Origin of the sequence: Chloroflexus sp., from assembly GCF_034432675.1 — a bacterium.
Taxonomy (GTDB): Bacteria; Chloroflexota; Chloroflexia; order Chloroflexales; family Chloroflexaceae; genus Chloroflexus.
In genome coordinates this window covers 1-57,671 of record NZ_DAOUBI010000175.1, presented here as the reverse complement: position 1 = coordinate 57,671, position 57,671 = coordinate 1, and the positions used below count along the sequence as shown (strand labels likewise).

At 56.3% G+C, this 57,671-nt stretch carries 45 protein-coding genes and 1 pseudogene (1 of these 46 running past the window's edge); 27 read left to right on the top strand and 19 right to left on the bottom strand.

Annotated elements, in window-relative coordinates; genetic code table 11:
- From VAE55_RS13055 to VAE55_RS13025, 7 genes are all read right to left on the bottom strand, one after another.
- On the bottom strand, positions 1-377 hold the 5' portion of the coding sequence (locus VAE55_RS13055) for a peroxidase-related enzyme (protein ID WP_416181199.1). It extends 202 nt beyond the left edge of the window; 377 of the gene's 579 nt are visible here — the first part of the coding sequence; the start codon lies at positions 375-377; its stop codon lies beyond the left edge, outside the window.
- Positions 378-1,417: 1,040 nt separating this feature from the next.
- A complete protein-coding gene (locus tag VAE55_RS13050; protein ID WP_322816208.1) occupies positions 1,418-2,740 on the bottom strand; it encodes a dihydrolipoamide acetyltransferase family protein in 1,323 nt (440 codons plus the stop codon).
- A gap of 73 nt (positions 2,741-2,813) precedes the next feature.
- Entirely contained in the window at positions 2,814-3,797 is a 984-nt protein-coding gene (locus VAE55_RS13045) for an alpha-ketoacid dehydrogenase subunit beta (protein ID WP_322816207.1), read from the bottom strand.
- A 17-nt stretch (positions 3,798-3,814) separates the two neighbouring features.
- A complete protein-coding gene (locus VAE55_RS13040; RefSeq protein WP_322816206.1) occupies positions 3,815-4,843 on the bottom strand; it encodes a thiamine pyrophosphate-dependent dehydrogenase E1 component subunit alpha in 1,029 nt (342 codons plus the stop codon).
- A 793-nt stretch (positions 4,844-5,636) separates the two neighbouring features.
- Positions 5,637-6,707: a hypothetical protein gene (locus VAE55_RS13035; protein ID WP_322816205.1), complete on the bottom strand. Its 1,071-nt coding sequence runs from the start codon at positions 6,705-6,707 to the stop codon at positions 5,637-5,639.
- A 163-nt stretch (positions 6,708-6,870) separates the two neighbouring features.
- Positions 6,871-8,118, bottom strand: coding sequence for a glycosyl hydrolase family 18 protein (locus VAE55_RS13030; RefSeq protein ID WP_322816204.1), 1,248 nt, complete (start codon positions 8,116-8,118; stop codon positions 6,871-6,873).
- A gap of 32 nt (positions 8,119-8,150) precedes the next feature.
- The gene (locus tag VAE55_RS13025; RefSeq protein WP_322816203.1) at positions 8,151-8,546 is read right to left on the bottom strand and encodes a metallopeptidase family protein; all 396 of its coding nucleotides are present in this window, start codon (positions 8,544-8,546) and stop codon (positions 8,151-8,153) included.
- Positions 8,547-8,715: 169 nt separating this feature from the next.
- Here VAE55_RS13025 and VAE55_RS13020 point away from each other — a divergent pair, with 169 nt between their 5' ends.
- The 7 genes from VAE55_RS13020 (at position 8,716) to VAE55_RS12990 (ending at position 14,475) form a co-directional block, all read left to right on the top strand.
- The gene (locus VAE55_RS13020) at positions 8,716-9,780 is read left to right on the top strand and encodes a M42 family metallopeptidase (RefSeq protein WP_322816202.1); all 1,065 of its coding nucleotides are present in this window, start codon (positions 8,716-8,718) and stop codon (positions 9,778-9,780) included.
- Between the two features lie 111 nt (positions 9,781-9,891).
- Positions 9,892-11,178 (top strand): Glu/Leu/Phe/Val dehydrogenase, encoded by a 1,287-nt coding sequence (locus VAE55_RS13015; protein WP_322816201.1) that lies wholly within the window; start codon positions 9,892-9,894, stop codon positions 11,176-11,178.
- 12 nt (positions 11,179-11,190) lie between these two features.
- Positions 11,191-11,418: a YtxH domain-containing protein gene (locus VAE55_RS13010; protein ID WP_322816200.1), complete on the top strand. Its 228-nt coding sequence runs from the start codon at positions 11,191-11,193 to the stop codon at positions 11,416-11,418.
- 414 nt (positions 11,419-11,832) lie between these two features.
- Entirely contained in the window at positions 11,833-12,540 is a 708-nt protein-coding gene (locus VAE55_RS13005; protein ID WP_322816199.1) for a zinc metallopeptidase, read from the top strand.
- A gap of 4 nt (positions 12,541-12,544) precedes the next feature.
- Positions 12,545-12,685, top strand: coding sequence for a hypothetical protein (locus VAE55_RS13000; protein WP_012257572.1), 141 nt, complete (start codon positions 12,545-12,547; stop codon positions 12,683-12,685).
- 169 nt (positions 12,686-12,854) lie between these two features.
- The gene (gene udk / locus VAE55_RS12995) at positions 12,855-13,484 is read left to right on the top strand and encodes a uridine kinase (RefSeq protein ID WP_322816198.1); all 630 of its coding nucleotides are present in this window, start codon (positions 12,855-12,857) and stop codon (positions 13,482-13,484) included.
- Positions 13,485-13,560: 76 nt separating this feature from the next.
- Positions 13,561-14,475 (top strand): DUF2156 domain-containing protein, encoded by a 915-nt coding sequence (locus VAE55_RS12990; protein ID WP_322816197.1) that lies wholly within the window; start codon positions 13,561-13,563, stop codon positions 14,473-14,475.
- Here VAE55_RS12990 and VAE55_RS12985 read toward each other — a convergent pair.
- Complete coding sequence (locus VAE55_RS12985; protein ID WP_322816196.1) at positions 14,414-14,980, bottom strand: dual specificity protein phosphatase; 567 nt, start codon at positions 14,978-14,980, stop codon at positions 14,414-14,416. The two genes, VAE55_RS12990 and VAE55_RS12985, sit on opposite strands and share 62 nt — an antisense overlap.
- Before the next feature lie 54 nt (positions 14,981-15,034).
- Here VAE55_RS12985 and VAE55_RS12980 point away from each other — a divergent pair, with 54 nt between their 5' ends.
- Both VAE55_RS12980 and VAE55_RS12975 read left to right on the top strand, forming a co-directional pair.
- Positions 15,035-15,919 (top strand): GNAT family N-acetyltransferase, encoded by an 885-nt coding sequence (locus VAE55_RS12980; protein WP_322816195.1) that lies wholly within the window; start codon positions 15,035-15,037, stop codon positions 15,917-15,919.
- Positions 15,920-15,933: 14 nt separating this feature from the next.
- On the top strand, positions 15,934-16,503 hold the full coding sequence (locus tag VAE55_RS12975) for an SH3 domain-containing protein (protein ID WP_322816194.1): 570 nt from the start codon (positions 15,934-15,936) through the stop codon (positions 16,501-16,503).
- Between the two features lie 142 nt (positions 16,504-16,645).
- Here the strand turns inward: VAE55_RS12975 and VAE55_RS12970 are convergent, their stop codons facing one another.
- Positions 16,646-17,773, bottom strand: a complete 1,128-nt coding sequence (locus VAE55_RS12970; protein ID WP_322816193.1) for a glycosyltransferase family 1 protein — start codon at positions 17,771-17,773, stop codon at positions 16,646-16,648.
- A gap of 307 nt (positions 17,774-18,080) precedes the next feature.
- Between VAE55_RS12970 and VAE55_RS12965 the strand changes: the two genes are divergently transcribed.
- The 3 genes from VAE55_RS12965 to VAE55_RS12955 are packed head-to-tail and all read left to right on the top strand — an operon-like array spanning position 18,081 to position 22,359.
- Complete coding sequence (locus VAE55_RS12965; RefSeq protein WP_322816192.1) at positions 18,081-18,512, top strand: MarR family transcriptional regulator; 432 nt, start codon at positions 18,081-18,083, stop codon at positions 18,510-18,512.
- Positions 18,513-18,556: 44 nt separating this feature from the next.
- Positions 18,557-20,485 (top strand): ABC transporter ATP-binding protein, encoded by a 1,929-nt coding sequence (locus VAE55_RS12960; protein ID WP_322816191.1) that lies wholly within the window; start codon positions 18,557-18,559, stop codon positions 20,483-20,485.
- Positions 20,482-22,359 (top strand): ABC transporter ATP-binding protein, encoded by a 1,878-nt coding sequence (locus VAE55_RS12955; RefSeq protein WP_322816190.1) that lies wholly within the window; start codon positions 20,482-20,484, stop codon positions 22,357-22,359. The genes VAE55_RS12960 and VAE55_RS12955 overlap by 4 nt, the downstream gene beginning before the upstream one ends.
- A gap of 184 nt (positions 22,360-22,543) precedes the next feature.
- On the opposite strand, the gene VAE55_RS12950 is transcribed toward VAE55_RS12955, so the two are convergent.
- The gene (locus VAE55_RS12950; protein ID WP_322816189.1) at positions 22,544-25,180 is read right to left on the bottom strand and encodes a clostripain-related cysteine peptidase; all 2,637 of its coding nucleotides are present in this window, start codon (positions 25,178-25,180) and stop codon (positions 22,544-22,546) included.
- A gap of 949 nt (positions 25,181-26,129) precedes the next feature.
- Here VAE55_RS12950 and VAE55_RS12945 point away from each other — a divergent pair.
- From VAE55_RS12945 to VAE55_RS12920, 5 genes and pseudogenes are all read left to right on the top strand, one after another.
- Positions 26,130-27,797 (top strand): cobalamin B12-binding domain-containing protein, encoded by a 1,668-nt coding sequence (locus tag VAE55_RS12945; RefSeq protein WP_322816188.1) that lies wholly within the window; start codon positions 26,130-26,132, stop codon positions 27,795-27,797.
- A gap of 15 nt (positions 27,798-27,812) precedes the next feature.
- Positions 27,813-28,919, top strand: a pseudogene (locus VAE55_RS12935) (NAD/NADP octopine/nopaline dehydrogenase family protein).
- A gap of 473 nt (positions 28,920-29,392) precedes the next feature.
- Positions 29,393-30,856 carry an Asp-tRNA(Asn)/Glu-tRNA(Gln) amidotransferase subunit GatA gene (gatA, locus tag VAE55_RS12930; RefSeq protein WP_322816185.1) on the top strand — a complete coding sequence of 488 codons (1,464 nt, stop codon included), beginning with the start codon at positions 29,393-29,395 and terminating at the stop codon, positions 30,854-30,856.
- A 105-nt stretch (positions 30,857-30,961) separates the two neighbouring features.
- Positions 30,962-31,207, top strand: coding sequence for a 30S ribosomal protein S18 (rpsR, locus tag VAE55_RS12925; RefSeq protein WP_322816184.1), 246 nt, complete (start codon positions 30,962-30,964; stop codon positions 31,205-31,207).
- A 121-nt stretch (positions 31,208-31,328) separates the two neighbouring features.
- The gene (locus VAE55_RS12920; protein ID WP_322816183.1) at positions 31,329-31,799 is read left to right on the top strand and encodes a transcriptional repressor; all 471 of its coding nucleotides are present in this window, start codon (positions 31,329-31,331) and stop codon (positions 31,797-31,799) included.
- 166 nt (positions 31,800-31,965) lie between these two features.
- On the opposite strand, the gene VAE55_RS12915 is transcribed toward VAE55_RS12920, so the two are convergent.
- From VAE55_RS12915 to VAE55_RS12900, 4 genes are all read right to left on the bottom strand, one after another.
- The gene (locus tag VAE55_RS12915) at positions 31,966-32,514 is read right to left on the bottom strand and encodes a hypothetical protein (protein ID WP_322816182.1); all 549 of its coding nucleotides are present in this window, start codon (positions 32,512-32,514) and stop codon (positions 31,966-31,968) included.
- Between the two features lie 9 nt (positions 32,515-32,523).
- Complete coding sequence (locus VAE55_RS12910; RefSeq protein ID WP_015909109.1) at positions 32,524-33,141, bottom strand: GNAT family N-acetyltransferase; 618 nt, start codon at positions 33,139-33,141, stop codon at positions 32,524-32,526.
- Between the two features lie 51 nt (positions 33,142-33,192).
- A complete protein-coding gene (locus VAE55_RS12905) occupies positions 33,193-34,617 on the bottom strand; it encodes a serine/threonine protein kinase (protein WP_322816181.1) in 1,425 nt (474 codons plus the stop codon).
- Positions 34,618-34,890: 273 nt separating this feature from the next.
- Positions 34,891-36,240 (bottom strand): acetyl ornithine aminotransferase family protein, encoded by a 1,350-nt coding sequence (locus VAE55_RS12900; protein ID WP_322816180.1) that lies wholly within the window; start codon positions 36,238-36,240, stop codon positions 34,891-34,893.
- A gap of 729 nt (positions 36,241-36,969) precedes the next feature.
- Between VAE55_RS12900 and VAE55_RS12895 the strand changes: the two genes are divergently transcribed.
- Both VAE55_RS12895 and rbsK read left to right on the top strand, forming a co-directional pair.
- Positions 36,970-40,341: a cyclic nucleotide-binding domain-containing protein gene (locus VAE55_RS12895; RefSeq protein WP_322816179.1), complete on the top strand. Its 3,372-nt coding sequence runs from the start codon at positions 36,970-36,972 to the stop codon at positions 40,339-40,341.
- A gap of 572 nt (positions 40,342-40,913) precedes the next feature.
- Complete coding sequence (gene rbsK, locus VAE55_RS12890) at positions 40,914-41,825, top strand: ribokinase (protein WP_322816178.1); 912 nt, start codon at positions 40,914-40,916, stop codon at positions 41,823-41,825.
- Positions 41,826-42,185: 360 nt separating this feature from the next.
- On the opposite strand, the gene VAE55_RS12885 is transcribed toward rbsK, so the two are convergent.
- From VAE55_RS12885 to VAE55_RS12875, 3 genes are all read right to left on the bottom strand, one after another.
- A complete protein-coding gene (locus tag VAE55_RS12885; protein WP_322816177.1) occupies positions 42,186-42,659 on the bottom strand; it encodes a hypothetical protein in 474 nt (157 codons plus the stop codon).
- Between the two features lie 319 nt (positions 42,660-42,978).
- Entirely contained in the window at positions 42,979-43,956 is a 978-nt protein-coding gene (gene ftsY, locus VAE55_RS12880; RefSeq protein ID WP_322816176.1) for a signal recognition particle-docking protein FtsY, read from the bottom strand.
- 74 nt (positions 43,957-44,030) lie between these two features.
- On the bottom strand, positions 44,031-44,831 hold the full coding sequence (locus tag VAE55_RS12875) for a lipase (RefSeq protein ID WP_322816175.1): 801 nt from the start codon (positions 44,829-44,831) through the stop codon (positions 44,031-44,033).
- 220 nt (positions 44,832-45,051) lie between these two features.
- Between VAE55_RS12875 and VAE55_RS12870 the strand changes: the two genes are divergently transcribed.
- From VAE55_RS12870 to VAE55_RS12850, 5 genes are all read left to right on the top strand, one after another.
- Positions 45,052-45,519, top strand: coding sequence for a (2Fe-2S)-binding protein (locus VAE55_RS12870; RefSeq protein WP_322816174.1), 468 nt, complete (start codon positions 45,052-45,054; stop codon positions 45,517-45,519).
- On the top strand, positions 45,516-47,681 hold the full coding sequence (locus VAE55_RS12865; RefSeq protein ID WP_322816173.1) for a xanthine dehydrogenase family protein molybdopterin-binding subunit: 2,166 nt from the start codon (positions 45,516-45,518) through the stop codon (positions 47,679-47,681). The genes VAE55_RS12870 and VAE55_RS12865 overlap by 4 nt, the downstream gene beginning before the upstream one ends.
- A 1,093-nt stretch (positions 47,682-48,774) precedes the next feature.
- Complete coding sequence (locus VAE55_RS12860; RefSeq protein WP_322816213.1) at positions 48,775-50,325, top strand: DUF512 domain-containing protein; 1,551 nt, start codon at positions 48,775-48,777, stop codon at positions 50,323-50,325.
- Between the two features lie 62 nt (positions 50,326-50,387).
- On the top strand, positions 50,388-52,088 hold the full coding sequence (locus VAE55_RS12855; RefSeq protein ID WP_322816172.1) for an HD domain-containing phosphohydrolase: 1,701 nt from the start codon (positions 50,388-50,390) through the stop codon (positions 52,086-52,088).
- A 5-nt stretch (positions 52,089-52,093) separates the two neighbouring features.
- Positions 52,094-52,666 (top strand): aminodeoxychorismate/anthranilate synthase component II, encoded by a 573-nt coding sequence (locus VAE55_RS12850; RefSeq protein ID WP_322816171.1) that lies wholly within the window; start codon positions 52,094-52,096, stop codon positions 52,664-52,666.
- 305 nt (positions 52,667-52,971) lie between these two features.
- Here VAE55_RS12850 and VAE55_RS12845 read toward each other — a convergent pair whose 3' ends face one another.
- A complete protein-coding gene (locus VAE55_RS12845; protein WP_322816170.1) occupies positions 52,972-53,625 on the bottom strand; it encodes a DUF6483 family protein in 654 nt (217 codons plus the stop codon).
- 82 nt (positions 53,626-53,707) lie between these two features.
- Here VAE55_RS12845 and VAE55_RS12840 point away from each other — a divergent pair, with 82 nt between their 5' ends.
- The 3 genes from VAE55_RS12840 to VAE55_RS12830 all read left to right on the top strand — a co-directional run bounded on the left by VAE55_RS12840 (position 53,708) and on the right by VAE55_RS12830 (position 56,226).
- Positions 53,708-54,466 (top strand): SDR family oxidoreductase, encoded by a 759-nt coding sequence (locus VAE55_RS12840; RefSeq protein WP_322816169.1) that lies wholly within the window; start codon positions 53,708-53,710, stop codon positions 54,464-54,466.
- Between the two features lie 180 nt (positions 54,467-54,646).
- On the top strand, positions 54,647-54,973 hold the full coding sequence (locus VAE55_RS12835; protein WP_322816168.1) for an MGMT family protein: 327 nt from the start codon (positions 54,647-54,649) through the stop codon (positions 54,971-54,973).
- A gap of 92 nt (positions 54,974-55,065) precedes the next feature.
- Positions 55,066-56,226: an MFS transporter gene (locus VAE55_RS12830; protein WP_322816167.1), complete on the top strand. Its 1,161-nt coding sequence runs from the start codon at positions 55,066-55,068 to the stop codon at positions 56,224-56,226.
- Positions 56,227-56,599: 373 nt separating this feature from the next.
- Here the strand turns inward: VAE55_RS12830 and VAE55_RS12825 are convergent, their stop codons facing one another.
- Positions 56,600-57,451, bottom strand: coding sequence for an alpha/beta hydrolase (locus VAE55_RS12825; RefSeq protein ID WP_322816166.1), 852 nt, complete (start codon positions 57,449-57,451; stop codon positions 56,600-56,602).
- Positions 57,452-57,671 lie beyond the last annotated feature (220 nt).

Here is a 57,671-nt window from a genome sequence, read left to right as displayed (position 1 = left end):
GCGCGCTGACGGTGCGTGATCTCGGCGCGTCGGTAGTTGGTCGCAATCTGATCGGCCAGCCGCGGATTTTTGCTGCGGATACGCAGAATGGCGCCGTGGGCAATCACACAGTACAGACAATCATTGGCCGCCGAGGTAGCGACGACAATCATCTCTTTCTCGGCCTTGCTCAGGTTCGAGGGGCGCTCCATCAGCGCATCGTGGTAAGCAAAAAAGGCGCGAAATTCATCGGGGCGTTGCGCCAGGGCCAGGAAGACGTTAGGGATAAAACCGCTCTTTTCAGCGACCTTGTCAATGCGTTCACGAATATCAACCGGCAAGTCATCGAGCCGCTCAGGATAGGGGAACCGACTGATTGGGGGGGTACCGTCATTCATCATGGTGCTCCTTACACATCCGATCAGCACGGATATTATACTGTGGGTAGTTTTCCCTGTGCAGTAAATTGTAGCAATAGTTTGGTAAGATCGGTCTGCAACAGGGCTGACATTCAACCAGCACCAGCGCACTCTGGAGTGTTACGGCGAGTGGTATGTGGTAGAGCGATACTGGCGATGGTGAGTTCATGCTTTCCTGTCAGTAGGGGCACATACCGGCCAGGGAAACCGCTGCCATCCGCACCTGATCATGAGCACGGATGGTGCGGTCGTGTGACTGCTGCACGCCACACGATGCAACCCGGCAAACTGTATCTTCGCCGGCGCGTGATACCACTGCGTGTACAGAGGAACCGTTGTTCTCCGTACCGTATTCCACCGCCGTCCGAGGGGCAGTAGGGGCGGGTTCTGAATCCGTCCCGCCCTCACCCCCGGCCCCTCTCCGCGCACTAGCGCGGGAGAGGGGAGAGCAGTAGTCTGGATCGGGACATCCTGATAAGGTAGTCGCTGTGTCAGGTCATACTTTCTGTTCATCCCTGAACCCTCGCCGGGATGAGCACACAGTGGTGTGCTGAGCATAGCCGGGCGAATGGTGGCGGGCTTTTCCGGTGAGGGTTGAGAAGAATTTATCTCATTAATTACTGACAGACTACATGATCATGACGAATGCACACACATACCCTTGATCAGTCGGGTCAACGGCCTGACACGCGCCTGGCACGAGGCACGGCTGGTGCGGCAGCTATGCTGCCGCACCCCAAACGTCGCGACACGGGCAATCCAGTCGGCAAACTGTATCTTCGCCGGCGCGTGATGCCACTGTGTGTACAGCGAACCGTTGTTCTCTGTACCGTATTCCACTGCCGTCCAAGGGGCAGTAGGGACGGGTTCTGAACCGCTCCTACCTGAACGTTCGTGTGCAGAGCGTAGCCGAACGCATGGCGGCGCACATTCCCGGTGAGGGTTGCGTCGTGTATGGCGTAAGGAATGCGCTTGAACCGCTTCTGAGTCGGTTCAAGCGCATTCGTTATGTATGGGGCCTATCCTTCCCACTCTTCAAGGCGTTTTTTCACCGTTGCCAAGAACTGATCGGCGGTCGCGCCATCGGCAATCCGGTGATCGAAGGTGAATGAGAGGTAGCAGAGCGGACGAATGGCGATTGCATCAAGCCCGTTTTGCGTGATCACGACCGGGCGTTTGACAATCGCGCCGACGCCGAGAATGCCGGCCTGGGGCTGGTTGATGATTGGTGTGGCGAAAAGGCTGCCGGTCACGCCGTGATTGGTGATGGTGAAGGTACCACCCTGGGTCTCTTCCGGGCGCAGTTGTTTGGTGCGAGCGCGCTCAGCGAGGTCATTGACGGCGCGGGCCAGACCGAGCAGATTCTTCTCGTCGGCATCAGGGATCACCGGCACCAGCAAGCCTTCCTGCAGCGCGACCGCTACGCCGATGTTGATCCGCCGATGCAGGATGATCCCCTGGTCGGTGAAGCTGCCGTTGAACACCGGCACTGCCTGGAGACCGGCAACTGCCGCCATTACAAAATAGGGGGTCATGGTCAGACGCACGCCCTGGCGACTGAACGCTTCCTGATGGGCGGCGCGATGGGCAATGACGCGACTCAGATCGACCTCCATCACTGTAGTCACGTGAGGTGAGGTGCGCACCGAACGTACCATATGTTCGGCAATACTGCGTCGCATTGGGGTGAGTGGCACCAGTTCCGCGTCCGCAGGAATATCGAAGGTTGCCGGTGCGGGGGCTGGTGCCGGAGCCGGTGCCGGGGTTGGACTTACCGGTGCGGGGGCTGGTACCGGGGCCGGCGGGGTTGCGACAGGGGTGGGGGCGACCGGTGCCGCAACCGGCGCAGACGGTTGTTGCTGTCGTTCGGCCAGGAAGCGCAACACGTCCTGCTTGGTGATACGGCCACCCTGACCGGTACCGCGAATCTGGCCGGGATCGAGGTTGTGCTCGGACAGTAAGCGGGCAACCACCGGCGAAAGATAGGTGTTACGCCCATCTGCTACCGGTGGAGCTACGGTAGCTGTCACGGTGGTGGTAGCTGATGTCGTTGCGGCGACGGTGGTTGCGGCTGGTACCGAAGCCGGTGTTGCAGGTACCGTTGCGCCTGCCGGGGCCAGGCGCGCGATGACCGTCCCGACCCGCACTGTCTCCCCCTCCGGTACCAGAATCTCGTGGAGCACGCCGGCTTCAGGGGCCGGCACTTCAGTGTCAACTTTATCTGTCACCACTTCGAGCAGTGGTTCGTATTTAGCGACCGGATCGCCGGGCCGCTTTAGCCAGCGTCCAACCGTACCTTCGGTGACACTCTCGCCGAGCTGAGGCATTTTGATATCGATCATGAAGCTCACCTGCTGCTTAACTCACGAAAGGATGCGTCCACTCTCCGATCAGCCACATGACTAATCACAGTCATCAGTAAGCTGCCAGCCGCCGCATTGCTGCCGCAATTGAGGCAGGAGAGGGCATAAACGCCGTTTCCAACGAATGAGCGAAGGGCATCGCCGGCACATCAGGACCACCGATACGCACAATTGGCCCATCGAGATACTCAAATGCGTGTTCGGCAATGATCGCTGCCACTTCACCACCAAAACCGCCAAACAGATTATCCTCGTGGACGATCAAGACCTTACCGGTACGACGGACACTGGCGAGGATCGTTTCGGTATCGAGTGGTCGCAGGGTGCGTAGATCGACAACCTCTACGCTCACCCCTTCTGCCGCCAGGGTTTGGGCTGCTTCGAGGCAGTAGTGCAGCATCAGCCCGTAGGCAAAGACCGACATGTCTTCACCGGGACGTTTGATGTCGGCGGGGCCAATCGGCACTCGATAATCCTCTTCGGGCACAAACCCCTTGATCAGCCGGTAGGTCTTCTTGTGTTCGAGGAAGAGGACCGGATTGGGGTCTTCAATCGCGCTCTTCAGCAACCCTTTTGCATCGTAAGGGGTAGCCGGGGTCACGACCTTCAGGCCAGGCACGTGGGCGAAGAAGGCTTCCACGCTTTGGCTATGGTAGAGTGCCCCGTGAATACCACCGCCGTAAGGCACCCGAATGACCAGTGGTACTTCCCAGTCACCATTAGAGCGGTAGTGAATACGGGCCGCTTCCTGCACGATCTGATTAAAAGCTGGGGCAATAAAATCGGCAAACTGAATCTCGGCGATGGGCAATGTATCGTTCATTGCGGCGCCGATACAGGCGCCTACAATGACACTCTCGGCCAGCGGCGAGTCAATGACGCGCATGGGGCCGTACTTGTCGTATAAACCTTCGGTGACACGGAAGACACCGCCGCGTTTGCCCACATCTTCACCGAAAATGAACACCCGTGAATCGGCAGCCATGGCTTCATCAAGGCCCTGGCGAATAGCTTCCAGCAAGTTCATCTCAGGCATACTATCCTCCCCGCATATCAGCGACGCTGGCGCAACGGTGCGTAGACGTGGTCGTAGAGGGTTTCCGGTTCTGGCATCGGTGCTCGCTCGGCCTCTTCGGTGGCGCGATCAACGATTGCCTTCACCTCGGTACGCATCTCTTGTTCTTCGGCTTCACTCAAGATACCGTGCTCACGCAACTGGGCAACAAAGCGCACAATTGGGTCTTGATGACGAACCAGGGCAATCTCGTGTGGTGGGCGGTAGGTGCGGTCGTTATCGTCGCTGGAGTGGGCCGTCATACGTACAACTCGTGCTTCGATCAGCGTAGGGCCATCACCGCGGCGTGCCCGTTCAACTGCACGGCGAGTCACTTCATAGACGGCGAGGACATCGGTTCCATCAACACTAATGCCAGGGATGCCGTAAGCCGCAGCCCGTTCGGCAACACTGCCAATAGCCATTTGCTGGCGTTGATGAACACTGATCGCGTATTCATTATTTTCGCATTGGAAAATAACCGGCAGCCGGTGGACGGCTGCCAGATTGACTCCTTCGTGAAAATCACCCTGGCTGGTGGTGCCCTCACCGAAGGATACCCATACTACCGCGTCACCGCCTTTAATCTTTTCGGCCAGACCAATCCCTGCCGCGTGCGGTATCTGGGTGCCGACCGGCGAGGATTGGGTCACAATCTTCAGGCGCCGACAGCCGTAGTGGGCCGGCATCTGTCGTCCACCTGAACTGGGATCGGTGGCGCGGGCGAACAGACCGAGCATCACTTCCGTCGGTGTCATACCCATCACCAGGACGGTTGCCAGCCCGCGATAGTAGGGCAGAATAAAGTCTTTACCACGCATTAAGGCAAACGCGGCGCCAACCTGAGCCGCTTCGTGGCCCTGACAACTAATCACAAAGGGCGCTTTGCCGGCCCGGTTGATCACCCACATACGCTCGTCGAGCGCTCGCGCCAGCATCATATACCGCAGCATATCGCGTAGTGTGTGCGGCGGTAGATCGTGCCCAAATCCTGGATCGGTGCTGATTTCATTGATTGAGAGGGTCATCGGCGCTCCCTTTCTCTAAACGGATATCCTGAAAACGAAAGTCCCGCCACGGTTCGCCGTAGCAGGACGCACCAACGCAGGCGTATACTGTCTCACGCTTACGTTCCGTCCCCATCGACGGCGAGCAAATCATCAGCTAGTCATGAATAGTATAGCCGAAAAACAGGGTTGATGCGAATAGATAGTATTGGTCTTTTGTCATAGTATGGATTAACATAACGTCAGTTGAGGATGCGAGACATTGTTTTCGCTCCAGGTGTCGTTGCTACTACTCCAGATTCATTGTCAGGTAGGACTGGCGGTAGGGGCGCGTGGTAGCAGCCTGGAAGTTATCTCATTCATTACTGACAGACGACAAGATCGTGACGATCACACACAGCATCCCCGTACCAGCGATGAACGGCGTGACACGCGCCCGGCACGAATTATGGCAGGGGCAGCAGTCACACTGCCGCACTCCAAATGAGGCGACACGTCCATGGCAAGAGTGCAACGCAACCAGTCCAGCGCGTGATGGCACTGGAGATGGTTGTTAGCACTCCTCGCTGCCATACCGGCGGAGATACTGTCGTTGCTGATTGGCAAGCGTTCACGAGCCTGTGCGACGGTCGGGTCTCACGACGGCACAGCTTGAGATAGTTCTACACCACGCTGACGTTATGGGCTAACGAGAGTCCTATCGAGCCATCCTGCCGATTTGGGAAAGCCAACAGCATTGCTTTCGCCTAACCGGTGGTACAGATCGTGCAGGCATCGACCCGACCACGCGCCATATGTGGCGTTGGGGGTTTGCCTACCGAATGGTGTACGCGCTTATCAAACTCTCTTCGCCTAAGAGTTGAAGCTGAGTCTGGAAGCCGGCATGTGCTCGTTCGATAAACGCTCGCGCTTCTTGAAAACGCAGGGCAGCGCGATTGGCATGAGCGACATCATACGTGCTGTAAAACTCAAGAATCGCATCCAGCCCGGCCAGTTCCAGCTCAAGGCCACGTCGGTAGTCTTCGTGGGCCGGCAGTAGGACACCCGGTACACGTAGCTCTCCCAAATTGGCCAACGCCTGCGCAACCGTTGAGCGCAACCGTTGCGTGGCTGCAACGTGGTTAATTGAGGCACCACCGGGCTGGCTGGTCTCCTGACGATATGTCGTTGTCGCTGTACGGAGATCGGCACGTATCGCCTCAACTGCATTGAGGTAAGAGACAGTCAAACTCTCAACCACTGCCAGTGGCTCTGCTTCGAGGGCCGGGATAGGCGTAGGGGTTGCAACAGCTACAACTGATGGTGACTCTACAGTAAAAGCCGGCTCTTGTTCGTCAGCCAGTGCTGCCAGTGCTTGCTCGCGGGCAATGCTCACACTTTGATGCAGGAAAACTGCTACTGACAGTAACACAATCGGCAAAATCCAGAGTACGAGCCGCACCCGTGATGTTTCGCGATGTTGCCAGCGCCAGTGCAACCACCAGTCGCGGTGTGCTGTATCTTTCGCTGGCGATGTTGCCGGCGTAGCCGGAGCTTCAGTCGTTGTTTCCGGTACAGCCGCTGGCACGCTCAAATCGGCTATCGGACGAGCATTGACTGTTCCTTGTCGTTCGAGGTAGGTCAGGCCGCGACGAGCGTGAGGGTTTTGTGGATTGATACGCAGCACGGCCTGCAAGCAAAATGCGCGTTGGGCCGGATCATCAACGACACCGCTCAGCCACAACCATGCTCGCTCGTCACGCGGATCGAGCTTCAAGGCGTGTGCCAGCAATCCCGCCGCAACACGGCGCTGACCACCGCGTGCGGCGGCGATCCCGCGTTCGACTAATTCACGCGCTTCAGCCGGATTGGCCCGAACACCAGATTCATTGACAGTGGTTGTCATTGCGATCTCGTTTACAGCGCTGCCCGCAGTGATATGTTATGGGTTACTGTAACATATCTGTTACCGTGGACAACGAGATTGCACATCTACACCAGGTAAACGCAGAAATTGGTCTCAATCACACAAGTATAGCCCGATTAGAACACTTATGCAATGCATACGCTCAATGATCCGGGAGTAATGCGTTGAGCGCTCGCTGGATCAGGGTCGAGTCTTGCACAAGATTGGCCCGTACCGTCTGCCAGTATTCGGGGCGTTCATAGCCCAATTGCCAGATGGCAATGCCGGCCAGATCGAGCTTCTGTACAGTTGCAATCTTATCGGCCAGACCGGTATCGGTCATAAACCAGACGGTACGGGTACCGGCACTGGTGCGATAGGTAAAGGTGCTCTCTCCTACCCGACCACGAGCGTTACGTTCGATAAAACTGACCGTTGGCTGATGTTCGTTGATAATCTCTTCAATCACGCGCCACGGGCGAGCAGTGGCATTGCCGTTCGGTGGCCAATCGTAGCCGTAGAAGTGAACGCCGATCAATACTTTCGCCGGATCAACGACCTCACGGGCATAACTGGCGACCGATTCGATCCAGTAGGCCGGTGCCACCGGACCAGGGCCGGAACCGCGCCAATGATAGTCGTAGGTCATAATCCGTAACTGATCGACGTGTGGCCCAATGGCTGCCCAATCTTGAAATGCCCCTAAACCACCGTCATCCCGATCCTTGGCATGGACGGCTACCGTCAGCAGCTTGTTGTGGGCATGCAGTGCTGCCGCCAGATCAACGATAAACGTGGTATAGTCATCGCGTAGTGATGGTGCCAGTGACTCATAATCGATGTCAATGCCATCGTACCCACGGGCCAATACCTCATCCACAATATTCTGGATATGCCGCGCCCGCAGTTGGGGATTGGTCAGCACCGGAACCACCGCACCAGGATTATTAACATTGTGAATGGAGGGGATAATCCGCACATTGTTCTCGTGCGCTATCCGCACCAATTCGTCATCACGTTGTCCGTAAAGACGGCCACTGGCATCGGTGGTGTACCAGAATGGGCTGATGTCGTCGATAATGTCAACATTCGCAAGGAACGACTCACGGGCATCACCGGCAAAATTGGGCGGTAACCAGACAGCGATATAACGTCCGCTCTTCGGGTGATAGCCTGCCATGTCCGGTTCGGGAGGGGCGGCTGTCGGTACTGGTGTTGGGGGAATCGGCGTGGGCAGAACCAGCAAGGGAGCAGCGGTCGCGGTTGGTTCGGGGGCAATCGTTGGTGAAGGAGCGGTAGCCGAAAACGTGATCAATGTACTTGACATTTGCAGAGTCTGCCAGAGGAGCACACCGGCAATGACCAATGCACTGATATAGATACTTCCGGTTATGATCGTGCCAGCTCGCACGCTCGCCTCACTCTCCTGCTATCAAGCCTGGACTAGTAGGCACCCAGCTCTCGTAGACGTTTATCACTGATGCCGAAGTGATGAGCTATTTCATGCAACACCGTGCGCCGTACCTGTTCGCGTAGGGCTGATCTGGTGCGAAAATCGCGTTCAAGAGGCTCCTGGAAGATGATGATGGTTGCCGGCAGGAAGATACCATCGCTATGTTGTTCAGTCAGCGGCGTCCCTTCGTAGAGACCGTAGATGGTCTGCCATGGGCGTAAGCCGAGTGCCCGGCGCTGTTCACGACTTGGACGCGGAGCAACCACGATCCCGACGGTGTCCAGGTGGCGGGCAAAAGCCGGTGGCAGGCTCTTGAGAACGTCCGCAACAAGATCGGCAAATTCTGATGTGTTCATCACGTTGACAATATTTGTGTTTGATAACATATCAAAGCTCATTATACCGGTTGCGCCGAGATAGCGTCAAGCATTTTACCGATTTTGAACGCAAAGTACAGGATGTATTCGTAGGTTGAGGTTCAAAAACCAATAACACAATGATACGTTATACTAGACACAGGTACAGGCAACCCTGTTTTAGCTACGAGAAGGACGTATGGAACTTGCACAAATCTCCTTTCTGAAGCGGCTGCTTGCCACGCCCGGCCCTTCGGGTGACGAAGATCAGGCAGCGCGGGTATGGAGGGCCGAAGCGCGCACGTTTGCCGATCGGGTCTACAGTGATGTGCTGGGCAACAGCTTTGCGGTGCTGGAAGGCAGTGGGCCACGGATTCTGCTGGCCGGTCATATCGATGAGATTGGCTTGATGATCAGCCATATCGACGATCAGGGCTTTCTGTTCTTCAGCCCAATTGGTGGCTGGGATGCGCAGGTTCTGGTCGGTCAGCGTGTGCGCTTACTGGGTAAGACCGGTGACGTGATAGGGGTGATCGGGAAGAAGCCGATTCACCTGCTGAAGCCCGACGAGCGCAATCAGGCCACGAAAATCGAACAGATGTGGATTGATATTGGGGCGACGAGCAAGAGCGAAGCCAGTGAACTGGTTCAGGTCGGCGATGTTGGCGTCATTGACGCACCGGTCTACGAGCTACCGGGGGGGCGCATTGTCAGTCGCTCTATCGACAACCGGATCGGTGCCTTTACCGTCCTGGAAGCCTTGCGTCTACTCAGCCAGAATCGGCCTAACGCTCACGTGGCGGCTGTAGCCACAACTCAGGAAGAGATCACCTTTGGCGGAGCAACGACGGCGGCGTTCAGTTTCGATCCGCAGATTGCGCTGGTGGTGGATGTCACTTTTGCTACCGACCACCCCGACTCGGATCAGCGCCAGTGGAACGTGGTCAAACTGGGTGGTGGCCCGGTGTTGTCACGCGGTTCAGCCAACAGTGGTCGGGTTTTCCGGCGGCTGGTCGAGCTGGCCGAGTGCGAAGCGATCCCGTACAGTGTGCAAATCTCGCCACGGTACACCGGTACCGATGCCGACGCGATCCATCATGTGCGAGGAGGTATTGCCAGTGCCGTCATCTCTATCCCCAACCGCTATATGCATTCGCCGAACGAGATGATCGCATTGCACGACGTGGAGTGCGCAGTGCGCCTGATCGTCGCTTTTGTGCATTCAGTCAGTAATGTGAGCGAATTTATTCCACAAGATGAATAAAAATTATAACGGATCAGCTATGGCGCCGTGGTACAATAGGTACTGTCGCGCCGGCGTTGTCGCGACCGGCCAGCGTTGGCCGATTCTACTCATCGTTGAGGGGTAAAGGTCATGGTGATGACAGATATCGAACGATCTGCCGCCGCGCCTTCTGAGCGTGTTGATCTGCTGAACATTGTGCAGCAGCATTTTGATCAGGCGGCTGAACTGCTCGACCTTCCGGCACGTCTCCGCGGCATTTTGCGCGTGCCGCAGCGCGAATTGACCGTCAATTTCCCGGTGAAGCGGGATAGTGGACGGATCGAGGTCTTTCAAGGTTTTCGTGTCCAGCACAATCTGGCCCGTGGCCCAACGAAAGGCGGCATTCGCTACCACCCCAATGTCACGCTTGACGAGACCCGCGCCCTGGCAATGTTGATGACCTGGAAGTGTGCACTGGCTGGTTTGCCATATGGCGGTGCGAAAGGTGCGGTCATAGCTGACCCCAAACAGCTTTCGGTCGGTGAAATGGAACGCCTGACCCGTCGCTTTGCCACCGAGATTAGTGTTGTGATCGGCCCTGAGCGCGACATTCCGGCGCCCGATGTCGGTACCAACCCCCAGGTGATGGCGTGGATGATGGATACCATCTCGATGCACCAGGGCCATACCGTACCGGCAGTCGTGACCGGAAAGCCGATCAATATCGGTGGCTCGGAAGGGCGGCGCGAGGCTACCGGTCGTGGGTTGACTTATGTGTTGACGGCTGCGGCCCACCATCTTGGCCTCAATCTCTCGGATATCCGGCTAGCGATCCAGGGGTGTGGCAATGTTGGCTCAACCGTGGCCCGCGAAGCAGTTGCGTTGGGGATGAAGGTCATTGCCCTCAGTGACAGCCGTGGTGGGGTCTACAATCCGCACGGACTGGATATTGAGGCTATCCTGGCTCACAAAGCGCATACCGGCAGTGTGGTTGGTGCCGTCAATGCCGACGCCCTGACCAACGAAGAGTTGCTGGAAGTTGCATGCGATGTGTTAGTGCCGGCAGCGTTGAGTGGTGTGATCACAGCCCAAAACGCCGGTCGGATCAGAGCGCAGATCGTCGCTGAAGCGGCCAATGGCCCCACCACCAAAACTGCCGATGCGATCCTGTATGATCGGGGATGCCTGGTCATTCCAGACATTCTCGCCAATGCCGGTGGGGTCACTGTTAGCTACTTCGAGTGGGTGCAGGGGTTGCAAGCGTTTTTCTGGAGCGAGCGGGAAGTCAACACGCAGTTGCGCCGAGTGATGACCAATGCCTTGCAACAGGTCGTGCGGGTTTCAGCCGAGCGACAGGTCGATCTGCGCACGGCATCGTATATGCTGGCCGTGCAGCGCGTGGCCGACGCCGTCACGACCCGTGGTATTTATCCGTAGTATGAGCAGGTTATGGACGAACTGGATGCACTGATCAACGACCTCGTTCCGCACCCGATCAGCGGAAGGCGGTTTCTCTTCGGTCTCCTGTTAGGTTTCACCGGGGGCGCAAGCGCGGCTGCGCTGCTGCTCCCCCGTAGTGGCCCGGCATTACGGCAGTGGCTCAACGAACGCGCCACAGCTCTGATCGGTCAGCTTCGGCATATCCTGGCCGGCGAGGATAAACTGGGGTATAGTTGATTGCCGCGTTGTTTCTGCCTAATCCGTCCGGTTTTGCAGTGTATGTCGCCCAGGCCATCAGCCTGGGCGATAAGTTGTCTTAACCCGAGTTGCCATCTATGCTGTGATCAGGCTGCGTGAAGCTGACTGCCAGGATACACAGCACGACGTTGCGCACAACATCGTGCCGCGTACCTGTGTGAACGATGTGGATAGCAGCCAGTTCCCATCGACACACTACGTCACGTCTCATGGTAGCAACGCGGGTTATGCCTTGCCTCTGTGGTGATAAAGGGCAACCGGGGTTGTATTACCCGTTCCTTTGCGGCAGATTTTGCAAAAATCCAACATTCTACCAACATCCGGTTGTCATTCAAGAGTGGTATACTGTGCGTAGCATTGAGACACATTACATTCCCTCTGAGGAGGTCGTCTATGCCGTTCTTTTTCGATCCAACTTATCTGATCTTTGCAGTGCCGGCGATGCTCTTTGCTCTCTGGGCACAGTTTCAGGTTCAGTCGGCCTTTAATAAATGGTCGCAAGTCGCCAATATGCGCCGCCTGAATGGGTTTGATGTGGCGCGGGTGTTGATGCGTAACGAAGGACTGGATCATGTCGGGGTCGAGACGATCCCCGGTATGCTGACCGATCACTACGATCCTTCCAGCAAAGTCATCCGGCTTTCGCAAGGGTCATTGCAGCCGTCAGTCGCAGCGATGGCCATTGTCGCGCATGAATTGGGCCACGCCGCACAAGATAAAGAGGGCTATGCCTGGTTGCGGGTTCGTTCGGGGATTGTTGGTTTTGCCAACATCGGTTCTCAGCTTGGCGTCTGGCTCTTCTTTATCGGGATGATGCTGAGTACTTTTGGAGGCCGGGGGTTTGGCTTCCAGTTGGCGGTTGTTGGCGTAATCTTGTTCAGCGCAGCGGTGGCGTTTACGCTGGTTACTCTGCCGGTTGAGTTTAATGCCAGTGCTCGAGCCCGTGAGATGTTGCAACGGGCCGGTCTGGTCACTGTGCAAGAGGCCGAAGGCGTGAACGCGGTGTTGAATGCAGCGGCGTTGACGTATGTGGCTGCCGCAGCACAGGCTATTGCGCAGTTGCTGTACTTTGTGACTGTTTTGATGCGACGGAGGGAATAATCGCATGACGGAAGAAGAGTTGCGGCGAAAGTTAGTCCACGGGTTGCTAAGCCTGGTGCTGAGCCTGGCAGCAGCATGGCTGGCGACGTATCTGACGAATAAGCTGCTGGGTGAACCACCAAAATCAGAATCGCAAACAGTGTAAGATGACAATTATGGTTGACTCGTGATCAACCTGTACGGGATGATGTCGATTACGGGAGCGGTAGATACTGCCGGTTTCTGGTATCGCACATCTCCCTATTGATGTTCTGGCGTGGGGCGTGCCCGGTGGAACGCCCCTTCTTCTATGTTTGAATGATGTTCTACGGCGTATGAGTACCTACCCAATCATTATCGGGGTCGCCGGTGGCAGTGCCAGCGGCAAGACAAGCGTTGCGCAGGCTATTTTGCAACGAGTCGGCGCTGATCGGATTGCCCACATCGACCACGACCGCTACTACAAAGATTTGAGCCATCTGCCCCTTGCAGAACGGGCAAAGTTCAATTTCGATCATCCCGATGCGCTTGATAACGATCTGCTGGTTGCCCATCTCGATGCGCTTTGTGCCGGTCAATCGGTAGATTTGCCGACCTACGACTATGCAACTTACGTGCGTCTACCGCAAACCGAGCGGATCGAACCTCGTCCGGTGATTCTAGTCGAGGGGATTTTGATCTTCTACGAGCCGGTGTTACGGCGGCGGATGCAAATTAAGTTGTTTGTTGATACTGACGCCGATCTGCGCTTTATCAGACGGTTGCGTCGTGATATTGTCGAGCGCGGTCGTTCGGTCGAGTCGGTGATCGAGCAGTATCTGGCGACAGTGCGTCCAATGCATCTTGAATTTGTGGAACCGACCAAGCGGTATGCGGATGTAATCTTCCCCGGCGGGGGGCGAAATCCGATAGCGATTGATATGGTGGTGGCCCGCATCGAAGCCGCCCTACAAGCAATGCCTTGACAGCGACTCCTAACCGGGCGCAAACTACTACCAGAACCCGATCTGGCTGTTGGCGTTAAACCGGTTGTGAATACGTATGCCACTTACCCCCACCCTCGCCGATGAATTACCGCTCAGTTGGACACGAGCCTGCCTGCCGTCACCGCGCTGGCAGGCCATTCGCTTACCATTTTCTGGTTTCACCTGGCTGGCCTATGCAACGCTACCGCCCGACTACACGCTCGACCATCTCCAACGCGAGTATCTACCGGGAAGCCGGCTGCTGGTGCGAGGTTGTTCTGCCAGTCTGGCCGGCCAACTGGCGATGGCCGGCTGGGAGTGTATCCGGGTTGGGATTGACGGTCTGGTTGACCTGCGCGGCCACAGCCTGCAACGGCGTTCAGTACGCAAGATGGTTCGTGCTGCGAGTCGGTATGGGTACGTGGTCGAGATGCCGTGGAGTCCATCGGCAATGGCTCATCTGCGCTGGCTGGCACATGAAGCCCGTTACGGGCAGCGACCGCAATTGCGCTACCTGTTTCGCACCATCTTTGAGCCTGAGACTCGTCTGTTTGTTTTTGTTGACGCCGATGGCATCTGGCAGGGTGCGTTGCTGCTCACGCAGCCCTCGGCGACAACTGCGGTGACCGAACTGATGTTGCGCAGAAAGCAGGCTCCTGCCGGTGTGATGGAAGCGCTCTTTGCAACGGCTGGACAGACGTTACAGGCTGAAGGGTTTCATTTCTTGAGCCTCAATGAAGTGCCGTTCCACCATCTTGATCACCGTCTCCGACCGCTGGAACGCCTGGTGACGCTGGTGGGGCGCCAGATGGGTGCCGTCTACGATACCAATGGTCTCTACCACTTCAAAGCCAAATTTGCCCCCGTCTGGCGACCGGTCTACATTTGTGCGCAGCCACGCCTTTCCCTGCTGGCCTTTGTTGATCTCTTCACGGTATCTGGGTGTCTGGAGCTGGCGGCCAGTAGCCTCTATCGTCAGCGGGCGGCGTAAACTGGCCGGATCGTCGACGGCGAATCAGTATCTGCTCGTATGCCTGAAGTTGACGCAGTTGACGCCGGTTAGGACGAATGATGGGACGTGCCATACGCAAGGTGGCGAGTGCCGCCCGATGACCGATACCGTGATGGGCCATCAGATATGCCGCCGTCATCAGCGGTGCTCTGCCGACACCGGCGTGGCAATGGACAAAGACCGGTAAGCCATCGCTAATCGCCTGAGCAATAAAATGCACCCCTGCATCAAGCTGTTCAATCGTTGGTGGATGGAAATCTGGTACCAGTAACCGTAAACTGCGCACCGGCAGCGGCTCGCGAAAGAGATCAGCTCGCTCGGCCTGGAGCGAGAGCACTGCCCGCACACCGAGCTGATAAATAGCAGGCCATTGTTGAGCACTAAACTGACCACCGACGAAGAGCATTGGGGTAACGGGTGAGATATTCAGACCGAAGAATCGTTGCCATTGGGTGGCAAGATAGGTACGCACGCGACGAATCATAAGACTTCTCTGGTACAATACAAACTCAAACACCGTAAGTATGGTAACACAGCTATGTGGCCATTTCGAAAACCTGTCGATCTCCAGGCAACAACGGTTCGTTCAGGCCAGCCAGCCGATGTGAGGGCGGTGAGTCTGCTCTTTCGGCAAGCTGGACGCCGCTTTCTGGCGACGAACGGGAATGAATTGTATGCCGCCGTCGAAGAGGGACGGGCAGTCGTTCTTCAGTTCGATAACGAGCTACTGGCAGTTGCTACTTTGAGTAAGCCGATTGATCGGGTTGTCTGGTTGCGGGCACTGGCAATCAGTGAACGTGTACCACCGAAAGAGGCGTTGAAGGTATTAACCCCTGCCCTCGAACAACTCGCCCGTGATCATGCGATCACCCATATCTACTATGCCGGCGATGAGCAGACCGATCAGTGGTTACGTCCACTCCTCGAAGCTGCCGGTTACTACTATCAAACTGATGTGGTCGTCTATGAAAAACGGGGCTGGGAAATTCCGGCAACCGGTAATCCTGATGTGCAAGTTCGCCCTGCCCGTGCCGTTGATTTAGTCGAGGTGTTGCGACTCGATACGCGCTGCTTCGAGCCGCAATGGGTCAAGAATGAAGATATTCTGGCACCGGCTATTGCTGACGGCTCGTTTTTCGTGATGGCCGAGATCGATGGTGAGGTTGTAGGGTACAGTTACGCAACCAGTCATTTTGGTGGTCGACTGATGCACTTGGTACGAATTGCCGTTGATCCGACATTGCGTGGTCGTAGAATTGGTGTGCGGTTGCTGGCAGAATTCGTGACCTATGCGGCTGAAGCCGGTGCCGGGTTGCTCACTCTCAACACACAGGCATACAACCATCATGCCCAGCGGCTCTACCGCTGGTTTGGCTTTGTGCCAACCGGCGAACGGCAGCCGGTGCTGTGTCGCTGGTTGTAGAGAGAGAGAGAACCGTGCCACCAAAAACTGATCCACGTGACTGGGAGCGGTTGTTTGAAGGGCGGCGGCGCCAACGTGGGCCGCTACGTATTGTGATGATTGCGCTGTTGACCGGTATCCTGCTCCTCGGACTGATCGGAGCGGCGCCGTTTGTGTTTGAGCAGATCGAGGCAAGCCGCGTGGTTGCCCGCCAGACCCAGATTGTGCAACAGACTCGCGAAGCTCGTGCAGCAACTCAACAGGCAGCGACGCAGAGCGCTATTGCTATTCCCACGCAAACCCCTTCCCCTTTGTCTACCGCTACCCTGCCCTCTGCGCCCACATCAGCGCCGATCATTGGCCGAGCGCAAGTCATCAATGGCGGCAACATTCGCAGTGCCCCTCGCGTCAGTGCCGACACCGTCATCGGTCAGGTCTGTGTTGGTGATCGCGTTGAGTTGCTAGAAGAACAGATTATCGGTGACAACAATCGCTGGTATCGCTTACGCGTTGTCGCAACCGCCGATAACTGCGTCCCCCAACGGGTCAGCGCAGGTACTGAAGGGTGGGTTAGCGCCACGTTGCTGAGTCAGCCGGAACCGTGATCCGATGCGGTTTGGGCTAGGGATGACTGTACTGCAAGCCCATCATTGTGTTGTTGCGAGGTAAGGTACCGTGGGCGAACAGTGTATGATGCTCTCTGTTCGCCCACGGCATCCCATCCTCACTCACCCTCATTTGAGCCTGTTATCTGGCCGCGACCTGTTCATACACGTCCAGCGTGGCCTGGGCCGTGGCTCGCCACGAAAAGCGCGCCGCCTGACGCTGCCCGCGTTCGCGCAGAAAGCGGGCCAGATCGGGCGAGCGCAACACGCGCAAGATGCCTTCGGCGATCTCGTGCATATTGTGCGGATCGACGGTGAGCGCCGCTTCTCCAACGACTTCCGGTAAACTGCCGGCATACGCACAGACCACCGGCGTGCCGCAAGCCATGGCCTCTAGCGGTGGCAGGCCGAATCCTTCATACGATGACGGAAATACAAACAGTAAGGCACCGCTGTACAGGGCCGGCAGGTCATCGTCACTTACCCCAGGAAGAATCTTCACCCGCTTGCTCAAACCGCGCTCGTTAGCAATCGTTGCAGGTAGGGGATAGCGCGGATCAAACTTACCGGCAATGACCAGTACCGTATCGGTCAGCGACGCCGGCAGATCGGGGATGACGCGCTCCCAGGCTCGCAGCAGCCGGTCAATGTTCTTGTGCGGTTTGTTTGAGCCGACGTACAACACATAATGGCGAGGCAGCCCATACCGCAAGCGCATATCGGTGATCTCATCGACCGGCTGGGGAGTAAACGAAGGCGCCGCAGCCAGCGGTGTGACCACAATCCGTTCGCGAGGAATGCGCAGATGAAACGCGAGATCGTCGCGTGAAACGGTCGAAATAGTGATCAGGCTGCGCGCACTCCGCGCAGCGAGGCGCAAGGCCAGCCGGTAGAAGCGCCGCCCGCGTGGGCTAAGCGTGGTCGGGTAGCGTAAAGGCAAGACATCGTAAATAGTGACAACCGAAGGGCAGGGGAGGAGATACGGCTTCACGATGTAGGGAGAATGGAGGACATCGAGCTGTAACCGGGCTGCCAGCAACGGTAGTTCGAGCTGCTGGGTGAGCGCAAAGGGCGCACTCCGCACAGTAATCCGCTCGACACTCGTGCCGTTCAACGGTGGCAGTGCTTGATCGGCATTTACCAGCACAAACAGATGGTGTTGGCGACTGAGAGAACTCAGCTCCGGTAGCAGGGCAGCGATATAGCGACCAATGCCGGGAAAATGGTCGCCGATATAACGGGCATCAAAACCGATCCGCAATGATTGCATCAGTGTTCATTATAGCCGGGATGTGGGTGTGTAAAAACAGGTCGGGTACTAACGCAGTTCTGCGTTGTAGTATTGAAGGTGGTGTGATCTGGCACAGCAGAGTCATGCCACCAACGCATTGGTAGGTGCGCGCGGCAGTGCACTCCTACCGGGCATAGGCAATCCAATCACGTCTGGCAAGGGGCGCGTCATCCTTCTCCCTGTAGCGTAGGTGATACCAGGTATACTATTCCCTACTCCTCATTTGACAAGTCAATGATTTGTCAGGTACCATACTATTAGTTTGTCTAACTAACGGTTGAGATTCATGGATCACATCACTATTGCCAACGCCCAACGCTTGCTCACGCTGCTTGACTGCATGCGGGCGAGACAGCCGCGTAGCCCGTTGTTCGATCAACTCAACGAATGGGGGCTATCAATCTCGCATCTGCGCCTGCTCGCTTTGTTGGCCCCTGACCGGGAATTGTCAATGCGCGAACTGGCTGAAGCACTGAATATCAAACCGCCATCACTGACGGCCCTGACACGTCGCTTGCTGCAAAACGGCTTGCTTGAACGCCGCCCTCACCCCGACGATAGCCGGGTGATCCTGCTCTCGCTGAGTGAGGCTGGTCGGCAGCTTCATCGCGATCTCGAGCGCGAGCGGTTACATCAATTGGTTCATCTCCTGTCCGGTTTAAGCCACACCGAGCAACAGGTGTTTCTCGATCTGCTTGAACGGGCAATGCGGGCGTAACGGGATTCGGTTTCGATTAGCAAAGGTTCAGGAAAGAAACAGGTATGCAGGCTCAGCGTGGAATGACTTCGGTACCGGCTCAGCGCCCGGCTTCTGGTGCGTTGATGCGTGCCATTCGCTATCTTGGTCGTCAGCGGCGCACTGTGCTGATCGCCTATGGTTCACTGGTGCTGGCCACCCTGGCTCAGTTAGCCGTACCCCAACTGGTACAAAATATGATCGACGCGGTCACGCGCAGTATGGTCGCGACCCGTGTTTTGACAGAAGTGCCGGCGGCATTTCAGGCTGCGGCGGCGGCACAGCTTGGTCTGACCATCGAAGCGTTGCAGCGTGATGCGGCAAATGCTGAAGGGATTGTGCTTCATGCCGCGTTGTTGATCCTGGTCTTCGCCGTCATGCGTGGTGTCTTCTCGTTTTTACAATCGTTCATGGCAGAGCAAACCTCGCACGATCTGGCTTTCGATCTGCGCAATGCGATCTTCAGCAAGATTCAACGCATGTCGTTTAGCTTCTATGATCGCAATCAGACCGGGCAATTAATGGTACGCGCTACCGATGATGTTGAACGAGTGCGCACGTTCGTAGCTCAGGGGCTGGTGCTTGCTGCCCAATCGTTTTTACTGTTAATCGGGGCACTGATCGTGCTGGCCTTTACCAATTGGCAATTGACGCTGGTTATTCTGCCTTTGTTGCCAATTGCGCTTGCTGTGTTCTTTATCTTTGGCCGCATCAGCCAGCCGCTCTTTCTGGAAGTGCAAAATCGACTTTCCCGTCTCAACACGATTTTGCAAGAAAATATTGCCGGTATCAAGGTCGTGAAGGCATTTGCCCGCGAGCCATATGAAGAACAACGGTTTGATCAGGCGGCTACTGCACTGATGGAGCAGCAGATTCGGGTTAATCGGATTTTTGCCTTTCTCTTCCCGGTGATATTGTTAATTGCCCAATTAGGTCAGGTCGCCATTCTCTATTTTGGTGGTCAACAAATTCTGAACGGAACGCTGGCACTCGGCGAATATCAGAAGTTTAGTCTCTATCTGGTGTATGTCTTCTTCCCCCTCGGTCAGCTCGGTTTCATTATCGCATTGCTGGCTCAGGCCGGTGCTTCAGCTGGGCGCATCTTTGAAGTGCTCGATGCGCAGAGTGAGATTGTCGAACGACCAGACGCCATCGTGCTGCCGCCATTGCAGGGGCGGGTAGAGTTTCGTCATGTCACTTTCCGTTACTTCAACAGCAGTGCTCCCGTTTTGCAAGATGTCAGTTTTGTGGTCGAGCCGGGCCAGACGGTTGCTCTGCTCGGTGCAACCGGCAGTGGCAAAACGTCGATCATCAATCTCATCCCGCGTTTCTACGATGTCAGCGAGGGAGCTGTGCTCATCGATGGTTATGACGTGCGTGACGTCACTATCGACAGTCTGCGCAGCCAGATCGGGATTGTGTTGCAAGAGAGCAATCTGTTTAGCGGAACGATCCGCGAGAATATTGCCTTTGGCCGCCCTGATGCCGGTGATGACGAGATCATTGCCGCAGCTAAGGCTGCGGCTGCACACGATTTCATCATGAGTTTTCCCGATGGTTACAACACGCGGGTAGGTGAACGGGGGATGACGCTTTCCGGCGGACAGAAACAGCGGATTGCAATTGCCCGTGCGCTATTGCTCGACCCACGGCTGCTCATTCTCGACGATAGCACCAGCAATGTTGATGTGGCAACCGAAGCGCTGATTCAGCGGGCGCTCGACCGTCTGATGCGTGGTCGGACCAGTTTCGTGATTGCCCAACGCATTAGCACCGTGCGCAACGCCGATCTGATCCTCGTCCTCGACAAAGGGCGACTGGTTGCCAGCGGTACGCACGCCGAATTGCTCGAACAAAGCCCAATCTACGCCGAAATTTACGCTTCACAACTGATTGAAGATGCCCCGCTACCCTCTGCGAATGGTCAGGGTGAAGAAGGAGTGACAGGACGATGATGGGAGGACTGGGCGGCCCTGGCCGCATGCTAAACACCGATGTCCAGAAGCCGAAAAATGTACTGGCGACGATCGCCCGCTTCTGGCCCTACTTTCGCCCCTACTGGCCGGTCGTGGTGCTCACCTTCGTCTTGATCACTACCGCTGCCCAGTTGCAGGTCACTGCCCCTGAACTGATCGGGCAGGCGGTGGACTGCTACCTCTTTCCGCGGGCCGATGTCTGCTGGTACACCACGGTCGATGCCACAGCAACGAATACCGACCGTCTGAGCGGGCTAACCGGCCTGGTCGGTTGGTTGCTGGTTGTGTTTGTCGGTGGCGCTTTTCTCCAGGGCCTGGCCTTCTTCAGTATGAACTGGGTTGGGCAGCGAGCACTCCGGCAGATACGAGAGGATGTTTTCGCACACATTCATCGGCTCTCGCTGGGCTATTTTGCCCGTAACGAGGCCGGTAATGTGATGAGCCGGATCACCAGCGATACCGATACGATTCAGCAGGCCCTGAGTTTTGCCCTGTTGAGCGTTGTCAGCGGCTTCTTGCAGATCGGTTTGACCATCAATGCCATGGTGCAGAGTAATCTGCCGTATGCGCTGATCAGCCTGAGTGTAGTGCCATTTATGGTGCTGGCGACCTTCTATTTTTCCACCCAGGCCCGGCGAGCGTTTCGCGCCAGTCGGCAACAAATGGGCAATGTGAACGCCGGTTTGCAAGAGAGTATTGCCGGCGCTCGCGAAGTACAGGCCTTCAACCGTGAGGCAGAGAGCATTGCGCAGTTTGAGCGGGCTAACGCTGCCAACCGTGATGCAAATATTCGGGCGGCCAGTTTCACCAGTGCCCTGAACCCGGTGCTTGAAGCACTCGGGTACGTGGCCATTGCCATCGTTGTGGTGGTCGGTGCGCTGAGTGCGCTGCGTAATGCGCCCCTCTTCGGTACCGGGATCATTTCTCTGGGAACGATCTTTGCCTTCATTCAATACGTGCAACGCTTCAATCAGCCTATTCAGCAAATTGCCTCCCTCTGGACAAATGTCCAGAACGCGATTGCTGGTGGTGAACGCATCTTCGGACTGCTTGATGTGCAACCCGATCTGGTTGATGCGCCGAATGCGTATCCGCTACCGCCGATCCAGGGTCGGGTCGTCTTCGATCACGTCTGGGCCGAATACAAACCGGGTGAGCCGGTACTGCGTGATGTGAGTTTTATCGCTGAACCGGGGCAAACCATCGCTATCGTCGGCCCGACCGGTGCCGGCAAGACCACGCTGGTCAATCTCATCCCGCGTTTTTACGATGTCAGTGCCGGGCAGGTGACAATTGACGGTCACGATGTACGTGCGGTGAACGCTGCCAGTCTGCGTTCACAGATCGGCATTGTGCTACAAGATACCTTCCTGTTTGCCGATACGGTGATGAACAATATCCGTTACGGACGTCTGTCTGCCACCGATGACGAGGTCATCGCTGCGGCTCAACTGGTTGGCGCACACGAGTTCATCGAGCGGTTACCCGACGGCTACCAGACGATCCTCGGTGAGCGAGGTACCGGTCTTAGTCAAGGGCAACGGCAACTGATCGCAATTGCGCGCGCAGCGTTGGCCAATCCCCGCATTTTGATCCTCGATGAAGCGACCAGTAGCGTTGACACCCGCACCGAGCGGATCATTCAGCGGGCGTTTGATCAGATGCTGGCGGGCCGAACCAGCTTTGTGATTGCTCATCGCCTGAGCACAATCCGGAATGCCGATCTGGTGCTGATGGTCAAGAACGGTCAGATCGTCGAACGCGGCTCGCATCAGGAGCTGTTGGCCTTGCGCGGCGCGTATTACGATCTGTATCAACAGCAATTTGCTGCTGGGGTAGAGGCAATTTCCTGAGGAGAACCTCTCTCGCCAACTGGTGGCCGGGCAGGCTGACCGCAGCCGGTCTTATCCGCGCCGGCATAAGGGGTGGGAGATGATTTATTCCATCCTACAGAGTAGGGTAGGTGCAGTCAACGCCTGCGCCTACCTCTGCAGAGAGCGTGCAGGTATCCCTGTGTCGCACTGTTTAGTGCAATGGTCAGCGGGCAACGATGGGTAGATAGCGATCATACGCCAGTGGTAGTCCGGTAATGAGCGGGAACGGCGTGCTGCCGGTCGGGACATCAGTGACGCCACCAATGCCGACTGGTCGATCGGTTGCCAGGTATTGACGAACAAAGGCGCTCCAGTCATCGTTCTGACCGCGATACAGCAGATATTCGACCAGCAGCGGTTGGGTGCCCAAGAGAGCGCGGTGAGGGAACAATTCGGCCAGACCAGCACCGATAGGTAACTCTGGTAGGCCGACCTGTCCGTTTGCCAGGCGGCGGGTGGCTATGACCAGTGGTGTACTTCCACCAAGGGCATTTCGCAGGTTCAGGGTCGCAGAACGGGCTGCCGCCAGATCGGCGGCCTGTAACGCTGGTGCATTAGCCAGAGCTGTCGCAAAATCACCGAGATCGATAAAGGCATCTTCCGGTGCCGGGAAGTGCTCACCAAGCGAGTCCCGCAGCGCATTGATCAGCCCATTTCCTGAGCTATCATAGGCTGTACTGCCGGCACGCACATCCATCAGCAACAACTGCATTACGGCGGCGCGCTCATTGAGCATACGTGTTAATTCAACCGCCAGCGCATCGCGTGCCGCCTGCACTTCATCAGCACGCGCAAGGTCGAGGGTCGTCAGCGCATATTCGCGCAGGACGCCGTCGGCTCGCACGGCGTTGCCGTACAATGCCGGCAGATCAATCGCAACTGCCCGTGGAGTATTGTTAGCCGCGTTTAGCCGACTCAGCACGCGGTTGAGCCAGGCGGTGCGCCAGATTTGTCCGGGTGGTGCAACTAAATAATCAGCCACCGGTGCCAGTGCCAGTGCCGTGTTCAGATTGGCTGTGAGGGGGGCTTGCATCAGGATGAGATCGAGGCGCTTGGTTGCGGCTGTGGTGGCATTGGTCAGCGCCGTACCGAGATCGGCCATCGTCATGGCCGGTATATTCGCGACCGACTCATCACTGCCAAAACCGAGTGCCGGGTGAGCCGGGCCAACGAGCACCAGCATGGTGCGAGTAGCTGGAAATTCGGTCAGGCCGAATCTAACGAATTCGCGCAGAGTCACCGGATCGGCACTGTTTGGCTCTGATCGATTCCGGCAATCAACGGTGCTGCCACGCAAGGCACACATCTGACCACCGGTAATTCCATAACCGTCGTAGAAGGTCACCAGCGAAAGATTGGGATAGGTCGTCGCCAATGAGCGCAGGCGCTCTAGCTCGAAGTCTGGGCGTGCAACAGCACTGGTGCGCAATGGATCGCCGAGTGCATTATCAGCCGCAACATAGATCAGTATCGTCCAGCTTGCCGGTGGCAGACCATCTGGCAATCCTTCGTCATTGACCGGTCGCACTGGTAGCGAAGGAGGTTCGAGCAGAAACGTGATAGTACGTTCGGCAAAGCTGTAACCATAAGCGGGTAACTGCTCGGTGCCGCGATTATCGTGAACGATGGCGTACCAGCGATACGGATGGCCGTAGCGTAGGGGCAATGTGGCAAAACTGGCCGGCACGAGATCAATGTACGGTTCATCCGCGGTGAGTATTGGACTGCACAATTGCGGTGGTAAGCCGGTTTCCGGGACAATCACCGCCGGATCGTAGAGACAAATCTGATACAACTCATCTTCAATGCCTCGCGGTTCGATGGAGATGCGCACCGGACTGTCATCGCGCAACACCAGGCGGGCACCAGGTGGTGGATCAAGCAGGCGCGGTGAACTAAGCTCCAGGTCGAGATCGAGAATCTCTTCACCGGCGGCCAGTTCGCTAACAACCGGCCCTGCCAGGAGACCAAGACGACGCTGATCTCGACTCCCACGCAACGGCTGATTGACAAACCAGACCTGATACCTTTCTCCGTCCGCAAGCGGCAGCACATCGAACTGATAGCGAAACCCATCATCGGCAGGGGCTACACCGGCGGTGGCAACGACCGTCTGGCCATTCGTGTCCGAGCGTACCAGAAGAACCTGAACATCGCTCAGATCGGCTTCGTCCCGGTTGCGCTGGCTGACCCGACCACCCAGGGTCGCCAGTGTGCGTGTGCATACCTGGGCTTCGATGTCATCGAACGAAAGCGCGAGTGCGGTACCGTCATTGACGCCGCGCATCGTGATCTGCAACCGCGCAGCACCTTGATCGACCAGCGATGCCACGTCGGTGGCTGCCCAGGTAAAGCTGCGCCAGTTACCATCGGCCCGGCCACTGAGCGGAATATCCACGGCAAAGACACGTCCGGCAGGTGTTGGGTTATCGGGTAGATTGAGTGAAATGGTCACACTATCATTCGGACCAAGTGCATTCGGCACAATCCGATATCGTAATGAACCAATGATCTGTTTGGTAGTTGGTGGGATTGAAAATCGTTGCCCGAAGGCATCAACATCGATACCTCCATCACCGTCGCCATCGTCATCCTCGACCAGAAAGATGGCCTGGGGTGGTGAAAAGACGCGGGCAGCCGCCATGGTGAAACTGACCTCGTTCCGCAGTGGTCGCCAGGGGGATGAGGATGGCGTGCGATCAATAGCCGCATCCTCAATTGCATCGAAGCAAACCAGATTTGCCAGCGTAGCTGATGGTGCTTCATATGCAGCACCGAATTGTGCCGGCCATGCAGTCATTAGCAGCACAATACAGAAAAGTATTGAGAGCTGGCGTTGCCGGTGTGCAACCCGCCGGGTTGAAGTCTGGTACACGAGAGTCACCATGCGTTGCTGCCCCACTCAAGGCGATATGCCATATCACCCCGGTATCCTCAAAGTCGTTCGCGCTATTGGTGACATCGTAGCGGATACATTACCAGCCAGTTGTTGATTTCGGTATCAGCTTTTGAGTAACGTTGTGCAGGTCGTGATACCAGACGTGACACCCTCATCTATAGCGTGACCGACTCGATCCTCCATAATGCGCTGGTTACAGGTGTCAGAATACTACTATACACTCATGCTACTCCATCCTACATCATTGCGGCTACCGAAGCCAGTACAAATTTGGTTAACTTGAGTACCAATTGTTGGGTAGCACTGGCTTCGGTGCGGACCCCGATCCTGCGCGTATCAGGTGGGAAGCGCACCAGAGGTGCGCTCCCAGGGTGGAGCACCGGCTTTAGGAAGGGCTACCGATCCTCTATGAGTGCGCCAGAGACGCACGCTCCCAGGAGGCACTGGCTTCAGCCTGGACTCCCGATCCTGCACAGACGTTGTATGAGTGACCATGCAGCCGCAGGCAGGGTTTACCCCAGCACGTTTTGAGAAATCACCTTACACATACCGAAAACCGGCATCTCAGCGGGATTGTTCAGTACAGTTGCGATGCACCCTGGCTCCCAACATCTGTACTATCTGTACCTCGTTTCACGACAGTGCAGCGTCTGGCGGCAAGATGCTACAATGAGGGTACCATCAGCCGGCAAGCTATGACGTTACTCCTTGTTGTATTCCTGGCAAAACACGACATGCTATCAGGATGCGGTAACGGGGTATCAGACATGCCTTCGGTACACCTCTGTTGATTACCCGACAGTGACCACACGCTGTGTAGTGTATAGACATAAAGGAAAGGAACAATCAGATGACGGCAAAACAGAAAACAGTTGTTGCCGCCGCGCTAGGTGAATGTGTGCATGTGGCAGGGGTGATGAATTTTTTGCGACTGGCGGAAGAGGCGGGCTGGCGTACCGTCTTTCTCGGCCCGGCGACGCCGATTGAACGGGTCATTGAGGCTGCCCGCCACGAACAGGCCGATCTGGTCGGTGTATCGTACCGCCTGACACCGGAGACCGGTGCTCATCTGCTAGGACGTTTTGCTGAAGCTGCCGATGAATTGCACGTTGCCGGCGTCCGCTTCGCCTTTGCCGGGACTCCACCCCTGGCGGAAAAGGCGGTAACCCTCGGTTTCTTCGAGCAGGTCTTCGATGGGAGTGAGTCTGCCGATCAGGTACTGGCATACCTGCGCGGACAACGGCTGGCTATGGCAACCGAAGCCGATTTTCCCCAACATACCATTGAGCGTATTCGCTGGAAATCACCTTACCCGCTCATTCGTCATCACTTTGGTTTGCTGACGATGCAGGCTACCATTGATGGCATTACCCAGATTGCAGCGGCTCGTTGTCTTGATGTTATCTCGTTAGGCATTGACCAAGATGCGCAAGAGAACTTCTTTCGTCCTGACCGTCAAGACCCGGTACGTAGAGGTGCGGGTGGCGTACCGGTGCGCAGCGCAGATGACTATCGTGCGCTCTATGCTGCCAGTCGGCGGGGGAACTACCCCTTGCTGAGAACCTATTCTGGCACAGATGATTTTGTCCGTCTGGCCGAATTGTACGTCGAAACGATCAACATTGCCTGGTGTGCCATCCCGCTCTTCTGGTTTAACCAAATGGATGGACGCGGGCCGTGGGATTTGGAAGGATCGATCCGCGAACACCAGACGGTTATGCGCTGGTATGGTGAGCGGAATATCCCCGTGGAGCTGAACGAGCCACATCACTGGGGGATGCGTGATGCGCCTGATACTGTCTTCGTCGCCAGTGCCTACCTCTCCGCATATAATGCGCGGGCTTTCGGGGTACGTGATTATATCGCACAATTGATGTTCAACAGTCCGCCCGGTCTCTCCGATGCGATGGATCTGGCAAAAATGCTGGCAGTGCTCGAGATAACAAAACCACTGATAGGGCCAGACTTCCGTATCTGGAAGCAGACCCGTACCGGATTGCTCAGCTATCCGGTTGATCCGGTTGCCGCGCGGGCGCATCTGGCGGCGAGTATTTACCTGCAAATGGCGCTACGCCCGCACATTGTCCATGTAGTTGGCCACACCGAAGCACATCACGCCGCCACTGCTGAGGATGTTATCGAGGCCTGTAGCATGGCACGGCGCACCATCGAAAATGCGCTGCGTGGCCAACCTGATTTGACCGCCGACCCAGCCGTTCAGGCACGTGCGGCACAATTGGTGGAAGAGACGCACTACCTGCTGGATGCGATTGCTCAACTCGCACCTGCCGGTGTGACCGATCCCCTGATCGATCCGGCGACCCTGACGAAAGCGGTTACGGTTGGCTTACTCGATGCCCCTCAGTTGCGCAACAATCCCTTTGCACCTGGTCGGGTAGTTACGCGCTTCATCAATGGCATGTGTGTGGCTGTTGATGAACGAGGTCGTCCTCTTGAGGAAAAGCAGCGGATTCAGCAGATCATGGATCATCTTTCGCCGATGAAAACCGCTAGATAAGAGAGAGCAACACCTATGGCACCCTCAATCCGTTACACTGTGATCGGTGCAGGCAATGGTGGGAAGGCGATGGCTGCCCATCTTGCTCTGATGGGATTCGAGACCACCCTATACAATCGCACTCCAGCTCATGTGGAAGCAATTCGTCAACGTCGTGGCATTGAACTGGAGGCGGGAGAAACCGGCCCCCACGGATTTGGGCAGCTTGCGCACGTGACATCAGACATGCGGGAGGCATTGGAACACTGCGATGTGGCCATGGTCGTGATTCCCTCATCGGCGCATGCAGAAGTAGCCCGGGTTATGGCACCGTATCTACATGATGGGTAGATCATCATTCTCCATCCCGGACGCACGTGCGGGGCGATTGAAGTAGCCAAAGTGCTGCGTGATGAACGGTGTCGAGCAGATGTCACCATTGCCGAGGCGGAAACGTTTATCTATGCCAGCCGCTCAGATGGCCCAGCGCAGGCACGCATTTTTCGGATTAAGGAGGCAGTGCCGTTAGCTGCGCTTCCGGCAAATCGCACCGGTGATGTGTTGGGTGTGTTACGTGATGCGTTCCCCCAATATATCGATGGCGGGAATGTGTTGCGGACCGGCCTGAACAATATGGGCGCAATCTTTCACCCGGCATTGACCCTACTCAATGCCGGTCGGATCGAAGCAACCCGTGGTGATTCTCAATTCTACATCGACGGTGTCACCCCATCGGTTGCTCGTGTGCTTGAGGTACTTGACCGCGAGCGCGTCACAGTGGCTGCGGCGCTCGGTATCCGTGCCCGCACCGCTCAGGAATGGTTGCTCATGGCGTACAACGCAGCCGGTGATTCGCTGTACGAAGCGATCCAGAACCAACCGGGGTATTACGGTATCAAAGCGCCGCCAACCCTGCATCATCGGTATATCTTTGAGGATGTTCCGATGAGCCTGGTACCGATTGCCGCACTCGGGCAGCGCTACAGTGTTGCCGTTCCCGGTATTGATAGTATCATTCGTCTGGCGTGTATCATCCATCGTACTGATTACCGACGGCGTGGGCGCACGCTTGAAAAGCTCGGTATCGCAAATCTGAGCGTCAGTGAGCTAACTCGTTATGTTGAAGAAGGAACCCTTAATTGACCGAACAGAAGATGATTGATGGGGCGATCACGTCTCGACTACACTCGGCCAGGTAAGCCGTGTCTCCTTCAGTCAGGCGGAGCAGTAGATGAGACGCTAGGAACGCATTGTTGTATGAATAGTGCCAAATCTTACTCAACAATGTGCATCGTTCAGGTGTGATCCTCGTGCTGAGGCATTGCCAAGTATGCCACCGGCGAGTCGGTTAGTTGTCGTCTACGTGGACCGTACGGACACGGCATGCCGTGCCCGTACTGGATTCCAGCGGTGTATTGTTCAGGTGTGTTCTTCGTGTTGAAACATTGCCGAGGCTGTAGGGGCGACGCATGTGTCGCCCCTACTAACTAACGGTTTCGATATAAGAACCTCTTCTCGCAGATCGTCCTGTTCGGCGATCTGATAGCCCCTCTCGCTGCCTGGGCGAAGTCTGGTACAATAGATCGACTATGCGCCACGACTCCACTGGAGGCGATATGACTGAACTACACAATCTCACCGTCACTGCTGCACAAGCAGCACTCGCTGCCGGCGACATCACGGCGGTGGAACTTACTGAAGCCTGTCTGGTCCGGATCAACGCTACTGAACCGACAATCCGCACCTTTCTTCATCTCACACCAGATGCAGCCCTGGCTGCGGCACGGGCTGCCGATGAGCGGCGGCAACAAGGACGCTCACTCGGGCCGCTCGACGGCATTCCAATCGCGATCAAAGATGTCATCTGCACCGATGGGGTTCCGACGACTGCCGGCTCACGGATTCTGGCCGGTTTTCGCCCCCCGTACAATGCCACAGTGATCGAGCGCCTTGTTGCGGCGGGGGCCGTTCTGGTTGGTAAACTCAACTGTGATGAGTTTGCTATGGGTTCGAGTACCGAGAATAGTGCCTATCAGATTACCACTAACCCGTGGGACCCAACCAGAGTTCCAGGCGGGAGTAGTGGTGGTAGTGCGGCAGCAGTCGCTGCCGGGCAGGTGCCGGCAACCCTGGGGACCGATACTGGCGGCTCGATTCGCCAACCGGCTGCGCTCTGTGGGATCAGCGGTCTCAAGCCGACGTATGGCCGGGTTAGTCGTTACGGTCTCATTGCCTATGGATCGTCACTCGATCAAATCGGGCCAATGGCCTGGACAGTTGCCGATCTGGCGGTACTGCTCAACGTCATTGCCGGCCATGATCCACGTGATGGTACCAGTGCTCCCATTGACACTCCCGATTACACCACAGCTCTGACTGGTGACATTCGCGGGTTGCGGATCGGTATTCCCCGTGAATATTTTGTTGAAGGGATGGAGCCTGGTGTCGAGTCGGCTACCCGTACTGCTATCGAGGTGTTGCGCGATCTGGGAGCGATCCTGATCGATGTCTCACTGCCACATACCAAATATGCGTTGCCCACCTATTACATCATTGCCCCTGCCGAAGCCAGTGCCAACCTGGCCCGATTCGATGGCGTGCGCTACGGCTTCCGGGCCGAGGGTGAAACGATGTGGGAGCAGATCGAACAGACCCGTGGTCAGGGATTTGGCCCCGAAGTCCGGCGTCGCATTATGCTCGGCACGTATGCTCTCTCTGCGGGGTATTACGATGCCTATTATCGGCGTGCTCAGCAGGTACGCACGTTAATCAAGCGCGACTTTGATCAGGTGTTCACACAGGTAGACCTGCTGGCAGCCCCGACCTCGCCAACCGTTGCCTTTCCGATTGGTCAGAAGATGAATGATCCGCTAGCAATGTATCTGAGCGATGTCTGTACGTTGCCGATCAACCTGGCCGGTGTGCCGGCGTTGGTCGTACCATGCGGTTTCAGTGAGGGATTGCCGGTAGGACTGCAACTGATCGGACGACCCTTCGATGAGGCTACGCTGCTGCGGGTGGGTGATGCCTATCAACGTCTGACCGAATGGCATACGCAGCGCCCCAGACTAATGGTTTAGGTAGTAGCCTGCGTCTCTGCGCACTGATCGGTCAAGATATGGTATACTGGAAAGCGGCTTAAAACAAATATGTCGGGTCGAAAGATATAAGGAGAGAAATAATCAATGAGTCGTTCGCGAGCTTCAGGTCGGCCTCGTTCGCGCCGCCGCGTGTGTGAATTCACCAAGCTGGGTATCTTCCCGGACTACAAGGATGTCAAGCGCTTGCAGAAGTACCTGACGGCGCAAGGCAAGATTCTCCCCCGTCGCCGTACCGGCGTCTCGGCTAAGATGCAGCGCCGTCTGGCGGTTGCGATTAAGCGAGCACGTCACCTGGCCCTCTTGCCGGTTGCTCCATCGCATACGCGCTAACGCACCGTGGTGTAACGCCTGTTGGGGCGGCCGCAAGGGCCGCCCTATGTCCATCGTATACGCGCTAACCACAGTGGTGTGACGCACTTGCTGAGAGCGTCGCACCTGGATGCAAAGCACTATGACCACAAATGCTTCCTCATCACCCCAACCGTCGCTTGATACACAGGCCTGGCTCAATAGTGTTCGAGCAGCATGGCAGCGTACCGGTTTGCGCATTACGCTTCCTCGCATGCGGGTGATTGAAACGATTGCGTCATACCGTGCTCCTTTCAGCGCCGAACAGCTTTACGCCGATCTGTGTACACACAGTGAAACTCCTGGCCGGGCAACTGTTTATCGCACCATTGAACAACTTCACGCCAGTGGCTGGTTGGCCCGTATTCACGGGCCGGTCGGCGAAGAGGGGTATGTACCTTGCCATCCTGGTCATCTTCACCACCTGGTCTGTACCAGGTGCGGTGCGGTCACCAGCTTTGAAGGGTGCGATCTCGATAATTTGCTGAATCGGGTTGCGGCTGAAACTGGCTTTAGCGTGGAGGGTCATCTCTTGCAGCTCTTTGGCCGTTGTGCGCACTGTCAGGTCAATTGATACAAGCTTATCGAAGTAACTGTGTAGAGGAAGAAACGGTGAAGGTAGTGCTTTTGCCGTTTCTTTATTTGGGGTTGAACAGGAACTAAGTACACCCTTGATAAAGGCGAAGAGGCGGTATGGTTACGCCATATCGCCTCTTCTCGTTTGAGCTGACATCTCGATGCTACGGTATGGTAATCCCGAAATCGAGGAGACGGGGGCGAACGATATTGAGTGCGTTCATGCGTTGGAGACGCATAATCAGATAATCTATATTAAGCTGGTGACGCCGGATGATCCCAGCCGCATCCTGCGTATCGTGCTTACCCTGTTCAGGCCCACGCTGTAATAACAATTTGTGGGCCACAATATCTTCGGGCGCAGCCAGAAATACCTGGGCACCGAGGAGTGGCACACGACGCCGTCGTTCCTGCATGAGATCGTCAAGCCAGAATGGATGACTGGTTCCGGATCGCTGCACGCTAAGGTCCTCAAAGACCTTGATACCACGCCAGATCACGCGCGAACCATCAGATTGCACCGCTTTATGGGATTGCTGCAATAGATTGACGATCCGCGATAATGCCTGTCGTTGCACTAAAATATCTACGTCATTCAGAGGACGGCGGTCACCATACACATGAGCTGCTGCTCCACCGATAACTGCCCAGGCTATCTGATCGCCGTCGAGTAAACGTTGGACGATTGCAAGATTTCCGGCGATGAGTGACATGATTCCCTCTTAAATAAGCGCACCACCAGCGGCTAGCCACGCCTCGCGGGTTAATTCCATCTCGTAAAACTCAACCTGTGCATCGAAGCGATTGCGCCGAAAATAAGGGCGCAAGTGTTGATACTGTTCTTCATCTAACAAGCGTAACACAGGCTCATTACCAACATGGCGCCATTCGCTGCCTAAACCAACAAAACCCAATCGCTGATAGCAGCGCACTGCCCGTCGATTGAAAGCCGCCACATCGAGAACCATACGCTGGTAACCAAGCGAGCCAAAGTAGTAGGCCAGGAAGAGGCGCAGTGCTTCCCCACCGAAACCCTGACCGACATACGGCTGGGCCAGGGAAATACCTAACCGTGCCGACTGACGTTGGCGATCAATTTCACGTAACGATAAGCGACCGATCAATGTTCCTGACCTCAACTCAATGGCCCACGCCTCAGTTGCACCTGTCCAAAACTGATCATCGCGATCAGCCTGGTATGGACGCGGGATATTCCACAAGGAACTGAACGGTTCACTATAACGCGGCCAGCGCTCTTGCATCAATGTGTCGGCTCGTCGCCATGGACGAATTTTTACCCGTTCACCGAGCAATTCGCGCTTCTCCGCTTCCTGCTCCACACCGCCTCCTATCATACCATGATTAAACTATGCTTCAATGCTGCTGAAACTTTACTGCTGTCGACGCAGATAGTTCATTGACATCCAGCCTTCAATCACCTGGCCGTTGAGTTCAAACTGCACTTTTAACCATGGAATATTATCGGCCATCACCGGGCCTTCCAGCTTGCGCACGACCGTGCCGTTGGGGACAACCATCATGATTGTCTCCGGTCGAGTATCTGGTGCAGAACGTAAATTTAAGCCTTCGTTGATATTTACGACGTATAGTTCCGGGGTGTTTTGGTCGGCAAGGTTCAGATCGGGCCACTGCCATGCGGGTAATTCCGGCAGGCGTGGTGCACTTAGATTCAAGCGATCAAAGGCCCAGGTTACTGCCCAATACGATCCAAAGGCAACGGCGAGTAACAGCAATATCATGATAAGCCAGCCGGTCAGGCTGCGCCGCCGATCCTGGCGGCGAAATTGATCAATGTCGAAGGCAGCGGTTATAGCCTGACTGAAGCGCTCACGCAGGTCTTGCGAGCGCGAAGGGGCCGGTGTGCGAGCATGGTTGGTACTGCCGACCGGCGCTGCTGTTCGTTCTGGTACCGGCAATGCAACCTGTGCCACCTCTGGTCGGTTCACTGCGAGTCGGCGCGTAGGCACGGTCAACTGATGCCAGAGATTGTTGATAGCAGAGCCAAACACCTGGGCATCTGCGAAGCGTTGCCCCGGTTCGCGAGCGGTCGTCTGGGCAATAAGATCGTCAAGTGAAGGTATGTGCATTGTCGGGCGTACCTGTGACAACGAAGGAACCGATTGCGTGAGGTGGGCCAGTGCAGTTGTTTTAGCATCCTCACCGCGGATCGGTCGCTGGCCGGTAATCAGTTCAAAGAGTAAGATGCCCAATGCATAGACCACACTTGCCGGCTGGGCTGTCTGACCGGTGCTTAATTCGGGTGCCCGATAGTAGGCCAGATCGGCGGGTACCAGGGCAGGTGCAAGGAGCCAGCTCTCGACAAGTTTGACCTGATTATCACCGACAAGTAACAGGTTCGCGCTGCTAATGGGGGGATGATACAATCCCAGCGGGAGTTCGGCTGAACGTTGGCGCTGACAGAGCGCAATAGCATCGGCCACCTGGCGCACAATGCTAAGAGCCTGGGCAACGCTTAAGGCGCCAATTCCGTACAGTGGACGGCCTTCGGCGGCTTCGGTAATCAGGAAGGGGCGACCATTGCTTTCACCGCTGTCGAACACTTCCAGAAAGACGGGGTGGGATCGGCGGGCACTTTGGGCCGCTTCAGCGAGAAACTGCTGCCGCTTCTGTTCATTACCGAGCAGAGACTTTCGTAACAGATGCACAAATACCTGTCGCTGAAGCCGCAAATCGGTTGCTTTGTACACTACCGCGAGGCGTGTCTCTCCGAGCGCCTCGTGGACCTGATAACGGCCAAAGATGACTGGCGGATTTGTTGTTCCAGGTGAGGTCATGCGCGAGACCTGTCACTCGTGTCTGACAGTATCGTTTTAACTATTACCAATAGTGTTACTGATCTTACTACAAGTCTTTCCAGTTGATCAGCAGATAACTATACTTTACCCGCTCCAGTAGCTTTTTGGGATAGGCTCTACATCTCTACTCTTAGTATACCGCTGTCGCGCAAAATGTGCATCATCTAACCCGGGATGAGGGCGTTGCCACCAGCTTATTTTTGAATACGGGGCAACCCACCTGTACCGCGGGTTGCCCTCCTTCTGCCCAGGCTACGCAGTCAGACAGGCTTCAATTGCCAGTGCAAACCGGGCTACAGCCTCGTCGGCCTGAGCTTTCGTCAGGGTCAATGGTGGGCAGAAGCGGATTGTTGAGGCACCGCAGGTGAGTACCAGCAGTCCTTTACGAAAACTCTCGACCATCACTGCCTCGGCCAGCGCACCGGCGGGATTGCCCTGACTATCGACAAACTCGACACCGATCATCAGGCCGCGCCCGCGCACTGCTCCGATCTGCGGGAATCGCTGCTGAAGGGCTTGCAGTTGTTCGAGGAGATAGGAACCAACCGTGGCGGCATTGTCCATCAACTCCTCTTCAACCATCGTGAGCAGTTCATACGCGACCGCACAGGTCAGACCATTTCCGCCATACGTATTGCCATGCGAACCGGGTTGCCATTTGCGGGCCAGCTCGCTGCGGGCGATCATGGCACCCAGCGGTAAACCACCGCCCAGTCCCTTGGCCGAAGCCACAATATCGGGCACAATACCCTCGTGTTCAAAAGCCCACATCTTACCGGTACGACCCACACCACTCTGTACCTCATCAACGATGAGCAGAATGCCGTAACGATCACAGATCGAGCGCAGACGAGCCAGCGCTCCGGGAGGCGGCACTACATAGCCACCCTCACCCTGGATCGGCTCGATAATGATGGCGGCAACTTCTTCCGGGGGGGTTGTGGTCTTGAACAACGTGCGCTCGATCAGATCAAGACAGGCAATGTCACACTCTGGAAAACGAAGATTGATCGGGCAGCGGTAACAATTGGGATAGTAGGTATGGCTGACGCCGGGTAGCAGAGGGAAGAACCCCTGGCGCTGGCGTGGTTTGGACGCGGTGAGCGAAAGGCTGCCGTAGCTGCGACCGTGAAATGCGCCGTAAAAGGCAATAATGTTCTGGCGACCGGTTACATAACGGGCCAGTTTAATACTGGCTTCAACCGCTTCCGTGCCACTGTTCGTGAAAAAAACCTGCCAGTCCTTGCCGCCGGGCATCAGTGAGACCAGCTTCTCGGCAGTGCGCACCATTGGTTCGTTGTAGAAGTCGGTGCCCGCCATGTGGGTGAAGCGTTGAAGCTGTTCCTGGGCAACCTGGATCAGACGCGGATGGCAATGACCGGCAGCCAAAACTGCAATGCCTGCATTCATATCGAGGAAGCGATTGCCATCGACATCCCAGACCTCGCAGCCCTGCGCATGGTCAATCACCAGGGGGTACACCCGTCCGAGCGGAGCAATTACTGTGTGATCGCGAGTCACCAGCTCCTGCGCTCGTGGGCCAGGAACCGGGCCCGGCATGTAATCGGTTGGCAACCGTGCCGTATCAGTATGTGTGGTCATGATGTGCTCCCTTGCGGCTAACTCCAATTGTCAGGGTCATCATTGTAGCCGACGTACAGATCAAGCGTCAAGCATTGTCGCTGGCGATATAGTAAGGTATCTCATTCATTACTGACAGACGACGTGATTATGACAAGAACTTACAGCATCTCTGCGACCAGCGGGATGAACAGGTGACACGCGCCTGATCGTGAGCACAGCCGGTGCAGCCTGCTTCTGCGCGTCAAGAATGCGCAAGATGTCAATGTGACACGCACCTGATCGTGAGCACGGCCGGTGCAGCTGTCACGCTGCTGCACTCCATACGACGCGACACGCGCATGATGAACGGGCAAGGTAATCAATCCGGCAGGCGATGGCATCGTAGATGGTCGCCTGCGTTATTCTCTTCAATACCGGCGTGTCGGGAGCAGAATATGCTGTGGTTGGTGATTGGCAAGCGTTCATGAGTCTAGGTGATGGTTGAGTAGCACGTCAGCACGGCTTTATGAAATAAGTTCTGGTTCAGGCGAGAGATTGTATCCCAATCCGTGGCTATTGATCCCGTCAGCATTGGGTGGGAAAACGGTACTTCCGCGTGCCTATTCCTATTTCTTATGGTCTAGCTCCTGTTTTCTCAGCCACATACACACCAACTCAGGAGTCGGTAATCCTGGACACACCTGCTATGATGAGAATGCGATATTTCTTGCTCGTTTATGACGATGACATCTCATCGTGAGCAGTTGTATGACACCATTGTTGAATTCGCATCATCGCCTCTGGACAGTCATAGAAGAGCAGATAACTACACCTTCTGCGCAGCGGCGTTTGTTATACCAGAGTTTGCAACGTCGGCTACACTCCACGCCTGCCGGGGAAGGTGGGGTATGGAGTATTCTCCGCCAGCGCACTGATCCGGTGCAATACCGACCGCAGCGCATCGATGGTGTGATCGAGGAGACCGTCCACGAGGGTGACCAGCAGGTGACGGTGTTACGCAGTCCGGGCGGACACTACCTGCGACTCAGCCCTACCGAACGTGAAATCTGGCAGGCGATGGATGGAACGCAAACCATCGCGCAGTTGGCGATGATAGGTTTTGTACGCTTCAAGCAGTTGTTGCCGGTTGCCGGACTGGTCGAGACATTACGGGCACAGGGATTTCTCGTTGATCGCCCGATTGGCATCTACCGCCATATACGCGCTCGCCTCGAACAGCATACGGCTGAAGGTTGGGGTCAACGTCTCTTACGCTTTACCCATGGCCATGCGTTTACCCTGTCGCATACTGATAGCGTGTTTGAATTGCTTTACCGTTGGGGCGGACGGTGGCTCTTCAATGGTGTTTTTTCGATATTGCTCGGTATTATCTGCGTGATTGGGTTGCTTTGCTACTTTTTGCCGGGTAAGCAGATTGAATTGATCGGCAATGAATCTTTTGCCCTCGACGTTTTGTTGTTGGGTGTGGCGTTGTTTGTGACCCTTACGTTGCACGAGATCGCCCATGGCCTGACGGTCAAACATTTCGGTCGTCAGGTATCGCGAGCCGGGATTATGCTCTACTTCGGGATGCCGGCAGCTTTTGTTGATACCAGTGACATCTGGCTGGCCCCGCGCCATGCCCGTATTCTCGTGGCGCTGGCCGGGCCGCTATGCGACCTGTTGGTCGGTTCGGTTGCTGCGATTATTGCTGTCTTAGCACCCGAAACAATCGGTGCGGTATGGATGCGCCGGATTGCAACCGCTTCATATCTCACGGCGCTCTTCAATTTCAATCCACTGCTCGAACTTGATGGTTACTTTATCCTGGTTGACGCCTTGCGCCTGCCCAACCTGCGTAAGCGGGCACTGGCATTTATCGGTGGGCCATTCTGGCAGAAGCTGCGTTCCGGGGTCGCGTTGAATCGTGAAGAGCGGATTTTTGCCGGTTATGGTCTGTTAAGTACGATTTACACGGCGGTAGCCGTGGTGATGGCGATTCTGTTCTGGCAGCGACAGTTTGCCGGTATGCTCAGTAACCTATGGGCCGGAGGTTTGATCGGGCGTCTGCTGGCAATCGCCCTCGTTGTCTTGGTCATTGGGCCGTTACTGATCGGTGTTGGATTAATCGGCTGGGGAGCAGTGCGAGCCGCCGCCGCTTGGCTGCACCGACGTGGTTATACCCGTAATCCCTTGATCTTTGCCGGTGCGTTTGGCTTACTGGCGCTAGCGGTTGGTCTTCTCCCACTACGTTTTGGGTTGAGTCTGGAGATCGGCGTTCTCCTCACCTCGCTCTGGATAGCCGCAGTGGTGGTGCAGTGGTATCTACAACGTGATTACGAGGGAGCCTGGATCAATCGGGCGCTGGCCAGTTTTTTACTGATAAGTGTTATTGAACTGATCGCACAGGCAGGCTATCTCATCGCACCGTCAGCAGTCCGGCTCTGGTCAGGAATGGAGGTTGTGGGCTATGCGTTGTTGCTATTCGCGGGATTTGTCGCTCTCCTTGATGTTGATCTGCATCAGCAGCGCAGCGGTGAATTGATCGCCAGTGCGTTACTGCTTACCATTGCCTTTCCAGCCGGTGCACTTGCCGCCGAACTGATTCGCCAGACGCACCCGGAATACAGCCCATGGTGGGCATTGATTGCTGCGGTTCCGGTGTACAGCGGGTTGATCGGACAGGCATTGCTGTTACTACTCTTGATGAGTTTACGCGATGCCCGCTTCTTCTGGAGCTGGTTACTGCTCTGGTTTGGTATTCTAGTTCAGATTGGCAGCTATTTGCTCGAATTGCTGCCGAGCTGGCGCAATACACCACTAGCCTTGACCCTGCTGGTTTTGGCCGCAGGTTTGTGGGCAGCAGCCTGGGCAACACATCTGGTCACACTACGTCATATTAGCCTGCATGAGTTAAGCTGGCCGTTGGAGCCGGCGCTGGGTGAACGTGTCCGCTTGCAGGATGGTTTTCGCCATGTCTATGTTGGACTATACCGGTTACTCCGTAACAATTATGGTATTCAGCGCACGACTGCACTAGACAATCGGATGGATGTGCTGGCGGCAACTGCCAACTGGGAGATTACATTTGATTGCGATCAGGTACGGATCAGCTCGGCGGTGATGGAGCAACCCCTCGATGTACAGGGCGCCCGTTATGCCGAGGTCTTGCGCTATGCGATAAAGACGCTGGAACAGCTTGCCGGTCGCACCTTCGCCCGACGGGCGCTCGTAAAAGCGTATGATGCGTTGCCATGGCCAGAACGGGAGGCGCTTGATCGCCATTGTCTGCCCTATATACCGTGGGCGAAGGATATTTCGCGCGCTTTTGGCGATGCTCGTGAGGCGCGTATGCGATTACTGCGCCAGATTGAGTTATTCGTGACCTGCGATGACCAGGAGCTGCAAGCGCTGGCTGCGGCCTTTGTACCACAACGGGTTGGCGCCGGCGAGCTAATCCTGCGCACCGGCGAACCACCAGATGGCATCTGGGTGATTGAGACGGGCGAGATTCTGGAGCGTGATGGTGATCGGGTGCGTGAATTGCACCGTGGCGACTATTTCGGTGAGCTGCAAGGGCCAGAGGTGACGCAGTGTGAATATCGGGCTACTATCGAGAGCGAACTCCTCTATTTACCGGCAGGTGAGTTGCAACGAATGTTGCGTGAAGCGGCGCCACACACTGCTGAGGGGGTTGAACTATTGGCCCGCATGCGTCTACTCGAACGAGTTCCGTTGCTCAGTGACCTGTCACGGGCACAGTTGCGCGAGTTGGCCCGGCAGGCCGAACGGATAACTGTTGATTCACATCAGGTCATCATCCGTCAGGGGCGCCCTGGCGGAAAACTCTACGTGATCGCACGTGGTCAGGCAGCCGTGTTACGGCAGGAAGAGACGCCGCAAGGACCGCGGGGACCGGCTCGTTTGATTGCCCGTCTGGGGCCGACCGAGTTTTTTGGCGAGATGGAGTTTCTCCGTGGTACCCCTCCGGTTGCCAGTGTCGTTGCCGTTACGCCGGTAGAGGTGATAGCATTGCCGCATCAGGCACTGGCCCAACTGATGTTGGGCGGTGATCGGGTCATTCACCGGCTCGAACACCTTGCCAGCGGTCGTTTGCTTGAATTGCGGGCAAAGTCTTGACGCGAGAAGCATCATGTGAGGTGTGCTGCTTCTTCGCGGGCGATCTCCATATTGTAGCTGAGACTTTCCGGCGCAACAGGTATTCCATTTTTTGATTGATACTATGTGTCCATTAAGGTTATCGAACCTGTGTCGGTGCACTGCCGGGTGTGCCACCAATGAATTGCCGCCGGTTCGTTGCAGGCGGGCAAACTGGTTCACGAGCAGTTGTGGGCAGGGGTAGCGCCGATGTGGTGTGGTGAGCGGGTGAGGGTAGTGCTGCGTCCGGTAGCGCGCTGCGACTCGCCTCTCACCCGCCGGCGGCGAGAGTCACCGGTGCAGGTCGCCTTGCGATACGCCGTTGGTAGCAGGGAGGGACGGCTGTTGCAGGTGATGGGCGAGCTTTCGGCTCGCGCACCTAGGGAGCAGTCGGGCACGTGATTGTGACGTGGATAGATGAAATAGCTACGCGTCAGTATTGTGTAGGCAGGATAGGCCGAATTGTTTGCCTACCCCACCATTACCATTCCCGGCAACATTTGCTATGATGTTGACCTGAGCCTTCGTTGATGAAAATCTGAGGGAGCACATCTATGACTCCTACCATTGTGGTTGTCGGTAGCCTGAACATGGATCTGGTGGTACGCGCACCACGCCATCCGCAACCGGGGGAAACAGTGATTGGTAGTGATTTTCAAACCTTTCCGGGTGGTAAAGGGGCAAATCAGGCGGTGGCCGCAGCCCGGTTGGGAGCACGTGTTCATCTTGTCGGGCGGGTGGGAGTAGATACGTTCGGTCATACCCTGCTGGCGACAGCCCAAGAGCACGGCGTCGATACCACCTTTGTCCAGCGTGACCCGACGGCACCTACCGGTGTTGCGCTGATTACCCTTGACTCTCACGGTCAAAATACGATAGTTGTCGCGCCGGGTGCGAATATGCAGGTAACGGAAGCGGATGTGTTACGTGCAGAGTCGGTGCTGGCAACGGCTGATATGCTGTTGATGCAACTTGAATGTCCGCTTGATGTCGTCATTGCGGCGGCCCGGCTGGCTCATCATCACGGTGTTCCGGTGGTGTTAAATCCGGCCCCGGCCCGTCCGTTACCGGTTGATCTGTTGGCGCTGGTTGATTTCCTCATTCCCAATCAGCTTGAATTACAAATCCTTGCCGAAGGTGAAGCCGATCTGCGTACCGCGATTAGCTATCTACAACAACGTGGTGCTCGCAATGTTGTGGTCACCATGGCCGAAGCCGGCGCGGTCCTGGCCGAAGCCGATCAGATCATCCACGAACCGGCGTTTGAGGTACCGGTTGTCGATACGGTGGCGGCGGGTGATGCATTTGTTGCTGCTTTCTGTGTTACCAGAGCCGCCGGTAAATCGCCACGGGAGGCTGTACGCTGGGGAAACGCAGCCGGTGCGCTGGCAGTCACCCGTGAAGGTGCGCAGCCGTCATTGCCGGCCTATCGAGAGGTGCTGCGGTTGTTGAGGGTAAGTGGGTGAGACTCGTGTAATTCGACAACGTCTATCAGTAAGCAGTGCCATCAAGCTGATGGAGAAAATAGTATGCTTTGTGTGGTTGCACGGCAATCGTGCACTGATGATCAGGCGATGACCAGTCATGGCTGATTCTTCGCAACTACTCTGCTGCTGATGGCCCGGCAATGGTTGAACTATGCGGCATGTTTTCTCTTTTTCGCATAAGGTATTGCCTTTGTCTGTGCTGTTGAAATCATACACGCAATGCCGATCAACAGCCATGCCTCATAGTCCAAATCTGAGTCGCACCGGTTGGATACCTCTCGCAATGGACCGGGCAGGGCAGGAAGTTACCGGGCAGGCGATGAGCGCAATGAAGTGTATCTACGGCAATAAAAACATCTGAATCTCACCATTGCGAGCATTACGGGCCGTGATCCGATACCGTATCTGCCCCTGTTCGTTGCTGCGTAACGGGCCACTGCGCGTGACCTGCGAGCCGGGCCGGGCTGCTAGAACGAATGATACCGATCCGTCGGGTTGGATGAGGGCGATTTCTAAGTCGCCCGATTCGACGGCAACCATGACGATGGCCTGGACTTCGGTGTTGGCCGGGAGTGCCGGTATCCGGTATTCGTCGCTCCCTTCTGCGCTGACGAAGGTGGTCAGGATGTTGGCGGCACCGGCTTGTTGTGAGATAGTGGTTTGTTCGCCACTAATCAGCAGACATCCGGCGAGCAGGGTGGTGAGTCCGATCAATGCGATAATTGCACCCGCACGCTGGATGAGCGCTGAAAGCATGAGAGGGCTAGACGGTCGTTTTCGGATTGGGATGGATCTGTTCTGGTGATCAGCCATACGACTCCGGACGGTACTCCACGGTATAGGTGGCTTCTTCGGGAACCAGCTCTATTCGTAGTGGCCGCCGTGAGATTAGGCGAATGCTGGCACCACAGTTTCGGTTCGCACAAACGACCTGTCCGCCAACTGGAACGTAAGGAAAGATGGCCAGTTTTTGTTTGCAGGATGGGCATTTGACGATTTCAACCGACATAGTATCACCTACAGGTCTGTGTCTCTGAACCTGAACACGCCACACGTATCCCTACGACCCGCTTACTCGTTTGGTGAGTAAGAAGGGTCGGTTAGCGCATTGCTTTGCGTGCTGTTTGACTTACTACTTTGAATCGGCAAAAAGTGCATCAACGAAGGTTTGGGCATCAAACAGCGCCAGATCGTCCATCTTTTCGCCGGTGCCGATGTAGCGAATTGGCCGTTCGATGTCCTGGGCAATCGCGAAGGCAATGCCTCCCTTCGCTGTGCCGTCCATTTTGGTGATGGCGACATCGGTGACGCCGGCGGCTTTCAGAAATGCCTTCGCCTGTAATACGCCGTTCTGGCCGGTTGTGGCATCGATCACCAGGATGGTCTCGTGCGGTGCTCCCGGTAGTTTGCGGCCAATGATGTTGCGGATTTTTTCCAGTTCTTGCATCAGGTTGTATTTGGCGTGCAGGCGACCGGCAGTGTCGATAATCAGCACGTCAACGTCTTGCTCGAGCGCGGCATCAATGGCCTTGTAGACAACGGCAGCGGCGTCGGCGCCCTGGCCGAGGCTGACACACGGCACACCGGCTCGCTCGGCCCAGGTTTCGAGTTGTTCGGTGGCAGCCGCACGGAAGGTGTCTCCTGCTGCCAGCAAGACCTTCTTGCCGAAACGGTTTTTGTAGCGATGGGCCAGCTTCGCGATCAGGGTTGTTTTGCCGGCACCGTTCACGCCAACGACCAGAATCACGTAGGGTCGGGCATTGGGGCGCTGTTGACCGGCGTACTCGGCAAAGGTACGCACCATTTCGGCTTTGAGCATCTCGCGCGCCTCGCGTGCCTTTTTGACCCCGTGACGGTTGACCCGGTCAATGGTGCGGTTGACCAGATACTGGGTTGTCTCCAGCCCGACATCGGCCTGGATCAGTGCCTCTTCCAGTTCGTCCCACAGCTCATCGGTGATAGGATCGTCACTAGCGAAGAGCTGCGCGATCCGGCCAAAGATACCTTTGCGCGATTTTTCCAGTGATGCAGCAACCTGCTCTTCTTCGTGCGCAGCTTCTTCTTCGCTGCGCGGTGCATCCTGAGCGCGACCGAATAGACGGCGAAACATACCGGTTCCCCTTATGCGGTGCGAACAACACACTGCTGGCGGTTGTTCGCTGATCATCTGCGGATTGTGGCAGGTCAGCTCTGTTGGGTGACGTAACCAGATGGTTTGACCTGCGTCTCTTCTTGATTATAGCTGATCACGAGTGGAGGTGCGGCAGCAAATGCAATCGCAGCCTGCCACCAGACGGCTACAATCGCCGGACTGGAACCATACCAGAGGCGATCTGGTCGTGGGTCGTGGCGTAATCCGGGGATGATCAGGTGCAATGAGCCGGGCAAGAGGCCGTAATCAAGTGGTACGACGCCGTCTCCCCACTGGGCACCCTCGCCACTGAGCAGGCGATAGCTCTGATATGCGCCACGTTCTGGCGGAGGGCCGTCGGGATCGCCGAAGATGCTCCGTCCAATGACGCTTACGTAACGCACGTCTGTCCAGTACGCACCCGGGTAGTTCTGATCAGCCCAGCGAATCTGACTCAATCCACCAATCCGACCATCACGAATGGCCCGTTGCGGTGTGCCAAGGGTCACCAGCATGCTGACGCGCTGATAACCAGAGTAGGCACGCCGGCGATACGGTTTGTTGCCAAGAAAGATGCGGGTCAGAACCCCACCCGCACTGTGGGCGACTAGCGTCATTTTATTGCTGCCGGTGACGGCCAGGGTCTGATTGACCGCTCGATCAAGTTTCTCAAGTAAGCCGGCATAGCTATCGAACACTACCACTTGTGCCCAATCCCAGCGGTTGATAGGGGTGATGAAGACAGGTTGGCCACTGATGGTAGACAAATGGGCACGCAGTGGCTCGTAGAGCGATGGATTGCTGCCAAAGCCACCAACTATCAGAATGGGTTGTTTCTGCACCGATGTTGTCATCGATTACGCCTTTTGACGATAAACGGAAAAGCCTGTGCTTCCCCGACGGTGATTCGTTAAAATGCCGGGCAACGTTCAGATTCACCGTATGCACCTGCCGCCAACGTCATTGTCTGTGGGCAAGCGCATATCGGTTACTAACGCCCTTACCGCGACTCTGCCGTGTACTGGTAGTATACTATGAACAGGTATTGCACGACAATCGCACCAGAGGATGATTATGGAATTGACGATCAACGGTCAACGTTACACGGTCGCTGATGAACCGGCCCGTCCGCTGTTGTACGTGTTGCGCGATGAGCTGGGGCTGACGGGAACCAAGTTTGGTTGTGGCGCCGGTATCTGCGGTGTATGCACCGTCCATGTGAATGGTCAGGCCACTCGTAGTTGCCAGACGATGATCGCGACGCTGGCCGGAGCACAGATTACGACCATCGAGGGATTGGCCGATGGTGAGCGTTTGCATCCGGTACAACAGGCATTTCTTGAGCTACAGGTACCGCAGTGTGGCTGGTGTATGAGCGGGCAGATGATGACCGCAGCCGCATTGCTGGCCACCAACCCTACGCCGACGCACGAAGAGATGATTGCTGCGATGCGTTATAACTACTGTCGTTGTGGCACCTATGCCCGGATCGGGCGGGCAGTGATGCGGGCGGCAGAGCTGATGAAGGAGCGTGCGGGATGAAGCAGGATACATCACCAAAACGCTGGCGGATGACGCGACGGGGTTTTCTGATCGGGATGGGGCTGGCCGGCGGTGGGTTGGCGCTGGGCGCAATCTTTGGTCTACCGGCGGCACGGCTGGCGTTGGCCGACATGTTCGCTGATGTGATCAATATTCCGTCGAATATGCCGCGCGAACCGCAGCTCTGGTTCACGATCCAGTCCGATGGCCGTGTGACTATGACGATGCCCAAGGTGGAGATGGGGCAGGGCGTGCATACGGCACTGGCTCAGATTGCGGCTGAGGAGCTGGGTGTGAGCTGGGAACAGATGCAGGTGGTGCAGAGCAGTTCGTTGGGCCCGGTCGCCGATGGTGCCGGTACCAGTGCTTCCTATTCGGTGATCTCGCTCTTTCCGCTACTCCGCGAGATGGCGGCGACGTTGCGCGAGATGCTGCGCACCGCCGGTGCTGAACAGCTCGGTATCGCACCGGCTCAAACCCGAATTGAGCAGGGATTCGTGATTGATGCCGATCAGCCGGCACGCCGGATCAGTTTCGCTGAACTGGTCGCCCAACCTCGTAATTGGGAGACTTCCACCGAAGCCGCTCCGCTCACGCCACCTGAGCGCTGGCAGATCATTGGTCAGCCAGTGCCCCGACTCGATCTTCCGGCCAAGATACGCGGCGAGGCGGTGTACGGCTACGACGTTCGAGTTGAGGGGATGCTCTACGGCGCTGTTGCCCGACCACCGCGTCTGGGGGCAAAGCTGCGGCGGGCAGCACCGGGTACGGCTCGCAACCGACCGGGTGTGGTTGAGGTGGTGATTCGCGATGGCTTTGCCGGTGTGGTCGCCGAGTCGCGGCTGACGGCGTATGCTGCGCTGAACGATCTGGAACTGGATTGGGAACTGCCGCCGCCGTTCAATCTGGCAGAGCTTCAGGCCCGGCTCGCAGCGCAGGTCGGATCGGGAACGATGATTCAGCGGCAGGGTGATGCTATGGCAGCGCTGCGCGGAGCCGGCGTGATTGAGGCGACCTATCAGACTCCTCTGGCTGCACACGCCAATCTTGAGCCGCAGGCCGCCCTGGTCGATGTGCAACCGGATCGGGTTCGAGCCTGGGTTAGCACACAATCACCGGTACAGGTTGCGCACACCATAGCCGAGGTGCTCGGTCGTAAACCGGAGACGGTTGAGGTTACGCCAACCTATCTGGGAGGCGGATTTGGGCGCAAAGTGACCACAACTGTCGCTACCGAAGCGGCATTGTTGTCGACAGTCGTTGGGCGTCCTGTTCACGTTGGCTGGACGCGCACCGAGGAGTTTCGCTACGGGTATCTGCGTCCACCGACCTACGCAACCTTTCGGGCCACCCTCACGGACGAAGGCCGGATCGCCGCGCTTGTGCAACACCATGTGAGCGGGAACGTGTTGTTTGATCTCTTTCCGCCACCACTGCGCTGGCTGTTCGGTAGTGATTTTGGTGGTTGGCGTGGCGCCCGGCTTATCTACGATATTCCTAATCTGGAAGTCAAGGCGCAAACGGTCGAACTGCCAGTGCCAACCGGCCCCTGGCGGGGGTTAGGTTTACTGGCGAATGTCTTTGCCGTCGAAAGTTTTATCGACGAACTGGCGGTAGCTGCCAGTAGCGATCCGCTCGATTTTCGCTTGCGGCACCTGCCCGATACTGCGATGGGCAATCGCTTCCGTGCCGCATTGGAGGCGGTTGCTACAATGGCCGGCTGGTACGATCAGCCACCACCTGGCCGGGCGCGGGGGATTGCCTGTAGTATTGATGCCGGCACGATAGCTGCCCACATCGCTGAGGTTGGTCTGGTCGAAGGCCGGTTGCGGGTCTATCGGGTGTGGGCTGCAGTTGATCCAGGCGTTGCCATTAACCCCGACGGTCTGGCGGCTCAGACCGAGGGCGGCATCATGATGGGGCTGAGTGCAGCACTGTTCGAGCAGATCACGATTGCCGATGGGCGGATTGAGGCCGGTAATTTTGATCGCTATCCGCTCTTGACCATCGCCGATGCGCCAGAGGTGTTTGTGCAGATTCTGCGCAGTGGCGATCAACCGTTTGGGGGTGGTGAACCGCCGATGGGGCCGATTGCGGCAGCGGTAGCCAATGCGCTGGCCCGCTTAACCGGTGAACGGCGTCGGCAGTGGCCGTTGGTGTAGGGGGTTGGTTAGGAAATAGGATGTAGAAGATAGGATATAGGATATGTCGTGGGGCTGAAGCACTCGCTCACGATGTGTAAGCCCCGGCGGGGCCTATGCATTACCCATAACTGGTGTCAACCACGTGCGTATCAGCGGGTATGATCGCTATGGGTGTTGTTTTGAGCGACTGGCCCAGTGGCAGTGCGCCGCTCCAGTCGTGTCAACACGCGCTGGGTGGATTACTGTACCCGCTCGTCATGCGCGTGTCGCGAAGTTTGGAGTGCGGCAGCCATGCTGCCGCGTCAGCCGTGCTCACGATCCGGCGCGTGACATACCGTTCCCCATCCTGGTCACGGGGGACTGAATGGGGTCGTGTCGATCATCGCGTCGGTCAGGTATGAAGGCGATCCCTGCGCGTAGAAGTGTTGTTGTAGCAGGTTCGTGCCTCTACACCAACGGCTACAGGCAGCATCTGCCGGCAGTGGCGAGGATGCCTCCACGCAGGCTGGAAGCCTGCGCCACAGGGAGCCGCTACGGGGAGCACTTGCAGCCCGGCCTAACGCAGCGCGATATGTGGGTAATGCATAGGCGTGTCCAGGGGTGCCGCTCTCCGCCGTGAGGCCAGCCCTAGCGGAGCTGGCACGACTTGCGGCAGGGTGTTAACCTGCCGACTCCCCTGGCATACTGCCTATGCATTACCCATAACGATCACTCATTTCATAAAACGCTGTACTGTTGCGCTCTCACAACCATCTCCGGTGCCATTATGCGCTGGATTGGTTGCCTTGCTCGCTCATCATGCGCATGTCGCGAAGTTTGGAGTGCGGCAGCCATGCTGCCGCGCCAGCCGTTGCTCGCGATCTGGTACGTGTCAGGTCGTTGACCCGGCTAGTCACGTGAACGCCGGGTGTGATCGTCATCCATGACAATGTAATACGAGGCGTCATACCGGCTGCCGTGTGACATGTGGATATTGCATCGTTTTTAACGATGGATGCAGCAGCTTCTTGAATCGTTATCCCGCTACCGTGTCGGATCGATCCCTGAATGATGATACAATAGACGTACTAAAGCTACGAAAAACCTTCATCAGTGTAGCTTTAGTAGACCTATTTCTCGGTTAGGAGCAGGCGTGGAATACCAACCCGACATAAAACGCATCACCGGTGAAGGTGGAGTTATTGCCCGTGTCGCAGAGCAGAGTCTGGGCGAACAAATTGGCCTGCAACCGGGGGACATCATAGCGGCAATTGATGGTCAGCGGCTTCGCGATGTGATTGATTATCGCTTTGCGATTGCGGAAGAGCGCGTAACCCTGTTGATCCGCACCGCTGCCGGTGATGAACGCGAAATAACGATTGATAAAGACCCCGACGATGACCTGGGTATTGAATTTACCGAACCGCTCTTTGATCGGTTGCGTACCTGTAATAATAAATGCCCCTTCTGTTTTCTCACCCAGATGCCGAAAGGCTTTCGCAAAACACTCTATTTGAAAGATGACGATTACCGGCTATCGTTCCTTTACGCGAATTTTGTTACCTTTACCAATCTGACCGAAGCCGATTGGGAACGGATTGAGCGTCAGCGTCTTTCGCCGTTGCACATTAGTGTCCACGCCACCGATCCCTTCTGGCGGGCGATTATGCTGGGCAAACGCGATGTGCCCGATGTTCGTGAGCAGATTCGCCGCCTGGGCAAGATTGGTATTCGCGTTCACACCCAGATTGTGGCCTGTCCCCAGGTCAACGACGGCGAGGTATTGCGGCAGAGTATTGAAGACCTGATCGCCCTCCATCCTATTGTCGAGTCAATTGCTGTGGTGCCGGTGGGCCTGACGAAGTTTCGCTTTGAGGGCAAAGCGCCAAAGACGATTCGGGCCGCTATCCAGATTCACGAGACACCAGAGTGGATTGATACCAACTGGGAACGTCAGCCGCTATGGGAAGACCCCACCGCAACCATCCCTCTTCAATCGGGGCTACAGCCGCTCCACAACCCGGAAATGGGTTTCTGCTCACGGCTCGGTGCAGTGACCGATATTCCGCTTCGCTGTTATACGCCAGTCGAGGCAGCCGCCGTGATCGATATGATCGAGCCGTATCAGCGCCGCTGCTATGAGCAATTTGGCTTACACCTGGTGTATGCTTCCGATGAGTTCTACCTGCTGGCCGGACGACCGATCCCTCCTGCTGAAATCTATGACGATATGCCGCAATACAGCAATGGTGTCGGGATGGTGCGCGACTTCCTCGATACCTGGATGCGTGCCCGGCGGCGCTTACCGGCTCGTATCGCGCGCTCCACGCAACTGGCGCTGGTGTGTGGCACGCTGATCGCACCGGTCATGGAGCAGATTGCCAGCCGCCTGAATCGGATTGAAAACCTGACGGTCAGGGTTATCCCGGTCGTCAATCAGTTTTTTGGTGAAACGGTAACGGTGAGTGGGTTGTTGACCGCACAGGATGTGATTCCTGCCCTTCGCGCATCTGGTTGTGACCGGGCATTACTGCCACGGGTAATGTTCGACTACACAGGTGAACGATCTATCGATGATTACTCACCGGCCCAAATCAGCCTGGCAGCAGGTATGCCGGTGGCTGTGGCTGGTGAGGCCACTGAGCTGGTGCGTTACGTACAGGCGTTGGCCCACAGGGACTAGGAGTAGTACGTACTGGTCACACAAGGTCTTACTTAGCTATGGGGCAAGAGGGGGAACAGGTTATGAACGATCAAGAACAGGCACCTAAACGGTACTTAGAGATTATCCAACGTGCCAATCAGATTGCTGCCACAACCCAACTTGATGATCTCCTTGATCGTTTGCTCGATCTCATTATCGAGATCGCGCAATCAGAAGCCGGCACCCTCTACCTGTACGATGCCGCAACCGATGAACTTATCTTCAAAGTCGTGAAAGGCAGTCCTGCCGGCGAGGCGCTGCTCGGTCGCCGCCTGCCGGCCAATACCGGATTGGCCGGTTATGCCTTGCAACATCGGCAACCGTTTTTCGTCAACGATGTCGCGAATGATCCACGCTGGAATCGAACCTTTGGCGAAATGGGTTCACTCGATCTGCGCACAATGTTATGTGTACCCTTGCTGCTACGGGGCGAGCCGGTGGGCGTGGTGCAGGTCTTCAACGGTTCGTTTGAGGCGGTCGATGATCAGGAAGAGCTGCTTCTGATCGATTTGCTGACGTCACGGCTGGTGACTGAAATCGAAAAAACCCGGTTGTTAGAAGAAACACAACAGCGCGAACGCCGCCAGCATGCGCTGGTTGAGATCGTCTCACATTTGACGACCACCCTGGAACGTGATGAGTTGTTGCGCCGGATCATGAGTTACGCCTGCGAACTGCTTGAGGTCGAAGCGGCATCAATCTGGCTGATCGATCACGAGCGAAACGATCTGGTCTTACACATTGCCGGTGGTGAAAACAGTGAGCGCGTAGAGTCGTTACGTGTGCCGCGCGGTCAGGGCATCATCGGTCACGTGATTGAAACCGGTGAAACAGTTGTCGTCAATGATGTCCATCGTGACCATCGCTTCTACCAGGAACTTGATCAACGGAGCGGATTTCAGACCCGTGCCATTCTCTGTGTGCCGTTGCGCTCGCCCAAGATCATTCTTGGTGGTGAACGTGGTGAAGTGGAGGGGATAATTATCGGTGGGGCACAAGCCCTCAACCCAAGACACGGTCGAACATTTTCTAACGAAGATATTATTCTGTTTCAAACACTTGCGTCACAGGCGGCAACGGCGATCCGGTTGGCCGAACTGTATCGAGAAACAGATAGCCTGTTTACCCGGATTATTGCAGCCATTACCGGCGCAATTGATCTTAAAGATCCGTACACCCGTGGCCATAGTCAACGTGTCAGTGATTTTTCGGTTACCATCGCTCAAGAATTAGGACTACCGCGAGAACAAATCTACCGATTGCGTATCGCCAGTAAATTGCATGATGTTGGCAAAATCCGCGTTCCCGATCACATTCTTAAGAAGCCGGGTCGGCTCGACGAGGAAGAATTTGCTGAGATGCGCCGGCATCCTCTCTACGGCATCGAATTTCTCCGCGATAATGGGTTGCTCGAACTCGATCTGCTGCGCGAGTCTTGGACGGCACTGGCCCAGCACCACGAACGACTTGATGGCCGTGGCTACCCATACGGTCTGCAGGGTGACGATATTTCACTCTTTGGCCGCATTGTCGCGGTTGCCGATGTGTTCGATGCGATTACCAGCCATCGACCATATCGGCCCCCAATGCCCATCGCCGAAGCCCTGGCACTTTTGCAGCGCGGTGCCGGTACGGAGTTCGATCCGGCATGTGTGGAAGCCCTGATTCGGGCACGGGCGAAAGGGGCTATTCTGACCCAAGATGAACGTGAACAGGCAATTGCATCGCAGACGATGGAGTGATGATTATGCGCGTTCTCCTAATCGACAACTACGACTCGTTTACATACAATCTGTACCAGTATCTCTGCGAATTAGGCGCTGACGTTGAGGTGGTGCGGAACGACCAGATAACCGTCGCTGATGTCGCTTCCCGCGCTCCTGACCGGATCGTGATCAGTCCTGGCCCCTGTACGCCAGCAGAGGCGGGGATCAGTGTCGATGTGATCCGCCGGTTAGGTAGGCACATCCCCATTCTCGGCGTCTGCCTTGGGCATCAGGCCATCGGCGCTGCCTACGGTGGAGCAGTCGTGCGGGCACCACTGGTGATGCACGGTAAATTATCACCCATCTACCATCAGGGTCAGGGCGTGTTTGCCGGCCTTCCCTCGCCATTCCGCGCCACCCGTTACCATTCGTTGATCGTGCGCCGTGAGGATTTGCCGGCTGAACTAGAGGTCACCGCGTGGACGGATGATGGCATCATTATGGGTCTGCGCCATCGCTCATTACCGGTAGAAGGTGTCCAGTTTCACCCTGAGTCGATCATGACCGAGAGTGGAAAACAGATGCTGGCTAACTTTTTAAATCACGGTCGCTGATGGGTTGGTTAACGGTCGTTGCATGTGAGGTAAGAACTGAGGATATGACCGCACCAATAGGGGCGCACAGCCGTGCGCCCGTGTATGAAACGTTCGAAGCTGGCGCAGATGCGACATATGACCGCACCAATAGGGGCGCACAGCCGTGCGCCCCTTTCCTACGCACCGGCGGGATGATGCACTTGCGGTAGATCATAGCAGGGTGTGTGGAGCACGTCGTGTCATTGGCAGGGTTGCCCACGCTCACCTGACTGTTCACGATTGACGAACGACTTCTGGCAAGATCATCACCGGGTGCGTACTCCTCACCCAGGCCGGTCAAGTTCTGCCAGAGCGTTCACCACCTCTTCACGCGATAATCCACCGGCATCCAGCACCTGATCGTCCTGGCTGAGCAAGCGGGTATAGAACACACGGGCCGTTGCCAGCCAGCCGGCCCGATCACGGGAGATCAGCTCGTGGAGAAGGTCTTCGCTACGCGCCAGATCACCGCTTTGCTCGCAGAGGGTGAAGAGCGCCGCCAGGGTTGGTGTCGGTAGCACATAGTCACGCAGCAGATCAAGCAGTACGGCATAATCCGGAATATAATCGGGCACATCCTCTGGGGCAGCCAGTCGGCACTCAATCACCAGTTGCAACGCCAGCAGTGCACGTCCTGCGGCTTCATCCATCGCACCATCATCGGCGAACAGACGCGACTCGGTTGTGAGGAGTGCCGCGAGGTATGCCCCTTCCACCCACCATTCCTCGCTCCGGTGATGAAAGCGAAGCAGTGCCAGTAATTGTTGATCACTCAGCGTCGCTATCTGATCACTGCCTACTCCTAATCGGTCGCGGTATGCGTTATCGATAGCGATGCGCACCAGTGGCGATTTACCCTCGCGGTAGAGACCGAGAATATGACGAATGATTGCTCCAAATTGGGCAATCATTCGTAGAATGTAGTCGTCACGATACATAATGGAATTTCCCTCGAACATATGCGAAACGATATACTTATGGTATGATACCGCATGCAAAGACTGGCTAGAGGAGGAACTCATGGAGCCACCTTTCATAGGGAAGGTTGCGCTGGTCACCGGCGCAGCAGCCGGTATTGGTCGTGCTTCAGCACTGGCGTTTGCCCGTGAGGGTGCCAAGGTTGTCGTTGCTGATGTGAATGTCGAGGGCGGGGAAGAGACGGTTGCCCTATGTCGGGCTTTGAATACCGATGCAGTGTTCGTGCGTTGTGATGTTTCGCAACGCGATGAAGTGGAGCGATTAATTGCTCTGGCAGTTGACACGTTCGGTCGGATCGACTTTGCGCACAACAACGCCGGGATTGAAGGCGTGCAGGCAATGCTGGCCGATTATCCCGAAGAGGTCTGGGATCGGGTGATCGAGATCAACCTCAAAGGGGTCTGGTTATGTATGAAGTACGAAATCCGGCACATGCTCAAGCAGGGTGGCGGTGCGATTGTGAATACCTCATCGGTCGCCGGTCTGGCCGGATCGCGTGGCGTTTCGGCGTATGTAGCCAGCAAGCACGGTATCGTTGGTATCACCAAAGCGGCAGCCCTTGAGTATGCGCGTAACGGTATTCGTGTCAATGCAGTCTGTCCAGGTACAATTCATACCGCAATGATTGACCGCTTTACTCAGGGTAATCCCCAACTGCTGGCCCAGTTTGCCGAGGGTGAACCAATTGGTCGGCTCGGCTCGCCTGATGAGGTCGCCAATGCGGTCGTCTGGCTCTGCTCAGATAAGGCTTCGTTTGTGACCGGAGCGACACTGGCGGTTGATGGTGGCCGCCTGGCGTAACCAAGAGTTTGTCTGGCTTGTCTGATACCACCGTAGCGTCAGAAATTGTAGAGGGATTGCCGATATTGTTGCATCCCTCTACATATGTTGATGAGATCATTGTATCAAGACCATCCTGCAATCGCGGAATAGCCAAACCGATGATCGCCTTCAGCCCGCCACCGCCGAAGCAGCGTTGAGATGAGCGTTAGCCACGAATCGTCGTATACAGCCATTTACACTGTTGTGAAACGCATTCCGCCAGGTCGCGTCTGTACCTATGGGCGCATTGCTGCCCTGGCTGGATTTCCCGGCCAGGCCCGCATGGTCGGGTATGCGCTGCATGCGCTGCTCGGCGACAACGATGTACCCTGGTGGCGAGTGATTAATCGGGTCGGTCGTATCAGCAATGTCTACGCCGCCGATGAGCAACGGGCACGCCTGGAAGCTGAAGGTGTGCCGGTGAGTGATGACTATCTGATTGACCTCAACCGGTTTCTGTGGGTAGGCGATGATGATGAGGAATGAGGAGTTTCTCGCCCCACAACCTCTCCCAGGCCGTCGCACGTAGCGCAAACTGATGCTTTTGCTACCCCAGACACGATGATGAGTAATTGCGCATGAACACTGCTGTAGTCACCTCTCGCCGTACCTGGACAATCGCCCTTTACTGCGCCGGTGTGATTGTCTTCTCGGACATGTATCTCACCCAACCGATCCTGCCCCAGTTGTCGGTGACCTTCAATGTCGCGCCAGCGACGGCGGGTTTGACAGTCTCGGTTGTTGTTCTGATGATTGCGCTCGGCTCACTGGCCGTTGGCCCGCTCAGCGACCGGCTGGGCCGTCAACCGGTAATGGCCGGCAGTTGTCTTCTCCTCGGTTTGCCGACTCTGCTCTGCGCACTGGTGCCATCGTTTGAACTGTTGCTCTTCTGGCGGGCGCTTCAGGGTCTGTGTATTCCCGGCTTGACTGCGGTAGCCGTAGCGTACCTTGGTGATCATCTGCCGCCATCTGCCTTGGGGCGGGCAGTCGGCGGTTGGATTGCCGCAAATGTGGCCGGTGGCTTGAGTGGTCGAGTCTTCGGCGGATTGATCAGCGATAGTCTGGGCTGGCGGATGAGCTTTGTCGTCTTTGCCGGACTCACGCTGGCGAGCGGTATAACATTGTTGCTGACCCTTCCTCGTGACCGGCCCTCATCGGTGGGTGGCTGGCAACAGGCGTATCGGGCGATGATCGCCCATCTTTACGAAAGACAGTTGCGCTATGCTTATCTGCTCGCCGGTACCCTCTTTTTTGGCTTTCTTGGCATATTCACGTATCTACCCTACTACCTGAATGCACCGCCCTTTCAATTGCCACCGTCAATTGTTGCCCTGGCCTACATCAGTTATCTGGCCGGCGTGATTGTCTCGCCGTGGGCAGGCTCCCTCTCAGCACGCTATCCCCGTCAACGTCTGATTGCGCTCGGCCTGCTGATCGCCATGAGCGGGATTGCCCTCACGCTCATCCCCAACCTGCCGGTCATTGCATTGGGATTGTGGACATTGTGTACCGGCATGTTCATCGCCCAATCGATTGCACCGGCATTGGTCAATCAATTGGCGCAACAGGCCAAAGGTGCGGCAAGTGCGCTCTACCTGGTCGCCTACTATATTGGTGGCACCCTGGGCGGAGTGATCCCCGGCCTCGCCTGGCAGATGGCCGGCTGGGTTGGGGTCACACTGATGTGCCTGGGGGCGCTGGTACTGGCGTTATTTGCAACTACGCGACTGGCAAAATAGCCGGATGTGCAGGGTGCCATCACCACTGGTTGGGTGTGGTGATCTTCTGATATGTTGTTATTGTTGTCGTCTCTGCAATCTATATAGCCTGGGTAATGGTATGGGCAATACATCGCTTGTCGCCATGTAACAGAGGGTTAACACAGGCCGAGTCCTGTGTTTTCCCGTAAAGATGCGGCAAGTATTGATCATCATCTGGTATGTTGTTATTGTTGTCGTCTCTGCAATCTATATAGCCTGGGTAATGGTATGGGCAATACATCGCCTGTCGCCATGTAACAGAGGGTTAACACAGACCGAGTCCTGTGTTTTCCCGTAAAGATGCGGCAAGTATTGATCATGGTCAGATAATCACAGGTTGCTGGGTATCTGATCACTGGCGCAAAAATTCGAGCAAGAGCTGATGGAAGCGATCTGCCGCTTCGATCATGGGAAAATGACCGCAATTCGGAATAATCTCCAGTCGGGCGTGAGGGAGAGCGCGTTGCGCTTCGTAGGCGTAGCGTACCGGAAAGAGTCGATCTTCAGCTCCCCACACAATAAGCGTTGGCTGGCGGATGGCGGCAAGTTGCGGCCAAAGACCGCTCCCGCGCAGATCGTTGGCATCAAAATAGCGACTCAGCGCCACCATGGTGCGCCGAATCTCAGGATTACCCAGGGTAGCGGTACCACGAGCGATCAGATCAGGGGTAATGTAGCGATCAGGATTGGCAAACGCCGTTCGTAACTGCATCCGCACCACAAAGGGCAGCGCCGACAACCCGACCAGCGCTTCACCGAGGAATGGTATTGCTCCACCTTTGCGCATAAATAATGGAAGCTGCATGAAGCCTTCGCTATCGGCGATTACTAAGCGCGAAACCTGCTGCGGATAGAGGATAGTCGTTGCCAGCGCATGTTTCCCGCCCATTGAATGACCGACAACCGCTGCCTGATCAACCGCGAAGAAGCGCAGTAACCCTGCATTGAGATCGGCATATCGACGCAACGTGTACACGGCACCGCCTGGCTTATCTGAGGCACCAAATCCTAACGCATCGGGCGCAATCGCCTGAAAACCACTCACCGCTAACAGGCGAATGGTCGGAATCCAGTCGTCAGCACTCACGACGAAGCCGTGCAGCAAGAGCACGGCTGGCCCCTGACCGGCGGTCAACACACGCAAGCGAAATCCATCAATAACCACATGTTGATCAGTAATCGCCACCTCAGTTGTTGCTGGCATACACTCGATACTCCTCTTTGCAAAGCGGAGAATACGAACTGCTCTTTGTCACGATCTCACTCTAGCAAATAGCGCTCGCAATGTCAGGACAAGACCCGACAACGGTAAGTAAAAACATCTATGGTAATCCAAGTTGCCACCTACACTGTGAGCAGGCCACGAAAGACTACCGGCGATGATGAACAGCACGACCCTGCGCACCACATCGTGCAGCGTACCT

Coding starts and splice junctions, on each gene's coding strand:
- VAE55_RS13050 (WP_322816208.1), bottom strand. CDS start 2,740: ATGATCGATATCAAAATGCCTCAGCTCGGCGAGAGTGTCACCGAAGGT.
- VAE55_RS13045 (WP_322816207.1), bottom strand. CDS start 3,797: ATGCCTGAGATGAACTTGCTGGAAGCTATTCGCCAGGGCCTTGATGAA.
- VAE55_RS13040 (WP_322816206.1), bottom strand. CDS start 4,843: ATGACCCTCTCAATCAATGAAATCAGCACCGATCCAGGATTTGGGCAC.
- VAE55_RS13035 (WP_322816205.1), bottom strand. CDS start 6,707: ATGACAACCACTGTCAATGAATCTGGTGTTCGGGCCAATCCGGCTGAA.
- VAE55_RS13025 (WP_322816203.1), bottom strand. CDS start 8,546: ATGTTATCAAACACAAATATTGTCAACGTGATGAACACATCAGAATTT.
- VAE55_RS13020 (WP_322816202.1), top strand. CDS start 8,716: ATGGAACTTGCACAAATCTCCTTTCTGAAGCGGCTGCTTGCCACGCCC.
- VAE55_RS13015 (WP_322816201.1), top strand. CDS start 9,892: ATGGTGATGACAGATATCGAACGATCTGCCGCCGCGCCTTCTGAGCGT.
- VAE55_RS13010 (WP_322816200.1), top strand. CDS start 11,191: ATGGACGAACTGGATGCACTGATCAACGACCTCGTTCCGCACCCGATC.
- VAE55_RS13005 (WP_322816199.1), top strand. CDS start 11,833: ATGCCGTTCTTTTTCGATCCAACTTATCTGATCTTTGCAGTGCCGGCG.
- VAE55_RS13000 (WP_012257572.1), top strand. CDS start 12,545: ATGACGGAAGAAGAGTTGCGGCGAAAGTTAGTCCACGGGTTGCTAAGC.
- udk (WP_322816198.1), top strand. CDS start 12,855: ATGAGTACCTACCCAATCATTATCGGGGTCGCCGGTGGCAGTGCCAGC.
- VAE55_RS12990 (WP_322816197.1), top strand. CDS start 13,561: ATGCCACTTACCCCCACCCTCGCCGATGAATTACCGCTCAGTTGGACA.
- VAE55_RS12985 (WP_322816196.1), bottom strand. CDS start 14,980: ATGATTCGTCGCGTGCGTACCTATCTTGCCACCCAATGGCAACGATTC.
- VAE55_RS12980 (WP_322816195.1), top strand. CDS start 15,035: ATGTGGCCATTTCGAAAACCTGTCGATCTCCAGGCAACAACGGTTCGT.
- VAE55_RS12970 (WP_322816193.1), bottom strand. CDS start 17,773: ATGCAATCATTGCGGATCGGTTTTGATGCCCGTTATATCGGCGACCAT.
- VAE55_RS12965 (WP_322816192.1), top strand. CDS start 18,081: ATGGATCACATCACTATTGCCAACGCCCAACGCTTGCTCACGCTGCTT.
- VAE55_RS12960 (WP_322816191.1), top strand. CDS start 18,557: ATGCAGGCTCAGCGTGGAATGACTTCGGTACCGGCTCAGCGCCCGGCT.
- VAE55_RS12955 (WP_322816190.1), top strand. CDS start 20,482: ATGATGGGAGGACTGGGCGGCCCTGGCCGCATGCTAAACACCGATGTC.
- VAE55_RS12950 (WP_322816189.1), bottom strand. CDS start 25,180: ATGACTGCATGGCCGGCACAATTCGGTGCTGCATATGAAGCACCATCA.
- VAE55_RS12945 (WP_322816188.1), top strand. CDS start 26,130: ATGACGGCAAAACAGAAAACAGTTGTTGCCGCCGCGCTAGGTGAATGT.
- gatA (WP_322816185.1), top strand. CDS start 29,393: ATGACTGAACTACACAATCTCACCGTCACTGCTGCACAAGCAGCACTC.
- rpsR (WP_322816184.1), top strand. CDS start 30,962: ATGAGTCGTTCGCGAGCTTCAGGTCGGCCTCGTTCGCGCCGCCGCGTG.
- VAE55_RS12920 (WP_322816183.1), top strand. CDS start 31,329: ATGACCACAAATGCTTCCTCATCACCCCAACCGTCGCTTGATACACAG.
- VAE55_RS12915 (WP_322816182.1), bottom strand. CDS start 32,514: ATGTCACTCATCGCCGGAAATCTTGCAATCGTCCAACGTTTACTCGAC.
- VAE55_RS12905 (WP_322816181.1), bottom strand. CDS start 34,617: ATGACCTCACCTGGAACAACAAATCCGCCAGTCATCTTTGGCCGTTAT.
- VAE55_RS12900 (WP_322816180.1), bottom strand. CDS start 36,240: ATGACCACACATACTGATACGGCACGGTTGCCAACCGATTACATGCCG.
- VAE55_RS12895 (WP_322816179.1), top strand. CDS start 36,970: ATGACACCATTGTTGAATTCGCATCATCGCCTCTGGACAGTCATAGAA.
- rbsK (WP_322816178.1), top strand. CDS start 40,914: ATGACTCCTACCATTGTGGTTGTCGGTAGCCTGAACATGGATCTGGTG.
- VAE55_RS12885 (WP_322816177.1), bottom strand. CDS start 42,659: ATGGCTGATCACCAGAACAGATCCATCCCAATCCGAAAACGACCGTCT.
- ftsY (WP_322816176.1), bottom strand. CDS start 43,956: ATGTTTCGCCGTCTATTCGGTCGCGCTCAGGATGCACCGCGCAGCGAA.
- VAE55_RS12875 (WP_322816175.1), bottom strand. CDS start 44,831: ATGACAACATCGGTGCAGAAACAACCCATTCTGATAGTTGGTGGCTTT.
- VAE55_RS12870 (WP_322816174.1), top strand. CDS start 45,052: ATGGAATTGACGATCAACGGTCAACGTTACACGGTCGCTGATGAACCG.
- VAE55_RS12865 (WP_322816173.1), top strand. CDS start 45,516: ATGAAGCAGGATACATCACCAAAACGCTGGCGGATGACGCGACGGGGT.
- VAE55_RS12855 (WP_322816172.1), top strand. CDS start 50,388: ATGAACGATCAAGAACAGGCACCTAAACGGTACTTAGAGATTATCCAA.
- VAE55_RS12850 (WP_322816171.1), top strand. CDS start 52,094: ATGCGCGTTCTCCTAATCGACAACTACGACTCGTTTACATACAATCTG.
- VAE55_RS12845 (WP_322816170.1), bottom strand. CDS start 53,625: ATGTATCGTGACGACTACATTCTACGAATGATTGCCCAATTTGGAGCA.
- VAE55_RS12840 (WP_322816169.1), top strand. CDS start 53,708: ATGGAGCCACCTTTCATAGGGAAGGTTGCGCTGGTCACCGGCGCAGCA.
- VAE55_RS12835 (WP_322816168.1), top strand. CDS start 54,647: ATGAGCGTTAGCCACGAATCGTCGTATACAGCCATTTACACTGTTGTG.
- VAE55_RS12830 (WP_322816167.1), top strand. CDS start 55,066: ATGAACACTGCTGTAGTCACCTCTCGCCGTACCTGGACAATCGCCCTT.
- VAE55_RS12825 (WP_322816166.1), bottom strand. CDS start 57,451: ATGCCAGCAACAACTGAGGTGGCGATTACTGATCAACATGTGGTTATT.